This window comes from Paenibacillus tianmuensis (assembly GCF_900100345.1).
GTDB classification, from domain to species: Bacteria; Bacillota; Bacilli; order Paenibacillales; family NBRC-103111; genus Paenibacillus_G; species Paenibacillus_G tianmuensis.
This window is the reverse complement of sequence record NZ_FMTT01000013.1, coordinates 57,672-115,342: the sequence shown is the minus strand read 5'-3', so window position 1 is coordinate 115,342 and position 57,671 is coordinate 57,672. Positions and strand designations below refer to the sequence as shown.

Sequence of the window (57,671 nt, the reverse complement as noted above, 5' to 3'; positions counted from 1 at the left end):
TTCATCAGGGCTCGTTCGAATGAGACGTTTCTTCGAGAAGGCGAACACCGAGCATTTTGGCTGGGGGCCTCCACACGACTTCATTCTCTAAATATTCAGCCGAAAAAGGCGCCAATGCGGTCGCGTTCGCGATTTCTTGGCGCCTTTCTTTATTTCATCGCGTCGTCCCTCCGGTCAAGGACTGCGGCGGCTTATTTCCAGTTTTTCACTTTGAAGGTTTCGAATTTGGACGGCGAAGCAACGTTTACGACGATTTTTCCGCCGCCGCCGTTGACGGCGCTAACGTATTTGCCGTTGCTTAAAGCCTTGGCTTGAATCGCTTTTTCTTGAGGCGTGTTGACCACGTAGGTAATGGCTACTTTTTCAGTCGTGCTGACCGAAGCGGCAATCGCGACTACGGTGCCGTCGGCCTTAAAGGAAACAAATTTGCCGTTGCTATGGGATTTTAAAGCGAAATACTGCGCGTCCACCGGAATCAGATCAAATTGGGCCGCTTGATCCGCCGAGCCGGCGTCTGCCGTTACGCTGCCGTCTCCATTGACTTTAATCCACGATCCATTGGCCGACTGAAAGCTGACGACAGGCGCCGCAGCGGCTTGATCGGCGGACGGGGCCGCGCTTGCAGCGAGCGAGAAGGACAACGCCATAACGATAGCGAACAGGAAAAGCGGAACTTTTTTCAATAACATTTTCATATGATAACTCTCCTTTTGATTCTTTTTTTATTTGTTCTATTGACTTCTTCGCGCTTAGTGCCGTGCTCTTGGAGTTAAGGGTAAAAACCCGTCGTCCTCAGACGATCCTTGCGCGGAACAATCCGTGTCACCTCATACACCTCCTTTTGAAGCAAATTATTACAATATATGTTATTAAAACCAATGGTTAGAACTATGAAATGAAAAAGATTGCCAACCCTCTGGCGCGAAAGGCCGGAGGAGCGGCAATCTTCATGATATAGGAGCGGGTTGTCTTGGCATGAAACATTTCAGTTGACATCGGCTTCCAGACTGCTATAGACTTACTGTGGACAACCGAATAGGTGGAAACAGGTGCCTCAGCGACTAGCTGAAGCTTAAAAGGGAAGTACGGTGCAAATCCGTCGCGGTCCCGCCACTGTAATGGGAGCCGGAAGGTCCGGCTATTTTTCGGCATAGCGTCACTGGAGCATATTTCCGGGAAGACGCCGAAGGAGAAACCCTGAGTCAGGAGACCTGCCTGTTTTGACAACACTGCTACAACCTGCGGAGAATGGGGAGGTGTTAGGATGCTAGGGCAATTAGGGACCTTGATGGGTCAATCGGGTCGTCATCTCTTATGGAGGAGCATTTCTAACCGCTGATCGTGGTTGGAGATGCTCCTTTTTGTTTTTACTTAAGAAAAAAGGGGGGAGTCCGATGAGCAGCATAATACAAGAGAAGTCTGCGCGGGCGGAACGAACCGCAGCCGAAGGACGTTTCCCGTTGGTGCTGCTGGGGCTGTTCGGAATTTTGCTCGGTTCGGTTACGCTCGCGGTCATGTTGGGACCGGTACGTATCGAACCGGCGACCGTCTGGAAAATTGCCTTCTCGCATATCCCCGGACTGGATGGGTGGTTGGAGCCGGATTGGTCCAAGGCGCAGGGCAACATCGTCTGGGATATCCGCTTCCCGCGCGTGCTGCTTGGCGCCGTCGTCGGAGGCGGACTGGCTGTGGTGGGCACCGCGATTCAGGCCTTGACCCGCAACCCGCTGTCGGACCCGTATATTCTGGGAGTGTCTTCGGGGGCTTCCGCTGCCGCCACGCTCGTCATTTTATTCGGAGCTTTTCAGCTGTTCGGGCAGTATGCTTTATCGGTGTCGGCTTTTATCGGTTCGTTAACTGCCATTGCTTTAGTGTACATGCTGGCACGCGTAGGAGGCACGCTGTCCAATACCCGCTTGCTGCTGGCCGGTATTGCGGTATCCATGATGCTGTCGGCCCTGACCAACTTCGTCGTCACGATGGCTCCCAAGGAAGAAGGCATTCGCTCGGCGATGTTCTGGATGATGGGAAGCCTGACCGGGGCCAAATGGAGCTACTTGACGTTTCCGTCCTTTATTGTGGTCGCCGGTACGCTGTATTTGCTGCTCCAATACCGCTCGCTGAACGCGTTGCTCATGGGGGAAGAGACGGCCGTGACCTTGGGGGTAAACATGGACCGCTTCCGCAAAGTTCTGGTTATTCTGACCTCCTTGCTGACGGGGGTGATCGTTGCCGTGAGCGGGGCCATCGGGTTTATCGGCTTGATGATCCCGCACTTGGTCCGGCTGATGGTCGGTTCCGATCACCGCCGCGTTTTGCCGGTCAGCGTATTGCTCGGGGCATCGTTTATGATCTGGGCCGACGTGTTCGCGCGGCTCGTCATTGCGCCGGAGGAGCTTCCGGTCGGGATCGTGACGGCGCTGTGCGGAGGACCGTTCTTCATTTGGCTGCTGCGCCGCAGCTCATACTCGTTCTAGAGAGGAGGGGACCAAGAAGATGAAGGTGGAGGTTCAAGGACTCTCCTACGACGTGAAGGGAGAGCCTATCATTCAAGGCGTGGACCTGCAGGTCCATCCCGGCGAATTTGTCGGCATTATCGGTCCGAACGGAAGCGGCAAATCGACGCTGCTCAAAAATATATACCGCGTGCTGAAACCCCAAGCAGGGTGGATTTCCTTGGACGGGCAGCAGCTGTCCGAGCTAACCCATAAGGAAACGGCGCAGCGGATGGCCGTCGTCAGTCAAGAGACGTCGTCGGCATTTGATTTTACGGTACGGGATATCGTACTCATGGGACGCCATCCGCACAAACGGATGTTTGCCGCAGATACGCGGGAAGACGACGCCATGGTCAGCGTAGCGCTGGAGCGCGTGGGGATGGAATCGTATGCGCGGCGGAGCTTCTCCAGCTTATCCGGAGGAGAGAAGCAGCGCGTGCTGATCGCCCGGGCGCTGGCTCAGCAGTCGCAATTTTTGATCATGGACGAGCCGACGAACCACTTGGATATCCGGCATCAGCTGCAAATGATGGACTTGGTCAAAACGCTCGGAATGACCGCATTATCCGCGCTGCACGATCTGAACATGGCCAGTTATTTCTGCGACCGGCTGATTGTGATGAATGCGGGCAAAGTGTACGCTTCGGGCACGCCCGAAGAAGTGATGTCGGCGGAGCTGCTGCGCCAGGTGTTCGGCGTGAACGCGCAGCTGGCCGTGCATCCGGTGACCCGGAAGCTCAGCATTACGTATTTTCCCGAATCGCTGCTATCTCATTTGACACCAAAAGGAGCCTTAATTTCATGAAACGCATCTTAGCTACTGCTCTATCTCTGCTGTTTGTCTTTTCGCTGCTTCTCTTGGCCGCTTGCGGTCAAACGACGTCGAAAAGCCCGGCGGCAAGCGGGGACAACCCGCAGAACGGTGCGCCCAAGACGGCGGCCTACAGCCCCGTGACAATAGAAAATATGGGCCGCACGCTCACCTTCAAGGAAGCGCCCAAGCGGGCCGTCAGCTTAAACCAGCATACGACGGAAATTATGCTGTCGCTCGGCTTGGAGAAATCGATGGTCGGCACCGCGTATATGGACGACGAGATTCTCCCGGAACTAAAGGAGAAGTACGCCGCGATTCCGGTGTTGGCGGCAAAATATCCTTCGCAGGAGGTACTGCTGGGCGTAGAGCCGGATTTCGTCTACGGCCGCAAAACCGCCTTTGTTGAAAAAGCCGTCGGCACCGTCGAAGCGTTGAAGGAAAAAGGAATCGAGGCCTATGTGGCCAAAGGGACGTATGTGCCGTTCGGCACGCTGGAGGACGTGTATGAGGATATTGCGAATATCGGGCGCATCTTCAACGTGCAGGCCAAGGCCGACGCTTTCATCGACTCGATGAAAGCGAAAGTAAAGGAGATTCAAACGAAGGTCGGTCAGCCGGAGAAGCCGCTGCGAATATTTGCTTTTGACAGCGGACAAGACACGGCCTATACGGCAGGTAAGTCGTTGTCGACGCAATTGATCCAGCTTGCGGGCGGTAAAAATATATTCGACGATGTCGAAAAAGGCTGGGCGAAGGTCAGCTGGGAGGAAGTCGTCAAGCGCGACCCGGAGGTTATTCTGATTTTCGACTACGACAAGCCGTCGGCTGCGGAGAAGATTAAGTTTTTGCAGAGCCTCCCGGCTTTGGCGAACGTAACGGCCATCAAAAACAACAAGTTCGTCATCATGCCGCTTTCCGACGTGTTCGAAGGGGTAAGAAACATGACGGCTTTGGAAAAAATGGCGAAGGGCTTTTATCCCGAAAAATTTAACTAAAATGCGTCAGGAGGAGCGGCGTTGACGACAACGGAATGTTCAATTTGCCATTATATTTATGACGAGTGGTTCGGCGATTGCCGCAACGGGGTGCCTGCGGGCGTGGCGATCGGGGCTTTGGCCGGAACGGTCTGTTCGCGATGCGGCTTGCAGGGCGTGCGGCACGAGCCGCGCGCCAACGCGCCGTATGCGGGGCTGGAAGCGGAGCTGTACGACCAGTTCGTCGGGAAAGCTGGCATTGTCTTTGCCCGCGACTGGATCATGGGCACCGCCGCCGGTTTCTCCGAGCCGCCCAGCGTGTTGGAGCTTGGCGCCGGCACCGGCCGAATCGCGGTCGAGCTGGCGCAGCACGGCATTCGGGTATGCGGCGTGGACCGGAGTACCGACATGCTGAAGCTCGCGGAAACGAAGCGTAATCGCGTGCTTAAGGACCGTGCGGACACGTTGAAACTGGTGGAACAGGACATACTGGAGCTGGAGCTTGCGGAGACGTTCACGCATGTTCTATGCCCCGAGGGGGTTATCCAGCATGTGACCCGGATGAGTGAGCACCGGACCGTGCTTGGGAACATCCGGAACCATCTGGTTCCCCAAGGGCTGCTTGCCGTGGAACTGCTGCTGCCACCCGCGCAAGCGAGCTGGAAGACGGTGCAGCGCAAGGTGCTGCCGAAGGATAAAATCGTCTACAAGCACGTGGAAGGGGAAACGTCGCTGCGGCGTCAAATCTACCGGCTGACCTCCACCTACGAAACGTTCGTGCAAGGCTTGGAGCAGCCCAGATACCGGGTGGAGCGGGAATTGGCCCTGATGACGCCGAAGGAGCTCGTGCTGCTGCTGGAGTCGGAGGGCTTCGAGGTGATCGGTCTCGTGGAAAACGAAGGCGGCAGCAAGCCGTGGAGCACCGTGCTTCCGAGCGGGCTTGACCGGGTCGTGTCCGACCTGAAGCCGGACGAAACCTTGGAGACGCTGGAGTCCGAAGGACGTCTCGGCACGACGATGTTGCCCTACAGGCCGGAAGCGTGGCGCGCAGGAAGCTTTCCGGTCGGAACGGACACCGGAATGAACGCGCACGCGGCGGCCGCGTCCTTCACGATCTTGGCGAAGAAGCGCTGATCGGGCTGTATCTATACCATAATCCTTGCCGAAGGCGGCAGGGATTTTTTTTTTTGCAGGCGTTTTTCGTTAGAAAAGATAGCTCCGGCGAGTCATAGGCACGGGTGCTTAATTATGTTTAGATGAAGGAGCGTGGTTGCGCCGAGTTCATATCCGGGAGGATTTTTGTCGTTGTATAAACATTTGAAAAGCTTAATTTTGATCATTCCTACGCTAACGATCGGGATATGGGAGTATGTCCGGCATGCGTTTTTGCTTCCTTACATTTCAATGGATTTGGGTAATTGGCTGGCACCTTTGCTGGTTTACCTCGTCACGATGACGCTGCTTCGGAAGCTGTTCGCGCTGATGGAGCAATTGCAGGAGCAGCTGCAGCAGGAGCGGGCGGCGAAGGCGGCTTTGGAGGAGCGAGAGAAGGTGGCTTCGGAGCTTCATGACGGCATCGCCCAATCGTTATTTCTATTATCGGTCCGTGTGGACCGGATGGAGCAAAGCCATGCGGCTCCGATGGGAGAGTTGTATCAAAGCCTGCGGAAAACCGTGCATGAAGTGAACGACTATGTCCGTCAGGCGATCAACGGCTTGCGGTATCCGGTCGTGCCGCAAGCGCAGCCATGGATGGAATCCATCCAGCATCTGATCGCGGATTTCAGGAAAGATACCGGCATAGCCGTCCACTTGGAATGGGAGCTGTCCGAGGAGCGCATGACCGTGAAAGAAAAGGTGGAGCTGTACGCTACACTGCGCGAGGCGTTAATCAATGTCTTCAAGCATGCGGCGGCGGCGAACGTCTGGATACAAGGCAAGGACGCCCACGGACCGGGTGACGGTTGGAGGTGTACGGTTGCGGACGACGGTCAAGGCTTCGTATCCGATCCGTTGTCCAAGAAGAACGGCTACGGCTTGAAAATCATCCAAGATCGCGCAACCAAGATGGGTTGGACGTTCGCTCTCGGCAGAGAGAACGGGCACACCGTACTGACCATAAACAAGTCGGATGACGCAGCATTCGAGCATAAGGGAGTAATCCGGGCAGAAGGACGTTGAAGACGGTCATCCATCGTTTGTTCATAAAAAAGGCGGAAAATTGACTCAAAGGGGTCATTTTTCGCCTTTTGTCATTCGTTATAATAAAGACGAGGTTTCGCGAAAAGAACAAAATGCAGGGAGGCAGCCTTATGCAGCGTAGAAATGTCGAAGGGATTAAAAAATTCAGCGAGCAAAAGACGGTTGAAGCGTACCGCAAGGCCGTATCAGCTATTGAACGGTTGAGGAAGGAAAAGCTGAAGATTAATTTCAATACCGTATCGATCGAGGCTGGCGTGTCCAAGCCGTTTCTGTATACCCATCCTGAGCTTCGCGACAAAATCGAGCGGCTGCGCAGGCCAGAACCGACGGAAACGGACGGGACATGCAGGCTTACGCAACGGCTGGAGGAAGAGAACGAGAAGTTGCGAAAAGAAGTGCGGAGACTGCAAGAAATTCTGAGAAAATCGAAGATACCGGTAATTATTTAAAGTAAATAACGTATTTGTTCATTTTTTTATCAATATATTAGCCCTAGAGAGTCATTTTGAACGAAAACGATTTCTATACAATAATTCTTGTCGCTTGCGGCAAGGATTATTTTTTTTATAGAAAGGGAGTGCGGGAAGGTGGAATTTCCGACAATCGATTTCGGTTGGGTCGGCAACGGCAACCTGATCGGCATGATGGCGGTGCTGCACGTCATGATCAATCATGCCGTAGCCATCGGCGGGTCCGTTCTTATGGTATCCATTGAGTATGTGGCTTTCAAGAGAGGTAACGAAAGGCTGGAGGCGTACGCCAGATGGCTGAGCAAATGGATTCTGATCATCACGACGACGGCGGGAGCGATGACGGGAGTAGGCATTTGGTTCACAACGACCGTTATACTGCCCAATGCGATCGGTTCGCTGCTGCGTATTTTTCATTGGGCCTGGTTTACGGAATGGCTGGTGTTTGTATCGGAAGTCGTCTTGCTGTTGACGTATTTTTACACATGGGACCGCTGGAAGGGAGAGAAGAAAAAGCTGCATTTGTGGACCGGCCTCGCCTTGTGCGTCATGTCCTGGTTCACGCTGGTGATCATTACAGGCATTTTGGCCGCCCAGATCAATCCGGGCGATTGGGTCGAGACGCTGTCGTTCTGGAGCGCGTTTCTGAATACGACTTGGGTGCCTTCGACGCTGTTCCGCACCTTTGCCGCCATCACGCTGGGGGTTGCGGTATTGACGCCGCTGAACCGATGGTTTGTGAAAGACTCGCTTGACCGCCACATCGTCTTGAAGCTGTACGGCAAATGGCTCGTCGTTTCCGTGCCGCTGATGCTCGTATCCGGGTGGTGGTATTTAAAGACGCTGCCCGATCAAGCGCAAACGCTGGTCGTCTGGGCGTCGGGCATGAGCGACTTCACGTTCGCTTTTATCAACGTGCTCGGGCTGCTGCTTATGTTCGTGCTCGGCGTCATGCTGATGGACGGCCGAACGAAGTATCCGGTTGTGCTCACCGTATTCACGGCGGCATTCTCGCTGCTGCTGATTACCGAATTCGAGATCATCCGGGAAAATATTCGCAAGCCGTATGTCATTTACAATTATATGTACGCCAACGGCGTGCTGAAAACGGATCTCGAGCGGTTTCACAAGGAGGGCGCGCTGGCGCAAGCGAAGCTTTCTCCGGTCCGTGAGGTGACGGAGGCGAACAAGCCCCAGGCCGGGGAGGAGCTGTTCCGCATGCAGTGCATCGCCTGTCACAGCATCGACGGTCCCCGGCGCAGCCGGGTCATGACGGAAAGGGCGAAGGGCTGGAGCGAGGAAGCGCTCGCTGCCTTCATCCCTCAGATGCACAATGTCCGCCCCGTTATGCCGCCTTTTGCGGGAACGGATGAGGAGGTTAAGGCGCTGGCCGCCTATATTCAGAAGATGGTTTCGGAGAGGAACGGTGCAGAGTGAACGCCTATTTGACCGCCAAATCGCCGGTACCCAACGATCTGGGGCTGGCCATTCCGGGCGACCTGCCTTTTTTCGAAGTGCTGATGGTCGTCGGATTTATTCTACATATCATTTTCGTCAATATTCTGGTGGCCGGCTCCGTGTCCGCGGTGTACAACGAGCTGAAAGGAATTGTCCGCAAGGACGCGGTTCTGGACCGCTTGGCGCAGCATATGGCGACGCACGTATCGATTGTCAAAAGCATCGCCGTCGTGCTCGGCATTGCGCCGCTGCTGATCATCAGCACCATTTACACCCAGTTTTTTTATCCGTCGACGATTCTGATCGGCAAAATGTGGCTGCTGCTCATCCCGCTGCTGACCGTCGCGTTTCTGGCGCTGTACGTCTATAAATTTACATGGGAGCGCTGGCAGAAGCGCAAGGCGCTGCACCTTAGCTTCGGCCTACTCGGCACGCTGATCCTGCTGTTCGTACCGCTGCTGTTCATCACGAACGTGACCTCGATGCTTCATCCCGAGCTGTGGGACCCGGAACGCGGCTTCTGGCGCTCACTGTTCGCGTATCCGACCATCTGGCAGCGCTACCTTCACTTTATGGCGGCGAGCTTTACGATGCTCGGCTTGTTCCTGTACGGATGGGGGAGACGCGCCGAGCGGAACGGCGCCGGACCGGTCACGGAGGTGGCCAAGCGCTACGGCAAGACGATGGCGGCAGGCTTCACGCTGCTTCAACTGCTTGCAGGACCGCTGCTGCTGCTTAGCATGGACGGTCGCGTCCGCCATGCGTTTATGGGTGGGTCTGCGTTCCATACCGCGCTGCTCGCGGTCGCGGTGCTGCTGGCTATCGGCTTGTGCTGGCTGCTGGTCCGCTTGGTCAGGCAGGACGGGCGGAGGCTGTTCGCCGCCACCGTTAGCGTGCTGCTGATCGTGCTGACGCTGATGAGCTGGGTTCGGCACGAGGTGAGGGAGATTTACCTGCAGCCGTATATGGAGGAATCGCCGCGCACCGTGCAAAAGTAAGTCCGGGAAAGGCTGCCGTGAGGCAGCCTTTTTCCGTTGCGTCGCTCCTTTGCAGCTGGCTGCCAATAAGGTCGATACCCAGATAGTTTAATTAAATATGAATTAATTCTTAATTTGTAATTAATTGGGTTGACATCTCTGCAATAAAATATGTAATATATTTAATAATTTCATGTATAAAGTCATAATACCTTTTAATGGATTTTGACTTGAAAGCATGCATTCTCCAAAACTTACTCCTCAGCTTCCGTGACTTTTCATACCGCATTTCCTATTTTGTTTCCATTTGTAAATCTCTCATCATACCATTTTGTTAACGTTTCTGTGCAAACATCATCCGTTATTTTGATATGTCGGTGCTCGGAAAGGGGTTAGGCATGAAGCGTATCGCCTTATTATTTCCAGGTCAAGGATCACAATATGAAGGAATGGGCAAGGTCTGGTCCAAGAGATTTCAAGGTGCCGACCAATTGTTCGAGGAAGCGAATGATATCCTGGGGTATGATTTGAAATCGATATGCACTGAAGGCAGCGCCGAGCAGCTGTCGAGAACGGCGTATGCGCAGCCGGCTCTGCTGACGGTCAGCGTCATGGCCTTGGAACAGTACAGGCAAGAGATTGGCATCGTTCCCCGGTTCTCCGCCGGACATAGTCTGGGGGAATACACCGCGCTGGTGAGCAGCGGCGTTCTTTCGTTTGCGGACGCCTTGCGTCTGGTGCAGCAGCGGGGGATCGTGATGCAGGAGGCCGCCGATGCAGGTCTGGGCGAAATGGCCGCCGTGCGGGGCGTGGAGCTTGAGGCGCTGGAGGCATTGTGCGGCAAGCATTCGTCGTCTGAACAGCCTGTTGTCATCGCCTGCTGCAATTCCGAGAGCCAGTACGTGCTGTCGGGTCATCGGGCAGCCCTGGCCCGGGTAACGATTGCAGCGGAGCTAAGAGGCGCTCAAGTTACCCGTTTGCAGGTCAGCGGCCCGTTTCACAGTCCGCTGATGTCACAAGCTGCGGACCGTCTATCCGACATCCTGCGGAAGTATACGTTCCGCGAAAGCCAATGGCCGGTTATATCCAACGTGACGGCGCTGCCTTACGCTAATGCGGAGCAAATCCGGGACGGCTTGATTTTACAGATGACGCATCCGGTCATGTGGCTGCAATCGATGCGTTATTTGAAGGAGCGGAAGGTAGAGTGGGCCGTCGAATTAGGTCCCCGTTCCGTCTTGAAAAATTTGGCGAATGATATGACGGACAAGCCGCGGACGTTTGTTTTCGAGCGGGAGCAGGAGGCAGAGCGCTTGGCCCGGGAGGTTCCGCTTCACGATTTTATTGCCGGCTGTCTGTCAGAGGCCGTAGCTGCCCCTAATGCCAATTGGAACGAGGAGGAATACCAAGCGGGCGTCGTCCAGCCTGTGCGCAAGCTGAAGGAAATGCTGCAAAGCGCGAAAGAAAGCAGGATCACAGGAGCTCAGGCCCGTGAGCAAAGAAAGGAAGCTTTGGATTTCATGTGCCTTGTGCTGCAAACCAAGCGGGGGCCGGAAGGAAAAGAGCGCGCTTAATGACTCAACGTAGTTGCGGAGGGATATGATGAATCAGTTTCAAACGTTAGTCAATGTCCTGCAAGACCGAAGCAGGCTGGCAACAAGAGGCATCACTTATATTTCCGGAGACCGGCAGGAAGAGTACGAGTCTTACGGAACCTTGCTCGACCGGGCGCTAATCGTGCTGTATGAGCTGCAGAGCAGCGGCATGAAACCCGGGGATGAATTGCTGATGCAGATTGACGATAACCGCACATTTTTGTCGGTGTTCTGGGGCTGCCTGCTTGGAGGCATCGTACCGGTGCCCGTCACGGTAGGCAGTAACGACGAGCACAAAATCAAGCTGTTCAAAATTTGGAGGACGCTGAATCGTCCTTATCTGATAAGCGATGCCAAAGCGTTGGACTATCTGGAGAAATACGCCGGGCAAAACGAACTGCAAAATGTGTTCGAAGAGATGAAGCAAGCGGTTTTATTTACGGATAAACTTAATTATTCCTCTCGGAATAGAGGGGATATAATGCCGCTCAAAGCGGAGCAGCTTGCCTTCATCCAGTTCTCCTCCGGGTCGACGGGCGACCCGAAAGGGGTTATGCTGACGCATGAAAATCTGGTCCACAATATTCGCGATGGCGCATCGGGGGCGCGCATGGACGAGCAGGACAGCTACCTCGGCTGGATGCCTCTGACGCATGATTTAGGCTTGATCGCTTTTCACTTGACTTGCGTCATCGCCAATGCCAACCAGTTCATTATGCCGACGGCGCTGTTTATCCGGCGTCCGACCTTATGGTTGAAAAAGGCGTCCGAGCACCGGGTGACCCAGATCTGCTCTCCGAACTTCGGCTATAAATTTTTCCTGGCTCAATATAAACCGGAGACGGCCGTAGACTGGGACTTGTCGTATATCCGCATCGTTTACAACGGCGCCGAGCCGATTTCTACCGAAGTTTGCGATCAATTCCTTGATGCTATGGAGCAGCACGGACTCCGGAGATCGGCGATGCTGTGCGTCTATGGGATGGCGGAAGCCTGCGTCGGCGTTTCCCATCCACCGCTCGAAGAAATGTATTTGCCAATGTACTTGAATCGGGAGCAGTTGAATATCGGCAAGGCGGTCGTGCCCGTCGAGCCTTCCGACAATCGCTGCGTAACCTTCGTCGATGTCGGTTATCCGCTCGCAAGCTGCCATATCCGCATCTGCGACGATGACGACGCGGTACTGGCCGACAATGTCATCGGACACATTCAAATCATCGGAAAAAATGTGACTTCCGGCTATTACAACAACCCGCAAGCGACGGCCAAAGTGAAGACGGCGGACGGCTGGCTCAGGACCGGCGATCTGGGCTTTATGCGCAGCGGGCGGCTGGTCATCACCGGACGGGCGAAGGATATTATTTTCGTGAACGGCCAGAACGTTTATCCTCACGATATCGAGCGGGTCGCCGAGGAAGTCGACGGCGTGGAGCTTGGCAAGGTGGCGGTGTGCGGCGTTCATGACGCCGGGGTAGGACAGGACCGCATTGTCGTCTTCGTTATGCATACGAAGAAGGTCGAGGATTTCGTTCCGGTCGCCCAAAGGCTAAGGAAGCACTTGAATTATCGGGGCGGCTGGGAGCTTCACGATATCGTGCCGATCCGGCGTATCCCCAAAACGACGAGCGGCAAGGTGCAGCGTTTCAAGCTAGCGCAGGAGTATGAAGCCGGGCAGTTTCAAGCAGTCTCGGAGCAGCTGGCAGAGCTGCTGCGGAAGGAGAAAGAGGCCAGGCCCGTCGCTATCCCGCAGAACGAAGCGGAGCGAAAGCTGCTGGACATCTGCAAGCAAATTTTGCAGACCGATGCCATCGGCACCGACGAAAGCTACTTTGATCTCGGCGCGAATTCGTTGCAGCTGACGCAAATGGCGGAGCAGCTGGAAAGCCAGCTCGGCGTGAACATTGCGGTGACCGACTTCTTTTCGTATCCCACCATCGCGAAGCTGGCCGCTTATATCGCCGAAGGAGAGCAGGAAGCGTCTGCGGAGCATGACCCCGATGCGGCCAGCCCGGCGGACCGCGATATTGCGATCATCGGCATGGCGGGCAAGTTTCCCCAAGCGGATACGCTGGAGCAGTTCTGGGCGAATCTGGCGGAAGGCAAAGATTGTATAAGGCCCTTTAACGAAAAAAGAATGAAGGATGCCGCGTCCTATATGGCCCATCTGTATACCGGGGACCGGAATCTTCAATCCGTGGAAGGCGGTTATTTAGACGAGATCGATACGTTCGACTACTCGTTCTTCCGGCTGACGCCACGCGAAGCTTCGCTGATGGACCCGAACCAGCGTCTTTTTCTCCAGACGGCGTGGAGCGCTCTCGAAGACGCGGGATATGGCGGAACCCCGCTGTCCGGCAAAAAAGTCGGCGTATACGTCGGATTTTCCAAAACGAGCTTCGAATACGAGCGCTTGTTGACGGAAGTCGCGCCGGAAACGCTGCCTCATTTTGTGCTCGGCAACCTGCCGTCGATCATTTCGAGCCGCATCGCTTATCTGCTTGATTTGAAAGGGCCTGCGGTCACGGTCGACACCGCTTGCTCGTCTTCGCTCGTCGCGGTGCATCTCGCCTGCCAGGCGATTCTCGGCGGGGATTGCGAGATGGCGCTCGCGGGCGGCGTCAAGACCATTCTGCTGCCGCACAAGGCGGGCATCGGCATGGAATCTTCCGACGACCGGGCCAGAGCGTTCGATGACAATTCGGACGGAACGGGCTGGGGTGAGGGGGTCGGGGCCGTGCTCCTGAAGCCTCTGCGCAAAGCCGTGCAGGACGGGGACAACATTCTTGCCGTGATTAAAGGGACCGCGATCAATCAGGACGGAAGCACGGTCGGCATCTCCGCTCCGAACGCCTCGTCGCAAGCGGAAGTGATCGCGCAGGCTTGGCGCAGCGCGCGCATCGATCCGGAAACGATCACTTACATCGAAGCGCACGGGACAGGGACGAAGCTGGGCGATCCCGTCGAAATCGACGGCATGATGAAAGCGTTCCGCAAACAAACACAGCGCAAGCAGTTTTGCGCCATCAGCACGGTGAAAACGAACATCGGGCATCTGTACGAAGCAGCGGGGATCGCCGGTTTGATCAAAGCGGTGCTGTCGCTTCGGCATCGGCAAATTGCCCCTTTGGTGCATTTCCGTCAGCCGAATAGCAAGATCAGCTTTGAGGAATCGCCGGTTTACCCCGTCACGGAACTGACAGACTGGCAGCCGAACGGGATTCCGAGAAGATGCGGCATCAGCTCGTTCGGATTCAGCGGGACGAACTGCCATATGGTACTGGAAGAGTATGTTCCTGACGATACGGCGCCGGTTCTGCCGAATTCACCCGAAAGCGGGCCGCTGCTGTTAACCTTGTCGGCGCGCAGCGAAACCGCGCTGCGGACAATGATCGAGCAGTATGCGGAGCTGTTCGAACGCCGGCCGGAGCTGGATATGCGCAGCGTTTGCTTTACGGCGAATACGGGGCGGAGCCACTTGACGCACCGGATTGCGGTGACCGCTGCCGGAGCCTCCGAGCTGCGGGCGAAAGTGATTCGGCTGCATAACGAAGGCTTGGCGGAGGAAGGCGTATATCGGAGCGGAGCCGGTGGAACGGTTGCGAATCCGTCCGTGGAAAGGGACGCGGTGCCCCTGCGTCTGGATACGGAGGAGGGAGTGACGCAAACCGCCTTGCATTATGTACAGGGAGCCAAGATCGACTGGAGCTCGGTGTATGCGGATCGGCGTTATCCGAAAGTGGCGCTGCCTACGTACCCGTTCGAACGGAAAAGATGCTGGATCGATGTGCCGGCGGTACGGCCTGAACGCAGCGTCAAGACGACAGCCTTGGCAGCGATAGCTGAGATAGCAGAGGAGCGTGTTCAATTGATGTACGACCATTCCGGCCCAGGGGCCGTTTCCGATCTCCATCGGCAAACGGTCGCAAGTTCCCTGATGCAGATGATCCGTAACGTATCGCAGCTTGACATGGACGAGCTTCAACCGCAAACGCACTTTCTGGAGCTCGGACTGGATTCGATCATCTTAACTCAGGTGCGGCACGGCATTAAAGATACGTTCGGACTGGATATTCCGATGAGCAGCTTCTTCGAATCGTTAACGAATCTGGAGCTGCTGACGGATTACATCGCGCAGCATACGGCGCCGACACAGCCTCTTGCCCCGCAAGTCCAGGAGGAGGGGAATGTGCCGGTTCTGGCAGCTCAACCGTCAAGCCAGATTCCGATTTTGCCGGTAGTACCCGCACCTGCGCCCGGCTACTACGTGGAGGCTCCTGCGGTCGCAGCGGAATCGTATTTGCCGCTTCCGGGTAGCGTCGCCTCTACCGGGGCGGAACGCATCATGGAGCAGCAGCTCCGCCTGATGTCCCAACAGCTCGACGTGCTGCGGCAGTATCCGGCTCCGGTACCGGCCGTCCTGAACCGGCAGCCTGCGCCCGAGCCTATCTCCGCTGCCCGGCCGGACAGCTTCGTTTATGCCGATGCGAGCAGGGAAGTGGCGGCCGCATCAAGCGTTACCGCTGTCCGCCATCCGGACAGCGCCGAGGCGAAGCCGTTCACGCCCTTCAAGACGATTGACGTGAAGGTGCGCGAATCGCTGCCGTTCCGGCAAGAGCAGCATCTGCGCGATTTGATCGAACGGTATACGGCCCGCACCCGCCGGACGAAGGAATACACGCAGCAATACCGCCCCGTCTATGCAAACAACCGCAATGTGGCGGGTTTCCGGCCGGTGTTGAAGGAAATGGTGTACCAGATCGTGGCGGAACGCGCCGAAGGCTCCAAAATCTGGGATCTGGACGGCAACGAATATATCGATCTGACCATGGGCTTCGGTGTCAATTTGTTCGGACACAACCCGGATTTCATCCGGGAGAGCATTGAAGCCGGGCTGCAAAACGGCATGTGCGTCGGTCCGATGTCCAATCTGGCCGGACAGGTAGCCGAAAGCATAAGCAAAATGACGGGTGTCGAGCGCATCGCGTTGTTCAACACCGGCACGGAGGCCGTGATGGTGGCGCTGCGTCTGGCCCGGGCGGCAACCGGACGGGCGAAGGTCGTGCTTTTTGCCGGATCGTATCACGGCACGTTCGACGGCGTGCTGGCGCTCGGCAGCTCCGGAGCGGATCAAGAGCACTCCGTGCCTTTGGCGCCGGGCATCCTGCAGCATATGGTCGACGATGTGGTCGTGCTGAATTACGGCACGGAAGAGGCGCTGGCTTATCTTCGCGCGCATGCGCATGAGCTAGCAGCCGTGCTCGTGGAACCGGTGCAAAGCCGGCGGCCCGACTTCCAGCCGCAGGCGTTTCTGGCGGAGATCCGCCGGATTACGGCGCAATCGGGCACCGCGTTTATTTTCGACGAGGTGATTACGGGCTTCCGCGTGCATCCCGGAGGCGCACAGGCGTGGTTCGGTATCCAGGCCGATCTTGTGACCTACGGCAAAGTCATCGGAGGCGGCATGCCGATCGGCATCGTAGGTGGGAAGGCGGCATTTATAGACGGGATCGACGGCGGCTTCTGGCGCTTCGGCGACGATTCGTATCCGCAGCAGGAGCAGCGCCGGACGTTCGTTGCCGGCACCTTCTGCCATCATCCGTTGGCGCTGGCGGCGGCTCTGGCCGTGCTGGAGAAGCTTGAGCAAAGTGGAGGGAAGCTGCAGGCCGAGTTGAATGCCAGAACGGCAGCCTTGGCGGCGGAGCTGAACGACTATTTCGTCCAAGGCAACGTACCAATGAAAGTGGTTCACTTCGGTTCTTTGTTCCGCTTCGTGCTCAAAGGCGATTTGGAGCTGTTCTTCTACCATATGCTCGATAAAGGGGTCTATATTTGGGAGGGCCGCAACTGCTTCCTGTCGACGGCCCACTCGGAAGCGGATATCCGGCGGATCGTACAGGCGGTGAAAGACAGCATCCGGGAGCTGCGCGACGGCGGCTTCTTGCCGGATGTGCCTCCGGACGGCAGCGATCCGGGGAAGCGATCCTTGCCTGCACCGGAATCGCGGGATAAAGGGCCTGATGCGGTCATTTCCTTGACGCCGGAGCAAAAGCAGCTGTGGTTCGCTTCGATGTCCGGCCGGAGCGAAGCGCAATCGCTGCACGAGACCGCGCTGCTTCGGCTGCGCGGGCCTCTGCGCATCGATGCGTGGAGCGAAGCGGTCAACGCCGTCGTCCGGCGGCACGAAGCGCTGCGCACCCATATGAGCGGAGACGGGGAGACACAGGCTGTCGCACCCGAGCTGACGATTCGCATTCCACTGCTCGATGTGAGCGACTGCGCTGCGGATGTGCAAGAGCAGCGCCATCGTGAATGGCTGGACCGGAATGCGGAAGCGCCGTTCGGCATGTCGGCGGGCGAGCCGTTGTTCCGCATCGGTCTACTGAAAAAATCCGGGGACGAGTATGTCGCGCTGTTTACTTTTCATCATTTAATCGCCGACGGCTGGTCCATGGGCGTGTTCATCCAAGAGCTGGAGCGCATTTACTCCGCGCTCGTACGACAGGAGAGCTGGGCGCTCCCTGCCCCGGCCGCTTTCCGGGACTATGCCGCTTGGCAGCGGCATAAGCTTGAGCAGCCGGAAAGCCGGGAAGCCGCAGCGTACTGGGCGGCTTTGTCCGACAGACGGCTTCCGGTGCTGGAGCTGCCGTCGCTCCGGCGGGGAACGTCGGTGCCGACCTCCCGCGGAGGCCGGCATACGGTTATGCTGGACAGCCGGCTTGCGAAGGAGTTGAAAGCGGCCAGCATGCGGCAGGGCAGCAGCTTGTTCGTGACGCTGCTGTCCGCGTTCCAGCTGTTTTTGCACCGGCTGACCGGGCTGCGGCAGATCACGGTAGGCATACCGACGGCCGGACAAGCGCAGATGGAGGCTTTCTCGCTCATCGGCAACTGCGTCAATCTGCTGCCGGTAGCGAGCGAGGTCAAGCCGGAGCTTACGTTTGCCGAATATGCGCAAGCGGTCAAGAACGGAATGAACGAGATCGAACCGTTTCAGCCCTACAGCTTTGCCGCCTTGGCGGAAAGGGGACTCGGGCATTTGCCGGCGATCACGACCGTCTTCAATATGGACCGTCTGCCGAGGCTCCGCTTCCACGGATTGGATGCGGAGCTGCTGCCGAACCCGATTTCGTACAGCAAATACGAGCTTTTCCTGAATGCGATCGAGATCGGAAGCGAGCTGCGGCTCAATTTCGATTACAGCGCCGATTTGTTCCCGGCCGAAACGATCCGGATATGGGCGCGGTACTATGTGCATTTGCTGCTTGCGATCGGGCAGGAGCAGACGCTGCGCCTCTCTGGGCTTGCCTTACTGAGCGCCGGAGAAATCGCGCAAAAATGGGCGGCGTGGGCCGCCCTTGCCGATGCGGAAGGCACCTATCCCTGCGTGCTGGATACATACCTTCAGCCGGTTCCGTCAGAAACGATGGGGGAGCTGTATATCGTGCGGCCTAAGAATGGGAATTCCCGGAACTCCCGGGACTCCTTTCTTCGCACCGGGGAATGGGTGCATTGTGCGGAAGACGGAAAGCTGACGCCTGTCGGGAAAACGTCCCGTTTTGTCCGGCTTCGCGGACATCAAGTCAACCTCCAGCAGCTGGAGGAGCACGTACGTCGTACATTCGGTCTTCAAACTTGCGCCTTCACCGTTCGCTCCGAAGCAGATACGGACACCACTGCCGATTTGACCGCATACATCGTTGCCGATCTATCGCACCCTTGGGAGGAGTCCGAGCTCAAGCAAGCGATGAGCGCAGCGCTCCCGGATTACACGCAGCCCCGCTACGTGGTCAAGATGGCGAGCCTCCCGCTTATGCCAAGCGGAGAGCCGGACTGGTCGCAGCTGCCGGAGCCCGGGGAAGGAGGCGGCTTCACCGCAGCCCCCGATGTTCACGGCGGAGACGCTACGGAGGAGACGCTGGTCCGCATCTGGAAGGAAGTGCTTGGGGCGGCGAACGTGGGCCGTCGCGACAACTTTTTCCAGCTAGGCGGCGACTCCCTGAAAGCAACGGTGATTTTGTCCAGAGTGAATAAAGAATTCCATGTACAAATTCCGCTAGCTCACTTGTTCGAGCTTCAAACGATAGACGAGCTGGCCCAATACATCCGGGGCGGGGAAAAGGGCGACTACACGCCGATTGTGCCGGTGGATCGCCGGGAGGCGTACCCTGCGTCGTCTTCGCAAAAGCGCATGTACGTGCTGCAGCAGCAAGGCGACAGCACGACATATAACATATCCGGGCAGCTTAAGATCGAAGGGGAGCTGGATACGGCGCGTTTGATCGAGGCGCTCCGGCACGTATTCGGGAGGCATGAGTCGCTGCGCACTTATTTTGCGCTGGAGGAGGGCGAGATCGTTCAGAAAATTAGCCCGGACGCTGTGCTGAACGTCGAGGTGACACGGATTAGCGAAGAAGAGGCGGATGAAGCGCGAGCGCGGTTTGTCCGACCGTTCGATCTCGGCCTGGCTCCGCTGTTCCGCGCCAAGCTGCTGCAATTGGCAGCTGACAGCTTTACGCTTTTGGTCGATATGCATCATGCCGTGGCTGACGGATTTTCGATGGCCGTGCTGCTGGACGAGCTGCTTCAAACGTATCAGGGAAGGCAGTTGGCGCCAAGGAACGTGCATTACAAAGACTATGCCGTCTGGCAGCAGAACCGGATCGCCGAGGGCGCTTTTGAGCAGCAGGAAACGTATTGGTTAAGCGAGCTTGCCGGCGAGCTTCCGGTGCTGAACATGCCGACCGATTATCCGCGCCCGCAGTTGCAAAGCTTTGAAGGAGACACCTTTTCTCTGAAGCTGGACCCCGGGCTGACGGCATCGCTGTACAAGCTGGCGCAGGAGTCGGGAACGACGCTGTATATGGTGCTGCTGGCGGCGTACAGTGTCCTGCTCGCCAACTATACGGGACAAGACGATATCATCGTCGGAACGCCGGTATCCGGCAGAAGACATGCGGACACGGAAGCCGTGATCGGGATGTTCGTCGGTACGCTCGCCATGCGGAATCGACCGAAACGAGAACAAACGTTTGGTGAATTTTTACAGGACGTCAAGCGGCAGGAGCTGCTCGCCTTCGAGCATCAGGATTATCCGTTTGACGAGCTGACGGAGAAGCTCGGATTCGTGCGGGATTTGAGCCGCAACCCGATTTTCGACACGATGTTTATGCTGCAAAATGAAGCGGTGCACACGCTCGAAGCCGGCGGTCTGACGTTCGAATCGGAAGAGTTCAACCCCGGCGTGTCGAAATTTGACTTCTCCTTAAGCGTGACGGCGGACAAAGCAGGACTTTCCTGCACCTGGGAATATGCGACGAAGCTGTTCAAGCCGGAAACGATCCGGCGGATGGCGGAGCATTACGTCCGCGTGCTGGAGGGCGTCATTAATTGTCAAGAACTGCGGCTCTCCGATATCGATATGCTGACGGAAGCGGAAAAGCGGCAGCTTCAGCGCGTTTCCGGCGAGACGGCGCTGCTGTATCCGGAGGCTAAGACGATCTGCGAGCGGTTTGAGCAGCAGGCGGCCCGGACGCCGGAGCGGACGGCGCTTGTGTTTGGCGGGCAGACGATGTCGTACGGGGAGCTGAACCGCCAAGCCAACCGGTTGGCGCATCGGCTGCAAACGCTCGGCGTCGGGCCGGATACGCTGGTCGGCGTCTGCTTGGACCGCAGCCCGGAGCTGGTAGCGGGGCTGCTCGCCGTGCTGAAAGCCGGAGGCGCTTATGTGCCGTTGGACCCAGCGCTGCCGCCGGAGCGGCTTGGCTACATGACGGAGCGCGCGGGGGTGAAGGCGCTTGTAACGAAGCTGGCTTGGGCGGAAGGGCTCGCGGTTCGGCCTGATTTGGCGGTCGTATGTCTTGATGACGGAACGGCAAGACTGGAAGCGGAGCCTGAGCATAACCCGGACAGCAAGGCGGGAGCCGGGCATTTGATGTATGTGATCTTTACTTCCGGTTCCACCGGGACGCCGAAAGGAGCAAGCGTCTACCGGTCCGGCTTCGAAAATTTGCTTCAATGGTACACCTGCGAATTTGGCATGACGGAAGAGGACCGGGTGCTGATGATCTCATCGCCCAGCTTCGACCTGACGCAAAAGAACTTTTTCGCCCCGCTCGTCATCGGAGGCCAATTGGTGCTGCTGCCGTCCGGTCCGTATGATGCCGCCGAAGTGGCTTCGCTGATCGAGCGGCATGGGGTTACGCTCTTGAACGGGACGCCGAGCGCGTTTTATCCGCTGCTGGACATTACCGCGTCGGCGGGCTATGGGCCGCTCGCGACGCTGCGGCACGTCTTCCTCGGCGGAGAGCCGATTGCGGCCGACCGCCTTACGGCATGGACGGCGTCGGAAGCGTGCCGGGCCGAGGTGGTCAATACGTACGGTCCGACGGAGTGTACGGATGTGACGGTGTACGGCCGTTTGACGAATATGCCGTCCCTGGTCGGCAAGCCGGTGCCGATCGGCCGCCCGGTGGCCGGCACGCGCGTATATATTTTGAACCGGGAGCTGGGCTTGCAGCCGATGGGGCTGCCGGGTGAGCTGTGCATCGCGGGGGTGCAGGTCGGCGGCGGCTATGTCGGCGACGCGGAGCTGACGGCCGACAAATTCGTGGCGAACCCGTACGGGGACGAGCAGGCGCCGGTCTTGTACCGCACAGGGGATCTGGCGCGGTATTTGCCAGACGGAACGATCGAGTATTTGGGTCGGATCGACCATCAGGTCAAGCTGCGGGGCTACCGGATCGAGCCGGGTGAAATTGAAGCGGCGCTGCGGGAATGCGCAGGCGTCAAAGATGCGTTCGTGATGACCCGGGAGGATAGGCCGGGGGACATCCGGCTCGTCGCTTATGCCGTGCCGGAAGAGGGGGCCAAGGAGCGGGCGGCGTCCGGGCTCCCAGCGCTATGGCGCAGCGAGCTGCGCCGCAAGCTGCCGGACTACATGGTGCCGACGGCTATCGTTGTCATGGCAGAGCTTCCGCTATCGCCCAACGGCAAAGTCGACCGCAAAGCGCTGCCGGCGCCGGAGGTCGGACTTGTTGCGGATGCCGACTACGTCGCTCCGCGTACACCGGTAGAGGCGAAGCTGTCGGAGCTGTGGAAAGAAGTGCTCGGCCTGTCCGCCGCCGTTGGCGTCAAGGACAACTTTTTCGATCTCGGCGGCCACTCGCTGCGGGCGACCACGCTGGGCGCGAAAATTCACCTGGTGCTGAACGTATCGCTGTCGCTGCGGCAAATGTTTCAGCATCCGACGCTTGAGCTTATGGCGCAGGCGATTGAGCAATTACAGCCTAGCCCTTATGCCGACATTCCCGTCGCCGGGCAGCAGGACACGTATCCGCTTTCCTCGGCGCAAAAACGGTTGTACATTTTGAGCCAACTGGAAGGAGTCGCGACTAGCTACAATATGCCGGGCGAACTGCTGATGGAAGGCGAGTTGGATGCGGAGCGGCTTGAAGCGGCGTTTCGCGGGCTGCTCCGTCGTCATGCCACGCTGCGCACCTCCTTTGAGCTGGATGCGGACGGCGAGCCGGTTCAGCGCATTGCGGAGACGGCGGATTTTACGCTGGAGCGCATCCGGGTAAGTGGAGAAGGGGAGGCCGCAGCGGCAATGGCCGGTTTTATCCGGCCGTTTGATCTGGGGAAAGCGCCGCTCCTGCGGGCGGCTTTGGTGGAAGAAGCGCCGCAGCGGCACCGACTGCTGGTTGATATGCACCATCTGATTTCCGACGGAGTGTCGATGAACATCCTGCTGGAAGAGCTGGCGCAGCTGTATGAGGGCAACGAATTGCCGGCGCTGCGCCTTCAATACAAGGATTATGCGGTGTGGCGGCAGGCGGATGGCGACAGTGAACGGATGAGCAAGCAGGAAGCGTATTGGTTGGAGCAATTGGACGGGGAGCTTCCGATTCTTGAGTTGCCGACCGATTATGCGAGACCGCCTGCCCGCAGCTTTTCCGGTGGTACGCTGTCCTTCACGATCGATTCGCGGCAGGCGGACCGGTTGAAGCGGCTCGGCTCGCAGGCGGGAGCTACCTTGTTTATGGTGCTGCTCGCCGCCTATACGACGCTGCTGTCCAAATACAGCGGACAGGAAGATATGATCGTCGGAACGCCGATCGCAGCCCGACCGCATACCGATCTGCAGCCGATGATCGGGATGTTTGCAGGAACACTGGCGCTGCGAAGCTATCCGGTGGGCGAGAAGACGTTCTTGGACTACTTGCAGGAAGTGAAAGAGCTGGCGCTGCGAGCGTACGAGAATCAAGATTACCCGTTCGAAACGCTGGTGGAGAAACTGAACGTGAAGCGGGACATGAGCCGCAATCCGGTGTTCGATACGATGTTCGTCTTGCAAAATACGGAGACAGTCGCGCCCGGGTTTACATCGCTCCGCGTAAGTTCGCACGAGAGCGAGCATCCTATCGTGAAGTTCGATTTGACCTTTACCGCTGCTGAGGAAGCGGGCGGCATTGCGTTCAGCATCGAATATGGCGACCGTCTGTTCAAACGGGAAACGATCTCGCGCATGGCGCAGCATTTTATTCAGTTGATCGAAGAAATCATTCAGACCCCCGAAGCGAGGCTTGCGTCCTTGAACATCCTTACTGTCCATGAGCGGACGCAAATTTTGGAGACGTTCAACGAAACGGCGCTGCCATACCCTGCGGACATGACGATCCACGGTTTGTTCGAACGGCAAGCGGCGCTGACGCCGGAGCAGGTTGCGGTTGTGTTTGAAGACCGGCAGCTTACGTACCGGGAGCTGGACGAGCGGGCGAACCGGCTGGCGCGCACGCTTTTGGCCAAAGGGATGGAGGCCGAGCAACTAGTTGCCATTATGACCGAGCGGTCGCTGGACATGGTTACCGCCGTACTCGGCGTGATGAAAGCGGGCGGCGCATACGTTCCGGTCGATCCCGAATACCCGGAGGAACGCATCCGCTACATGCTCGGCGACTCCGGCGTACGGCTGCTGCTGACGCAATCGCATTTGCGGGATCGCATGGCGTACGGCGGCGAGCTGCTTCTGCTGGACGACGAGCGGAGCTATAGCGGCGACGGGTCTAGTCCCGGGGGGGTTGTCGATCCGCATCAGCTGGCTTATGTCATCTATACGTCAGGTACGACCGGCAAGCCGAAAGGTGTGCTGGTTGAGCATCAAGGCGTGTGCAACTTCAAGCTGTTTTGCGAGCACACTTTGCAAATTAGCGAGCGGGATCGCATCGTGCAGTTTGCGAGCTTTTCGTTCGATGCTTGGTGCTCGGAGTTGATTATGAGCTTATTGACCGGAGCAGCGCTGTATGTGCCCGATGCTTCTGTCATAGCGGATTACCGTCTGTTTGAGCAATATGTTCACGATCACGGGATAACGGTCGCGACTTTGCCTCCGACCTATGCCGTTTACTTGAATCCCGAGCATATGCCCGAATTGAAAACGCTCATTACGGCGGGTTCCGCATCCTCCGGCGAGCTTGTTCAGCAGTGGAAGGACCACGTTCGCTATTTTAACAACTACGGCCCGACCGAGGACTCCATTTGCTCGACCGCGTGGGCTTATACAGACCATACGCCGATGGAAAAGACGGTGCCCATCGGCCGGCCGATCCCGAATCATCAAGTCTTCATTCTGAGTGCGCATAACGCGCTTGCTCCGATCGGCGTGGCCGGAGAGCTTTGTGTCAGCGGTATCGGTCTGGCCAGAGGCTATCTGAACCGCCCAGACTTGACGGCGGACAAATTCATGCCGGTTCCGTTTGCCCCTGAACAGTGGATGTACCGGACGGGCGATTTGGCCCGCTGGCTGCCGGACGGCAGCATCGAATATTTGGGCCGGATCGATCATCAGGTCAAAATTCGCGGCTATCGCATCGAGCTCGGCGAGATTGAAGCGCAGCTGCTGAACGTGGCAGCGGTACAAGAGGCGATCGTTCTGGCACGCACGGACGAAACCGGGCAAACGTATTTGTGCGCCTATTTTACCGCTGATGGGGAGCAGGCGGCCGGGGCGCTGCGCAGCGAGCTGGCGCGGGAGCTTCCGGGCTATATGGTGCCGGCTTTCTTTGTTCAGCTCGAGGAGATGCCGCTGACGCCGAACGGCAAAATCGACCGCCAAGCGCTGCCTGCGCCGGAGGGTATCGTGCCTACAGGCGCAGAGTACGCTGCTCCGGGGACGCCGGTGGAAGCGAAGCTGGCGGAGCTGTGGCAAGAGGTGCTTGGGGTGCCGAGCGTCGGGATCAGGGATAACTTCTTCGAGCTCGGCGGTCACTCGCTTCGAGCGATGAGGCTGGCGGCCCATATCCAAAAAGAAATGCATGTAAATGTGCCGCTGCAGGACGTGTTCGCCGCCCCGACCATGGAGCAGCTCGCGGCTGTCATCGAAGGGCTCCGGCAGCAGACATTTGCAGGCATACCGGTTGCCCCCGTGCAGTCGCATTATCCCGTATCTTCGGCACAGAAGCGGCTGTACGTCTTGCAGCAGTTCGAAGGCGGGGAAACGAGCTACAACATGCCGGGGGTAATGCTGCTTGAAGGCGCGCTGGACCGGGAACGGTTCGAGGAGGCGTTCCGTGGGCTCATCCGGCGTCACGAGACGCTGCGGACTGGCTTTGAGCTGGTAGACGGCGAACCGTTCCAGCGGGTGTACTCCGAATCCGAAGTGGAGTTTGCCGTGGACTACGCCGAGAGCAACGGTGGGGAAACGGATACGCTGGATAGCATCCGCCAATTTGTTCGGCAGTTCGATTTGCGGCAGCCACCGCTATTGCGGGTGGGCTTGATTCGGTTGGATCCGGACAAGCCTGGTGTGAATCAGGAGCCGGAACGTTATCTGCTGCTGTTCGATATGCATCATATCGTCTCGGATGGCGTGTCGATGGGCATTTTAATAAGCGAGTTCGGCCGGTTATACGGCGGGGAAAAGCTGCCGCCGCTGCGCATCCAATACAAGGATTACGCGACGTGGCAGCAGGCGGAGCTGTCCGGGCAGCGAATGAGCAGTCAGGAAGCGTACTGGCTGAATGTGTTCCAGGGCAAACTCCCTGTGCTGGATATGCCGACGGATTACGCGCGTCCGGCCGTGCAGCGCTTTGAGGGAGGGCTTGTTCCCTTCGCGCTAGGTTCGCAACGAAGCGACGCGCTGCGGCAGCTTGCGAGCGCAACCGGCACGACCTTGTATATGGTGCTGCTGGCGGCTTACACGGCGCTGCTGTACAAATACACGGGGCAGGAAGATATCGTGGTGGGCACCCCGGTGGCGGGTCGAACGCATGCGGATGTGGACGGACTGATCGGCATGTTCGTCGGGACGCTGGCGCTGCGCGGCTATCCGGTCGGGGAGAAGACGTTTCTGGATTACTTGCAGGAAGTCAAGGGCATGACGCTCCAAGCGTTCGAGCATCAGGACTACCCGTTTGAAGCGCTGGTCGAGAAAGTAGGCGTTACGCGGGATTTGAGCCGTCATGCGCTGTTCGACACGATGTTTGACATGCAGCATGGGGTGGCGGAACAACATACCGTACATGGGTTGGAACTCAAGCCATATGAAATCGAGTCGAAGACGGCGAAGTTCGACCTTAGCTTCCAAATAACGGTAGATGAGGCAGGGACGCTTACGAGCAGCATCGAATACGCTAGCTCGCTGTACAGCGTGGATACGGTCCGGAGAATGGCCGGTCACTTCATGCAGCTCATCGACGGTATTTTGGCGGCTCCTGAGGCGAAGCTGTCGTCTTTCGAGATCGTCACGCCGGAGGAAAAGGCGCTGCTAACGGGCCCACCCGACGATAGCGGAGTCGGCTCCGTATCTTGCGACTGGCAGGAGAAGACGATCCATCAGCTGTTGGAGGAAGAGGCGGAGCGGACGCCGGATCAAGTGGCGGTCATTTGCGAGGACGAGCGGCTCACTTACCGCGAGCTGAACGAGCAGGCGAATCGGCTTGCGCGCACCTTGCGGGCCAAAGGGGTGCAGCCGGACCAGACCGTCGGCATCATGGCCGAGCGCTCGCTTGCGATGGCCATCGGGATGTTCGGGATTTTGAAGGCGGGAGCCGCTTATGTGCCGATCGATCCGGACTACCCCGAAGAGCGGGTTCGCTACATGCTGGACGATTCGGGGGCACAGCTGCTGCTAACGCATCGCCGCTTGCAGGAACGTGCGGCGGATGCCGCGGAGAAAGTGTTGTTTCTGGATGCTTCCGAAGCCTATGATGCCGACGGAACAAACCTGGTGCCCACAGCGCAGCCGCATCATCTGGCCTACGTCATCTATACGTCGGGAACGACGGGGAAACCGAAGGGCGTGATGATCGAGCACCGGCAGGTCATCGCTTTGTCCGAAGCATGGAAGCAGGAGTATCGGCTGCGGGAGGAACCGGTACGGCTATTGCAGTGGGCAAGCTTTTCATTCGACGTGTTTACGGCCGATATCGTGCGGTCACTGCTGAATGGCGGCCAGCTCATCGTATGCCCAAGCTACGCTCGGCACGACCCGGAGGCGATTTACGGGCTGCTGCAGCAGCACCGCGTCACGATGTTCGATGCGACCCCGGCGCTTGTCATTCCGCTGATGAATGACGTGTATGAGCACGGGCGGGATATCGGCTTCCTGAAAACGCTCATTGTCGGCTCGGATCAATGTCCGGTAGGCGATTTTCAGCAATTAAACGACCGGTTCGGTGCATCGATGCGGATCGTAAACAGCTACGGGGTAACGGAAGCGTGCGTCGATTCAAGTTATTATGTTCAGCAGACGGAGGACGTCGGATCGCATCCATATCCGTATGAATACCGGAGTTTGCCGATCGGCAAGCCATACGCGGGCGTGAGAATGTATATTTTAAGCGCAGCCATGGCGCTACAGCCGGCTGGTGTGCCGGGCGAGTTGTATATCGGCGGACGCGGGGTGGCGCGGGGGTACCTGAACCGTCCAGAGCTGACCGCGGAGAAATTTGTATATGACCCGTTCGAGCCGGGCAGGCGGATGTACCGGACGGGCGATGCGGCGAGATGGCTGCCGGATGGCAACATCGAATATTTGGGGCGGCTCGACGATCAGGTGAAAATCCGCGGCTACCGGATCGAGCTGGGCGAGGTGGAAGTGCAGCTGCTGAAAACGGAATCCGTGCAGGAAGCAGTTGTCATCGCACGGGAGGACGAAACCGGACAAAAGCAGCTGTGCGCGTATGTGGTGTCGGATCGCGAGCTGGCGATAGGCGAACTACGGAAGGCGTTGTCGCAAACGCTGCCCGAGTACATGATTCCATCCTATTTCGTGCCCCTTCCGCAGCTGCCGCTGACGCCAAACGGGAAGGTAGACCGCAAAGCGCTTCCTGCTCCGAAGGAAAGCATGGCTGCGGACACGGACTATGTCGCTCCATGCACGGCCGTGGAGCAAGCGCTGGCTTCCGTCTGGCAGACGGTACTCGGGATCGAGAAGGTCGGCGTGAATGATCGCTTCTTTGCGCTGGGAGGCGACTCGATCAAAGCGATTCAAGTTTCGGCGAAGCTGCATCAAGCCGGGTACAAGGTGGAAATGAGACATTTGTTTGCTTACCCTGCGATTGCGGAGCTGAGCGCGCATGTCAAGCCGATTACCCGTATGGCGGACCAAGGGGAAGTGAAGGGCTGGGCGAAGCTGACACCGATTCAAGCATGGTTTTTCCGGCAAAACAATGCTGCGCCGCACCACTATAACCAAGCCGTTATGCTGTACCGGGAGCAAGGCTACGATGAAGCGGCGCTTCGGAAGGCGGTGCGGAAACTGGCGGAGCATCATGACGCGCTGCGCACGGTATTTCGACAGACGGAAGGCGGTTATGCGGCCTGGATTCGCGGCATCGACGAAGGCGAGCTGTACACTTTAGAAGTCATGGACTTCCAGAAGGCAGCCGACAACGTCGCGCAAGCGATTGAAGCAAAAGCGAATGAGATCCAGAGTAGCATCGAGCTCAGTACGGGGCCGCTTATCAAGCTGGGGCTGTTCCGCTGCGCGGATGGGGACCATCTGCTGATCGCGATTCACCATCTGGTCGTTGACGGGGTATCATGGCGCATTTTGCTTGAAGATTTGGCCTACGGCTACGAGCAAGCCGTAAGCGGACAGGCGATCCGGCTTCCGGACAAGACGGATGCGTTCCAGACGTGGGCGGAGCAGCTCGCGGGTTATGCGAACATTCCGGCGTTGGAGGCGGAGCGGGCGTATTGGCAGCAGCTCGAACAGTCTGAAAGCAAGCCGCTCCCCCGAGATGTTGAACAAGCCGGGCAGGAGCAAGCATACGGGCTCATGCGGGACAGCAAAACGGTGACGGTGCAGTGGACGCGGGAGGAAACGGAGCAGCTGCTGAAGCAGGCGCACCATGCCTACAACACTGACATCAACGACCTGCTGCTGACCGCGCTGGGCATGGCGGTGTACCGTTGGACGGGAATCGAGCGGGTATGGGTCGGTCTGGAAGGACACGGAAGAGAGGCCGTCCTGCCGGATATCGACATCGCGCGCACCGTCGGCTGGTTTACGAGCGAGTATCCTGTGGTGCTGGAGATGGGAGCAGGCGGCGGTCCGGGCGATTCCGATACGCTCGCTTACCGGATCAAACGGGTGAAAGACAGCTTGCGACAAATTCCGAACAAAGGAATCGGCTACGGCATACTGAAATACTTGTCCGAAGCGTCCGAGGACGCCCGCTACGCAGCAAAGCCGGAAATCAGCTTTAACTATTTGGGCCAGTTCGATCAAGATTTAACTCAAAATGCGCTGCAAGTATCGCCTTTTGCATGCGGCTCGGAGATTAGCGGGCAAACCGAAAGGTCCCATGCGCTGGATATTAGCGGCAGTATCGCAGGCGGAGAACTGGCGCTTACGGTCAGCTACAGCGGCAAGCAGTACCGGCGGGAAACGATGGAGCGGCTGGCTGGGTTGCTACATGCCAGCCTTCAGGACATCATCGCGCACTGCGTGGCAAAAGAGAGGCCGGAGTTGACGCCAAGCGACGTCGTTTTCAAAGGACTTGCCGTGACGGAACGGCTGCGGCGCATCGGTGAGATCGAAAGCGTGTACGCGTTAACGCCCTTGCAGCAAGGGATGCTGTACCACCGACTGCTGAACCCGGAATCGGAAGCATACTTCGAACAAACGGCGTTTACCTTGTGCGGAAGCTTGGACATCAGAGCGTTCAAGCAAAGTTTGGACGTCGTGGTGCAGCGTCATGACGCGCTGCGGACGAACTTCTATAGCGGATGGAACGGTCAACCTTTGCAGGTGGTGTACCGCAACAAACCGGCCGGCTTTGTTTATGAAGACGTGAGGGGGTGGAAGGAAAGCGAGCAAGAGGCGCATATCCGTGCGCTTACGAAGACAGACAAGCTCCGCGGCTTCGAGCTAAGCGAAGAAGCGTTGCTGCGCGTGTCGATTCTGCGAACCGGCGACGAAACGTACCGTTTCTTGTGGAGCTTCCATCAGATCGTGATGGATGGCCGGGATACGGGGCGGATCATCGAAGAGGTGTTCGCGGTGTACTCCGCCTACCGGAAGCAAGCCCGGCCGGAACTGGGCGCGGTCAAGCCATACAGGCGGTATATCGAATGGCTGGAGGGGCAGGATCTTGCCGCGGCATCCGCTTACTGGAGCCATTATTTGGCGGGCTACCGCCATCAAGCCGTGCCGCCGCGGGTTCAGGCCCAAGGACAGCAAGGGGCAGGGTGTGCGGCCGAGCGGCTAACAAGCAGCTTGGGAAAACGGCTGACCCGGGAACTGCGCAATACGGCAAAGCAGCATCAGGTGACGGTAAATACGCTGCTCCAAACGGCGTGGGGACTGCTGCTGCAAGCCTATAACGGCACGGACGACGTTGTATTTGGAACCGTCGTGCCCGTCAGACCGGCGCTTGTGCCGGGCATGGAAACGATGATCGGGGTGCGCAGCAATACGATCCCGGTCCGTATCCGCAGCGGGGCCGGGGCAACGGTGGCAGACGTCATGCGAAGCGTTCAGGAGCAGGCGTTGTCATCCGAAAAGCACGCTATGCATCCGCTGTATGAAATCCAAGCGCTTAGCGCTCCAAAACAGCAGCTAATTAACCACATTCTCGTATTCGAAACCGATAGCCCGTCTTCGGTCGCGGCCGAAGCGGCGGCAAAGGCGGCAGGGCTGGAAATGAGCGGGTTCCGGACCGAGGGACAGACGAGCTATGATCTGACTGTCATCATGCAGCCGGGCAATGACATGCGCATCCGATTCGATTACAACGCCCAGGTATATGAACGCGAAGTGATGGAACGCCTGCAAGGGCACTGGATGCGGATCTTGAAACAACTCGCGGCGAATCCGGACGTTCGGGTGCAGGAGCTTCAGCTGCTGTCCCCCGCCGAAGAGGAGCAGTGCCTGGCGGGCTTGGTTGGTACGGAAGCTGAGCTGCTGCAAGGAGCGATCGTGCATTCATCTTCTACGGAAGATGCCGCGAACGCTTTAGCGGAGTACGTGGCGCCGCGAACGCCGGTTGAAGCGAAGCTGGCGGCGCTGTGGCAAGAGGTGTTAGGAGCTCCGCGCATCGGAGTGAGGAATCGTTTCTTCGAGCTTGGCGGTCATTCGATCAAAGCGATGCAGTTGACCGAAAAGGTCAACACCGTCATGGGGGCAGAGCTGTCTCTGCGTGCCGTCATTGCCTCGCCGACGATTGAAGAAATGGCGGCGCTGCTCTCTTCCGGGCAAGTCCAGGATGACGGCGACGGGCCGATGAAGCTGAACGAGCGGGGACGGATGAACGTCTTCTGCTTCCCTCCCTCAGCAGGCTACGGGCTTGTGTATAACGAAATGGCCAGGATGCTGGAGGATCAATATGTCGTCTACGCATTCGATTTCATCGAAGGGTGGCGCGATGAGGAGGAGCTGTTAAACCGGTACGTCGATGCGATTGTGAGCGTTCAGCGCGAAGCGCCTTATGTGCTGTTAGGCTACTCGCTCGGCGGCAGTTTAGCCTATCAGGTCGCCAAGACGATGGAGCGCAGGGGATATGCGGTATCGGATATTTTGTTGCTTGATGCCGATAGACGGGATGGGACGAAGAAACTTTCCGGCGAAGAACTGGAACGGGGAGTCGATGCCATGCTCGAAATCGTCTCCGAACGGAACGCGTCCTTTTTGGCCAATCGGGCCGACTGGGAAAAGGCCAGGAGCAAAATTTTGGCATATGGCACATACAGCGGTCAATTGATCAATGACGGAGCGGTTCGGGCCAACCTGCACGCTTTCATTACGGAAATGGAAGCTGCCAGAGCCGAGGATTGGAACGAGGCGACGACAGAAGAGGTCGTGGAGTACGCGCTGATTGGCGGTCACCTTGACATTTTTGAACCAGCCAATATTGAGCATAATGTCCATGCGATCCGGCTCGTCTTGCAAGACATCGTTCGGGATAAAACTCTCGCAGCGGACTCCGTACGCTAACGGAAAGCCCTCTTGTTTAAGCCTTTTGGGCGAAACAAGAGGGCGCTAAAAAGTATAAAAAAACCGCCTGGATTTCCATTGTGACCACATCTTCATACCCCCATAATAAATGATAATGATTATTATTATTATTAATTCCACTTTTTATTGTGTAAAGGGGTATGAAAATTGTTAAGGAGCCAAACCGTTTCCGCAAAGCTATGCCTGCTAACCATCGTGATTGTATTACTGCTAGCCGCCTGCAGCAAGCAAACCAACAATTCCATCCAGCCCACACGTGCCTTTGAGCATGAAGCCGGCGTGACGGAGGTTCCCGTTCAGCCTCTGCGGGTTGCCTCAGATCAGCATATGGGCCACCTGCTAAAGCTGGGCGTTAAACCAATTGCCGTTCGCGAGAATATGCTTAAGGAAGCCTGGATTCCATACGCGAACCTGGAGAGGGATGCATTAGAAGGGATTGAGAATTTGGGAGGATTTCCACTTAATTTGGAGAAACTTGCCTCGCTGGAGCCTGACCTGATCATTAGCGCACTCCCAAATAACCATGAGTCTTATAGTAAAATCGCACCTACGGTCCGAATCCCTTACTGGTCCAAAAGCTATACGACACCAATGGACAAGCTGCTCAAAATTGCCGAGCTATTCGACAAAACCGCAGAAGCAAATAAGTGGATCAAAGAATTTGAGGGCCAATTAAAAGACGCACAACAGAAAATTGCCGCTTCCGGGAAATTAAAAGAGGGGCAAACGGTATCCGTCATGGCCGTTTTCGACAAGAATGTGTTTGTTTTCGGTCCCAATGGGGCATATGGCGGGTACATGATCTACGATTACCTTAAGCTGAAACCGACGGACAAGGCTGAAACGCTGCGCGATAAAGAGATGGGCAGTGCCGAGCTTTCATTTGAAGCTGTCCCTGAATACATGGGCGATCATGCTTTCATTACAGTTGTGAACGAGGATAAAGCCAAAGAATTGCTGGACAGTAATTTTTGGAAAAGTATTCCGGCCGTTATGAACGATCAAGTCTATTTCTATGATTCGAAAATTTTCGCAATGGACGATCCTTACTCATTGGAAGCACAGCTTAATATTATCGTTAACCTGCTGACAAAAGCCCGTTAGCTTAAGCGCGGCAGACCTTCGCATTAGATAAATTCTCAAGCCTGTTTCCACGACCTTGTGGACAACGGGCTTCTTAGGTATCATTGGATCATTGGTGCGCCACAGCAATAGCAAGTAAAGAAAGGAAGGAAGCCTATGATCGAATTGCGCAAACTGCAGGAGCAGCCGGAGCGCATGCCTCGTTCCATTTCCTTTGCACTTCTTAATATAGAACAGTTCGATTCAGATTCACCTCAAACCATGAATTCCTTTCGATATTCTTTGAATTATTTAACATTAATCGTCATGATTAGGGGCAGCCTGCACGTTGAAGCAGATGACATGAAGGCGGATCTGCATCCGGGGGAGCTGCTTTCCCTTGTTTCAACTGCCGACATTCAACTAAACAATACAACTGCACGCCCTTTTGCCTGTTATATCATTTCCTATGCCATGCAGCGTACAGGCGATTGGGACAATTTGGACGATTTAGGTGGCTCAGGTTCTTTCCTGCCTCACCAGGATTTATGGAAGGCGCCTTGGCAGCGCCTCTCAAGAGGACTGGAGCAGCTTTGCAAAAATAGATGGAGTTCAGATCCGTTGCAGCAATTGGCCAATCACATGCACTTTCAAGAATGGATGATGTTCATTTTTACAGAACGTAACTTTCACCGTGCCAAGGAGCACGACAGCAAGAAGGCCGTCGAACATGCCCTCGACTATATGCATGCGGCTTATCATGAAGACATTACAGTCGATAAGCTGGCCGCTAAGGCTAGGCTTAGCCGTAGACAGTTTACCGAGCTGTTTCGCAAGCTCACCAATAGAAGCGTGTCCGGTTACTTGACCGATTTGAGAATTCAAGAGGCCAAGAAACTGCTGCTCGCCGGCGGCCAGTTATCCTATATTGCCCAGACTGTCGGCTACCGGGATGAGTTCTATTTCAATCGCCGCTTCAAGCAGATCGTCGGACAATCGCCCCGTCAATATGCACAGAACAAGCAGAGATTGATTCGAAGCTTCACGCTCGCATCCAGCCCTCAGCGCATTGTAGCCGATCAATATATGGGACAGTTGCTGAAGCTTGGCGTGATTCCTGTAGGTGCCCGAACGGAAATGCTAAGAAAAGAGTTAGCTGCAGCAGAGAAAAGCAGCAGCAGCTTGCAAGGCATTGTCGATCTGGGGAAAGGCTTTCCCATCAGCTTGCCCCGTGTATCCGGACTGCAGCCGGATCTGATTGTAACGCAAAATGAACACCAATATCAGCAGCTTGAGCAAATCGCACCCACGCTTCTGATTCCTTATCAAAGTACCAGTCCTTTGGAGAAGCTGCGATTGATAGGCGGCGTTCTCAATAAAACCGATTTGGCAGAGCAATGGATTGAAGACTACGAGTGGCGAATTGAACAAACTCGGGCACAAATCGTGAGTAAGCTCGGGTTGGGGTACTTTGTAACGAATTTGCTGCTATTGAATGGGCAGCTGTACGTATTGGGCCAGCATGCGGGTTACGGCAGCTTCAGCCTTTATCAAGCCTTGCAGCTGCAAGCTCCTCCCCTGCAGCGGAGGGAACTTGATGAAGCTTCGTTGAGTATTAAAATCCCGTTCTCAGCTTTGCCTGCATATGCAGGTGATCATATTTTCATATCCGTCTACGGCGACCCTTCCACGTTAACGGAAAGCGGGATTTGGCAAAGCCTCCCTGCTGTAAAGAATCGTCGTGTTTATTTTATCAATCCATACCGTTTCGCCTTTGAAGACCCGTACTCGCTTGATGAACAGCTTCAAGTAATATCATCAATATTAACTCGCCAGCTTTAATTGCACGAATTCAAGCCCAAATAACCGAAGCGATCTGCTGCTGTTTCAATTGCTGCGTGCCCGTATGCAGCCTGTACTAACCCATCTGACAGCCGAGCAAGGCGAGCGGGTGAAGGAGGCTCACCGGCAGAGCCGGGTATAAGCTTTTTTGAGGCTATCCCAACTGCTGGGCATGGCCTCATACTATCGTTTCCGCCAGATTATCCTTCCAGCACATCCGCGTCCAATTCGCCTGCAATCTCCATCATCTTGGGGATCACCGCTTCATTGGAGCCGGATACGTAAATATCCCCATGGTAATGCCGGAAAGGGATCTTGCTATCGCCGAAGCTCCACATGAAAAAATCTCCCTCAATGGACATGGTGGTAGCCCCTGTCACCGTAAACACCGGGGTATAGGCAAAGTCGGGTTTGGTCGAAAAATACCGTTTGCACTCTTCCAACGAGATGCCTTGTTCCGAAGTTCCATTTTCCTTAAATTCTCTTGTAATCCGATAACGCTTGCTCACTGAAATCCTCCCATTTCGTTCAATTTTCTAAAGTTCCATCCAAACAACCGGCCTCGGTCGTTACACCAACATAAGCGTCGTATTCAAGTATTTATTTCCGATGATGATGTCATTGACCCGCTGGATCGTCGTCTCGGTTCTGGGGACATCGGCGGTTCTATGGAACAGCAGCCATCGGAGACATGCAATCGCTTCGAACCTTAGCATTTCTTCCGTTTCGAATTCACGATGTGCTAAATAGGCATTCCGGAATGCAGAGGCCAGCATTTCTCCATTGTAGATATGGATTAGGAAGCTCGACCAAGCCAAATCGTATCTGGCGTCTCCTAATTGCGCATTGGTCCAGTCGATGATGGTGTACTTTCCTTGATTGTCCAGGATGTTGCCCAAGTTAAAGTCGCCGTGAATCAGCTTGTTTTGTTTCAGCTTGGAGCTTGTAACCAAAAGGAGCAGCTCGGCCAGGATGTCTTGATGCTCTTCAATTCCCGGATAAAAATAGGGAGTGAAATCGTATGTTTTAAGGAGTGCAGGCTCCAGCTCCTCAACCGATAATTGATGCAGTCCCAGCAACAACTCGGCGAAATCTTTTACATGTTGGCTCGTGATTGTTGAAGGCGGGCTGCCATCGTAGCTTGTTAACAATACTTAATGCCGGGAAGGGGTGTATCCCCACCCATAAGACGTTGAGACTGAAATATCTCTGTGGCGAAGTGCGGCCAGTAGGCCATGTTGAAAATGAACATCCGGACTCCAAGCTTTGTTCCATATTTTGAGTACAACGCAGTCAACGAAGCTCGTTTTTTCGACCCAAATAACCTCGTCTAGGCGCTCCACATCTGGCCTCCTTTCTCAGCCCGGACGCGATGTTCCGGAGATCTCCCGATGAAACCGAAATAAAAATGCCGATTCAAGTCTTGAAGCATAGATTCACTTGCTTGCTGCACCTCGCAACTACTATACTAAATGATTTGTAGCGAATCAATTTGCAACAGGCATTTCGCCGTCAACCGCGAATCGCAATTCAGGAAATCACATCAAACAGGTGCAGACACATCGGAGGGAAAGCACGTGAAATCAAGCTTGTTCAAAATGGCGGCATGCGCCGCGCTCCTGCTGACTCTCGGTACAGGCGCTGGCAGGTCATAATATTTACGAACACCGTCGGGGAAGGGGGAGACGCGGTTATGATGGCAGGGCGGTCCTTGGGGATGACAAGTTGCTTTTCTACGAAGGCAAACATACACTAACTCAGAGTTCATTCTTTCATCACGGAGGTCATCTCGTGTATCCATCGGTTTATTATGCTTATCCTTCGCGAAGCCACACATATCCCGTTGCAGCTGTTGGAGGGATGTCTCATGCTTCCGGCACGGGTTACCACACCCAACCGCCCACCTACAAGACCCTCCAAGAAGCGCTTCCACTGATTAAACAGGCTGTCCAGGGCGAGCGGGAAGACGAGTTGTTCTATGACTACTTAATTTCCGTTGCCCCGTCGCAAGAAGAAAAGAACATCATCGCCAGCATTCGGGACGACGAACGCAAGCACAACAAAATGTTTCGAACGATCTATCGGGACTTGACCGGCCAAGTGATTGAAACGCCGCAGAATGTATCTTTCGAGAAGCCCCGGTCTTTCATAGACGGGGTGAAGCGGGCGTTTTTCGGCGAATTGAGCGCGATGGAGAGATACCGCATCATCCGGGCGGGCATGCCGAACCGCTACTATCGCGACATGGTGTTTGAAATTCTCACCGATGAATTAAAGCATGCGGACAAGTACAACTATATTTTGAATCTGGACTTGAGCCGAAAAGTGAAAAGAGAAGAAGCTTAGTGATCATGAAAGTCAACACAAACCAAGGGGATTGTCGTCGGGGCGACAGTCTCTTTTTTAATGCCGAGCGGTGGTTATGACGTTTGCAAAATGTTAACAAAATTTGTGAAATTCATCACTACCAAAATTACCCAAAGTAGATAATAATATGAATTACGGGCCCTGATATTGTAGCATTCGGGAAGGAGGTTTTCGGTGAACATTGTAGTCTGCGTCAAACAAGTGATGCTGCACGATATGGCGGACGAAAGTAAAGAAACGGGCGATTCAAGCCGGGAAGCGAGCCGGTTAGTCAACAACGCGAACGATTATTATGCCGTGGAAGAAGCGCTGAAATGGAAGGACCGGTACGGAGGTACCGTGACGTGCCTGTCGATGGGACCGGAAAAATGCCAAGAGCAGCTTCGCGAAATCGCTGCCTTGGGCGTCGATCGGATCGTACTGCTGTCGGGCCGGGATTTTGCCGGGGCGGATACGTTGACCACTTCGTACACGCTGGCGGCAGGCATTCGCAAGCTGGGCGGCTTCCAGCTTGTACTGACCGGCGAACAGTCGCTTGACGGGGAGACCGGCCAAGTCGGCCCGAGCTTGGCAGAGCAGCTCGGCATCGTTCATGTGGCGAACGTAAGCGAAATCTGCTCTGTGCATGACGACCGGGAAATGGTGGTCAAACGGGAGCTGGAGGACCGCGAAATCACGATCAAGCTGCCCTTGCCCGCGCTGTTGTGCATCCGCAAGCATATCAATCAGCCGCGGATACCTTCGGTTCTGGGCCTCATGAAGGCAAAGACCACGCAAATCACGGTTTGGGGTCCGGACGATTTGGGGATTGAGCCCGGACGGATCGGTCTAAGCGGATCACCTACCCGGGTCGTCGGCGTCTACCACCCGGCCGGAAAGGAGAGGAAAGCCAACGGGGAAATCGTCCGCTATGCGGACAACCGGCAATGCGCAGCCCGTATTTTATCCAAAATCGGGGCCTGCGACGACAAAGGAACGGGAGTTTTCACATGAGCCAAATTCGCATTCTCCAATCGAATTGCATCGGATGCGGAACCTGTGTGCAGCTTTGTCCATTTGAAGCTTTGAGATTGCTGGAAGGTCAGGCGAATGTCGACCAAGATCGGTGCGTCGTTTGCGGCTCCTGCGTGCCGGTATGCCCGGCGGATGCGATCGTCGACGATTCCTTGCCGGATAACTTTATGCCCAGAGATTCCATGGTCGACTGGTCCATCCCCGACGAATCGGGCGTTAAGAGTAACGAGGCGTCGTTTAGCGGCATTTGCGTCTATGCGGAGCATGCCGACGGAGCGCTTGTTCCATCGGTGCCGGAGGTGATCGGGGCCGCGAGGCAATTGGCCGAAGGTACGGGACTGCCCGTATCGGCTGTACTCCTCGGCAGCGAGATCGGCCATTTAACCGGCGAGCTGCTGGAGCTGGGCGTCGATGAGGTATGGCTGGTCGACAGCCCGAATCTTCAGCCCTACGCGGAGGATGCGGAAGCCCGCTGCATGAGCGAGCTGCTGGCCGAGCTGAAGCCGGCCATCGTGCTCGGAAGCGGCACCCGGCGCGGCCGTTCGATCTTCCCGAGAGTCGCCGCAAGGCTTGATACCGGATTGTGCGCCGACTGTATCAGCTTGTCGCTTGACAAGGAAACGGGCCACCTGGTTGTCACGAGACCCGCTTACGGGGGAAGCATCGTCGCAAAAATCGTCATTCCGCACCAAAGACCGCAAATGGCGACGATCAAGGAGCATGTATTCCGATCGGCGGCCAAAGTAAGTACCCCTAGCGGCATCGTGAGGGATATGAGCTCGCAGATTCGCGTGTCCAAGACAGTGCTTGAAATTTTAGAAATTGTGAGGGGGAGAGCGGACCCCGCCAATCTGCTGCAGGCCGATACGATTGTCGCGGTAGGGCGGGGGATCAAGAAGGCGGAAAACCTGCCGCTCATCTACGAATTCGCCGATGCGATAGGGGCCAGCGTGGGAGCTACTCGGGCCGCTGTGGATCTGGGCTGGATTCACCCTTCCCATCAGATCGGCCAAACCGGAAGCATTGTGAAGCCCCGCGTCTATTTTGCCTGTGGGATTTCCGGGGCGCTCCAGCATACGGTAGGGATGGATGAAGCGGAAACGATCATCGCGGTTAATTCCGATCCGAATGCGCCTATTTTCGATCTGGCCACGTACGGGATCGTAGGCGATCTGTTGGAAGTGATTCCGGCTTTTATCGAGACGTTGAAAGTGGAGAAGCAGCAAGCAATGATATAGCCAAGTAAACCTGATTGTACCTTTATGGAAAATGGAAAAGTGCGGGAGGCGCAGACGATGACGGTACGAGAACAAATTTCCGATTATATTCGCGAGCTGACCCACGAGCCAGTAACCGATCCTTCGCTGAATCTGTTCGAAGCAGGCTTGCTGACCTCGCTGGATGTGCTGGATCTGATTTCTTTTCTGGAAGAAACGTTTCGTGTGAGCATTTCCGAGGATGACGTGAACATGGAAAGCCTCGGAACGATGAACGGTGTCGTGTCGCTGGTCGAACGGTTAAGATCATGAAGGTAGCCGTATGCTGATTCCCGACATGTTGTCCAAGGCTGCGGCAGACGATCCGCAGAAGGAAGCATTTATCGAGAAGCACAGGCGATTGACCTTTCGGGAAGCCGACGAGGCTTCTGGCAGGCTCGCGCAATTTCTGCTCTCTCAAGGCATTCGCAAAGGCGACCGGCTGGGCATCTTTTCGGCCAAATGTATCGAAGAAATCGTCGTCATCCTGGCGGCGATGAAGATGGGGGCGCTGTTCGTTCATATCAATCCCCATGTCAAAAGCGAGCAGCTTCGTCATATTGTCGCGAACTGCGGGATGCGGGCGCTGTTCGTTCATGACAGCAGAATCGGCGTTCTGAACCAAGCCGGTCTGGAAGAAAGCAGCATCAAGCTGCTCGTAAGATTATCTCAGGCGCAGGCGCAGCGCAGAGATCGGTCGGAGTACGAACATGAATATGCGCTGGAAGACATTTTACAGTGCGCGGATGCGGATTTCGCGGGCAGCCTTCAGACAGAAGCCGTGCATGAAGACGATCCGGCAGCGATCCTGTACACCTCCGGCTCCACCGGAAAGCCGAAGGGCATTGTGGTGACGCATCGTATTTTTAGCGAGGCGACGATCACTTCCGCGCAGGTTTTGGAAAACCGGCGCACCGACCGGCTGATCAGCGTGACCCCGTTTTCGTTCGACGGGGCGCTCAGTCAATTGTTCACCATGCTGTATGTTGGCGGAACCTTAGTTTTGCAAGAATCCCTTTTCCCTCATGATATCGTGGAAACGATGCTTCGCGAGCAGATTACCGGCTTCCACGGCGTACCGTCGCTTTGGAGGATGCTCCTCCAAAAACACTCTCCATTGGCGAAGCACCACTACCCTCACCTCAGATACATCTCGATTATCGGCGAACCTTTTCCCCATGATGAGCTAATGAAATTAAAGGCCCTGCTGACGCAGACGAAATTTTATATGATGTATGGCATAACGGAAGCTTTTCGTTCCACTTGCCTGCTTCCCGAAGAGTTCGAACGCAAAATCCCGTCGGTGGGCAAGCCTTTGCCCGGCGTGGACATTACCGTCGAAGACGAGGACGGCCGCTTGCGCGGTCCGGGCGAGATCGGCGAAATCGTGCACCGGGGTGCGTTCGTGTCTCCGGGCTATTGGAACGATCCGGCGAAGACGAGCGAAGTATTCCGGAACGGGGCGCTGCATACCGGCGATCTCGGAAAGCTGGACGAGGAAGGCTACCTGTATTTTGTCGGGCGCAAAGACAAGATGCTGAAATCGCAAGGCTTCCGGTTCAGTCCGGAGGAAGTGGAGGAGCGCTTGTGCCGGATGCCCGGCGTGATCGAGGCTGCGGTGATCGGCAGGCATGATCTGGATAAAGGCAGCAGCTTGAAGGCGCTGGTCGTCACGGAACTGGGGCTCGCGCTGACGGAGAAGGAGGTCATCCGCTACTGCAAATCGATTCTGCCTTATTACATGATTCCCGACACCGTCGAATTTCGCGAGCCGCTGCCCAAGACCGCCAATCTCAAAATCAACCGGTCCGAATTAAGCTAATTCAGAAAGGGGAACCCAACCGTGAAACGGTGCACCTTATGCGTGATGCCCGAAACCTACCCCGGAATCTCGTTCGATTCCGAAGGCGTCTGCTCCTTTTGCAGCAAGCAGAGCGGGAAACAGCCTGTTCCGTCGCTCCCCAAGCTTCAGGCGAAGCTGGATGAAATCATTCGCGAATGCAAGGCGCAGAACCGGAAGTACGATGCGCTGGTTGCCTACAGCGGAGGGAAGGACAGCACGTTCCTGATTCATACGCTCAAGGAAAAGTACGGGCTTCGCATGCTGGCTGTGACGCTCGACAACGGCTTCATGTCGGAATACTCGTTTGTGAACATGCGCAAGGTGCTGAACCGCTTGAATGTGGATCATACGATTGTCCGGCCCCGATACGACCTGATGAAGCAAATTTTTCTGCAAAGCTCGGCGCTCGAGGTTTATCCGACCCATCTGACGCAATTCGGCAGCGGTATCTGCATCTCGTGCATCCGCATTGTGACGAACATGTGCTTGCGGGTCGCTATCGAAAAAGGAATTCCGATGGTGATGCTGGGCAACAGCCCGGGGCAATTGATTCAATCCGAGAACGAAATTATTTTTCAGGACAACAAAATTCCGTACGAGCTGCGGAAACATTTGTTCAAGCCACTCGCGGAGCGAGTAGGGGACGACGTGTATACGTATCTCATGCTGGATAAGGACGAATACAAAACGAATCCGTTCCCTTATACGATCAACGCCTTCCCGATCATCGGGTACCAGGAGGACGAAATTTACCGTACGATCCGGGAGCTGGGATGGACCAAGCCGGAGGACGTCGATCCCAATTCGACGAATTGTCGGTTGAATTCGCTGGGGATCGTCAAGCACAAGCAGGTTCATCGGTTTCATCCGTACGATTTTGAAATGAGCTTGCTGGTGCGGCAGGGCATCATTACCCGGGAAGAGGCGCTGAAGCGCGTCGAGGACCCGGAGGAAAAAGCGCTGCGGCTCGCCGAGCAGGTGGAGGAGCAATTGCTGAGCTGAGTGTGGCCAATTCACGTTATGGGGCGGAGGCTGCTTATGGCTACTCATGAGAAAATTTCCGAGCTGCTGGACGCCAATCCGGATATTTTGCGATTGCTCGTCGACAGCGAGACGTTATCCGACGCCCGCAGCCGGATGTTCGGCTACTTGAATGAATGCGAGGACAAGGTGCGGCGAGCCGACTGCCCGTTGCATCTGTTGGAAAAGAAAAATACCCGGGACTGCATTACGGTATTCAAAAGCATTATTTCGGAAAGCAACGAGCACAAAACGAAGCACAGCTGCCTGGACACCTTATGGAAGCTGGCTGCCGAGCATTGGCGGCGGCAGGAGTGGCCCGAGGTGACGGATGCGTTTCTTGTGGAAATGAAGCACTTGTTTAAGGGGGTGATCGGTCTTTCGGGGATTTATTCGAAATCGGGCATTTGCAAGCGCGAGGTTCCCGCTTTCATGCATTTGGAAGGGCGCGAGGCAGCCGTCGTCCGGTCGGAGCTACTCAATGTGAAAGCGGATCAGTATGCCGGTTTTATCCGCAAGAACGGTTATAGAAGCGGGCTGGACGACGAGGTTGTCCGGCGTAGGCAGGAGCATCGGCAGCGGATTTTGCAGGCGTTGGGCGCGACGGAGCAGGATTGGGCGAATTACCGCTGGCAGTTCAAGCACCGCTTCCGCGATGCCGGCAAAATCGGCGAAATCATCGAGCTGACCGCCGAAGAGAAAGCGTGCATTGATGCGGCGATGGCACAGGGGATTCCTTGCGAGATCACACCGTTCTACCTGTCTTTGATGGACCCCGATTCCAAGGAGGACCGGCATCGGCACGACCGGAGTCTGCGGGCGCAGGTCATTCCGAACCGGATCTATCTGGACAAAATGCTGGAAGCCAGGCTGCTTCCGAAGGAAGAGCTGGATTTTATGCACGAGATGGACACTTCACCTACCGACTTTGTGACGAGAAGATACTCGCAGATCGCGATCGTCAAACCTTACTTATGGTGTCCGCAAATCTGCATCTACTGCCAAAGAAACTGGGAGCTGGCGGAGGATTCCTGCGGCAAAGCCGATCCGGCGATTCATAATTTGGCGGAAGCGTACGAGTGGTTCCGGGCGAACCCGGGCATTAGCGAGGTGCTGATTACAGGCGGGGACCCGCTGGCCGTCAGCACCGACAAGCTCGCGTCCATTTTGCAGACGCTTACGGACATGAAGCACATCAAGCGCATCCGCATCGGCACGCGGACACTCGTCACGGCGCCCATGCGCTTCGACGAGGAGCTGCTGGCGATTCTGCGAACGTATCACCGGCCTCCCGAGCAGACGATTACGCTGGTCACCCATGTGCAGCATCCGTATGAGATTTCGCAAGAAATGGCGGACGCGATGCGGAACATCAAGTCGCTTGGCATCGACGTGTATAACCAGCAGGTGTTCACCATGCAAAATTGCCGGAAGTTCGAGACCTGCTTTTTGCGGGAATCGCTGAAGGGAATCGGCATTTCGCCCTACTATTTGTTCAATCTGAAGGGAAAAGAGGAGACGGCGGACTTCAAGGTGCCCGTGGCCCGGCTGCTTCAGGAGCAGAAGGAGGAGGCGCGGTTAATGCCCGGACTGGTGCGGACGGATAAACCGGTGTTTAACGTGCCTACGCTCGGGAAGAACGAGCTGAACGCTTGGCAGGACCATGAGATCATTATGATTTTGAACGACGGGAGCCGGATTTACGAATTTTATCCTTGGGAAAAATATATGGCCCCGGTCAATACGTACGTGTACAAGGATACGCCGATTTACGATTTCCTGCGCCGATTGGAAGCCTTGGGGGAACATCCGGACGATTACAAGACGATCTGGTATTATTTCTGACTTCTGATCCGCCACACGGAACCGAAAGGAGGGAACCCCAATGTGCGGCATTTGCGGAGCGTACCACTATGGGAAGGAATCGCCCGTCTCGGAAGCGGTGCTGAACCGGATGAACGAGGCGCTGGCGCATCGCGGTCCGGACGGTCAGGGCGTATTCGTCGATACGTTTATCGGGCTCGGGCACAGGCGACTGTCGATCATCGATCTCCAGAACGGCAAGCAGCCGATGACGAACGAGGATCATACCGTCTGGGTCACCTACAACGGCGAGATTTACAATTTTCGCGAGCTGAAGCGCGATCTGGAGAATAAAGGCCACCGCTTCGTGACGGATTGCGACACCGAGGTCATCGTGCACAGCTATGAGGAGTACGGCCCGGACTGCGTGAGCAGGTTCAACGGCATGTTTGCTTTTGCGATCTGGGATGAGAAGACGGAGACGCTTTTTCTGGCCCGCGACCGACTGGGGGTAAAGCCGCTCTACTACAGCTTGTCCGATCAAGCGCTGCTGTTCGCGTCGGAGGTCAAAGCGATCCTGCAGCACCCGGATATCCGGGCGGAGGCGGAGCCGGCGGCCGTTCCCGAGTATTTGTTCTGCACCGCGCTTTTGAACGGGCACACGATGTTCAAGCACATTCAGTCCGTTCCGCCGGGCCATACGCTGCTGTTCCGCAACAAGACGAAGCGGCTTATTCCATACTGGGATATCGTTTTGCGACAGTCAGCGGAAGAGCCTCAGACATTCAGCGATTACAAAGAGCATACGCTCGCGCTCCTTCAAGAGTCGGTGCGCATGCGGCTGATGAGCGACGTGCCGTTCGGCTCCCTGCTTAGCGGAGGGCTGGACTCCAGCTTAATTACCGCCCTTGCTGCGGGGCATGCGTCCCACCGGCTGAAAACATTTTCGATGGAATACGGCAAGAATAGCGAGGTGGCCGGGTCGAACTCGGATACGATCTACGCCCGGCTGATGGCGGACGCCTTGCAAACCGACCATAAGGAATTTATTTTCCGGCCGGAGGACTACCACGACATGCTGGAAAAGACGACCTGGCACGTGGAAAAGCCGGTCGATCTGACGACCCCTTCCGTGTATCTGCTGTATCAGAGATTAAAAAGCGACGTCACGGTCGTCCTGTCGGGCGAAGGGTCGGATGAGCTGTTCGGTGGATATTTCTTCTTCTTGAATCAAAAGCCTGCAAGCGAGCTGACGGAATTTCCGTGGGCGCCGTATCTCCAAGAGGTGTCCGGCCTGTTGAATCCCGATGTAGCCAGGCAAACCCGGTTCAAGGAAAACGTGTCCTCGACCTTGCGCGACATGACTTCCCGTTTCGAGACGGACGACGAACTGAACAAGGTGCTGTACTTGTTCATCAAGCTCTATTTGCTGGAAATGCTGGAACGGCAGGACAAAACGAGCATGGCTTGGGGCATCGAGGCGAGAGTTCCTTTTCTCGACTACCACATCGTCGACTATGTGGCGAATATTCCATCGGCCTACAAGCTCAAGGACGGCAAGGAGAAAATTATTTTGAAAGAAATCGCCAGAGAGCTGCTGCCGGCGGAAATCGTCGAGCGGAAAAAACGGCCATTTCCGTTCCCGGTCGATCCGAAATCGGTCGTCGTCCAGAAAAACATCGCCAACGAGCTGATCCAATCGGGCAATTCCAAAATTTCCGCTTACTTCGACAAACGGGCGGCCAACGATTTTTTCAACAAAAAGAACGGGTATGAGCATATGGACAATCTGGCAATTTTCAGAACGTCGCACGCTTTAATCGCGCTTGAATGCTGGCACAAAACGTTTGGAGTGTGAGGATATGGAACTGGAATACGGGGAAGTGCGGAAGGCGGTTTTTGATACGGCCGAAACGTTCATTAAGCGAAAGGTTCGGCCTATCGCAAGCGAAACAGATGAGCACGAGCAATTTCCGCTGGAAAATATTCAGGAAATGGGACGCCTCGGTCTGCTGGGCATTCCGTATCCGAAGGAGCACGGAGGCCTGGATCTCGACTATGCGACGTATACCGGCTTCGTGAAGGAGCTGGCCAAGGCCTGCGCCTCTACCGCGATGACCGTCGTCGCGCACACCAGCTTAACCTGCAACCCGGTCAGCGCCTTCGGGACGGAGGAGCAGAAAGCGAGCTACTTGCAGCCGATGCTCTCCGGGGAAAAAATCGGCGCCTTCGCGCTCACAGAGCCCGGCAGCGGGTCGGATATGTCGTCGATGCAGACGAAGGCGGTGGAAGCGGACGATCATTATGTGCTCGACGGCGCGAAAATTTTTGTGACGAACGGCAACTATGCGGACTACTTCATCGTGCCCGCCAAGACGGCGCCCGAGAAGAAGCTGCTGGGCATCAGCGTATTTTTGCTGGAAAAAGGGATGCTGGGCCTGTCCACGTCCGGCAAAAAAGAGCGGAAGCTCGGGATGCGAAGCTCCGATACGGGCGAGCTGATTCTGGACGGAGTCAAGGTTCCTAAGACTTGCCTTATCGGGCGAAAAAATTTCGGTCTGGACATCCTGCACCAGACGCTCGTTAGCGCCAGACTGGGGATGGCGGCGATTGCCGTCGGCATCGCGGAGGAGGCCAAGCAGCACTGTATCGGCTACGTCAAGCAAAGAAAGCAGTTCGATCAATATCTTTACCATTTTCAGTCGGTGAAAAATATGCTGGCGAATATGGAGATGAATATCAACGCCGCCGATCTGCTGCTAAAAAAAGCGGCCCGGATGAAGGACAGCGGGGAGAAGTACGCGAAGGAGGCGTCGGAGGCCAAGCTGTTTGCCTCGGAGGTGGCAACCCAAGTGACGAAGGACGCGATCCAACTGTTCGGTGGATACGGCTATTCGAGAGACCTGCCGCTGGAGCGATTTTTCCGGGATGCGAAGCTGACGGAGATCGGAGACGGAACGTCGGAAATTCAGCGGTTGATCATTGCGGACGAACTCGTCAAGCGAGGAAGCCGAAGCTCTTAAGGAAACCAGGACGAAAGGATGAAACTCATGACGAAACGGGCAAAACGCAAGTACCCGGCGATTTCGCGTCAAAGCGAGCAGCCGAGCTATCCGCTTTCCTTCCAGCAGGAGCGGGTGCTGTACCTCTCCGAGCTGCTGCCGGGCAGCACGCTGTGGAACAAAATTTCCTGCAAGCGCGTGACTGGGGACATTGATTCGGAGGCCTTGCGTCAAGCGGGGGGCGACTTGATCGGCCGGCATTCGGCCCTGCGGACGAGAGTGAGCTATGAGAATGGCGTTCCGGTTCAAACGTTCGATCAGACGTTGGAAGCTATTTTCCAACGGATCGACGGTTCGGCGGAGGAGGCGGAGCTGCAGGATGAAGCGGCTTTGCGGAAGCTGGCAGAAGTGTGCCGGGAGCCGATTGACGTGAGTCGCGCCCCGCTGTTCCAAGTGATCGTCGTGCCGATGGGAGGCGCGGGAGCAGCCGAATGCCTCGTCATTTTGAAGCTGCATCATATTATTTCTGACGAGACGACGTTTCAGCTTCTCTGGCGCGATTTAAAAGCATTCTACAACGCGCGCATGGGCGTGACCGGCGGAGAAGAGCTCAAGCCGCTCGCGGTCGATTACGCGGATTACGTAAGCTGGCAGCGGTCGGCCTTCGACGAGACGCATACGCAGGAGCAGGAGGCTTATTGGCTCGGGCAGTTTCAAGGAGAGCTGCCGGTGCTCGACCTGCCGACGGATTTCCAGGAGCCGGCGCAGCTCAGCTTCCGGGGAGCGCTAGAGATCCGGGCGCTGCCGGGCGATCTGGTGAAAAAGCTGCGGTCGCTCTGCATGCGGCATAAGGTGATTCCTTTCTCGGCGTTGCTGTGCGCGTATTACGTGCTTTTGCAGAAGTGCTCCCGCCAGCAGGACGTCGTGGTCGGGACGGTATTTTCGGGAAGGCATTACAGCTCCAGTCTGGCCCAGACCGCCGGCTTCTTCGTCAACACCGTGGCGATCCGGATGGAGGTGGATGGGGAAGCGGCCTTTGACGAGCTGCTGAAGCGCGTGCACGACAAAGTCGACGAAGCGTACTACATGCAGGACTATCCGTTCGAACGGCTGATCCAGAAGCTGAACCCGGAGCGGCGCAGCGTACGCAATCCGTTGTATCGCGCCATGTTCAACCTCGTTAGCTCCACCAAGGAAAAAGAAACGTTCGCCGGTGCGGAGGAGGCTTGGGAGGAGCCGGCGCTGGATGCGACCCAAGTGGATCTGCTGCTAAACATCCATCAGCAGGATGACGCGATGGAAATGCGGTTGGAATATAATACGGACCTGTTCCGCCGGGAAACCGTCCGGCACTTGATGGAGTTATATGTGACCCTGCTAAGAAAGCTGGTGGAGCATCCCGAGGTTCAAGTGAAGGAGCTGGATATGCTGGACCCGCAGGAGCGCAAGCGGCTGCTGACCGAGTGGACCCGGACCGAGGCGGATGTTCCCCGCGAAATCTGCGTTCACGAGCTGTTCGAAGCGCAGGCGGAGAAGACGCCGGAACGCGTCGCTCTGGCCTTCGGCGAGCGGACGATGACCTACGGGGAGCTCAACAACCAGGCGAACCGGCTGGCCCGTACGCTGCGGGACCGCGGAGTTGCCGCCGAAAGCGTCATCGGGGTGATGACGGAACGGTCGTTTGCCATGGTGATCGGCATCCTCGCGGTGCTCAAAGCCGGGGGAGCGTATCTTCCTATCGATCCCGGGTTCCCGGAGGAGCGCAAGCGGTTCATGCTGGAGGACAGCGGAGCCCGCGTCCTGCTTGTTCCGCCCGGTGAGGGCGAAACAGCGGAAGTCGGCCTGCCTGTTCCGACGCTCGTGATCGAGGAGAAGGCCGAAGGGGATAGCCCGAATCTCAGCCGTGTGAGCGTCTCCAGCGATCTGGCGTATATCCTGTATACGTCGGGCTCGACCGGAAAGCCCAAAGGGGTCATGGTGGAGCATAGCTCGCTCGTCAATACGCTGGCCCATTTGCAGGGATCGTTTCCTTTGGAGCAAGAAGACGCGTATCTGCTCAAAACGTCGTTTACCTTCGACGTGTCCATGAGCGAACTGTTCGGCTGCTTCTTTACGGGCGGCAAGCTCGTCATTCTGGAGCCGGGAGCGGAGAAGGAGCCGACGAGAATCATCGAGACGATCCGGCGTCATCAAGTGACGCATATCAATTTCGCGCCGTCCATGCTGCAATCGTTTATGGATGTGGCCGAGAGCAAGGAAGCTGCTCCTGTATTGCAAAGCTTGAAATACGTATTCGCCGCTGGAGAGGCGTTAGGCGCTCACACGGTCCTAACATTTCAGTCCTTGGGGCTTCAGGCGCAGCTGGTCAATCTGTACGGTCCGACGGAGGCAACGATCTATGCAACGGGCTTCGCTTTCACGGGTGGCGAAGAGCTGCACCGGGTGCCCATTGGGAAGCCGATCGGCAACATGCGGGCGTATATTGTCGACGAGCATATGAACCTGCAGCCGGTCGGGGTGGACGGCGAGCTTTGTCTTGCCGGGAAAGGGCTGGCGAGGGGCTATTTGAACCAGCCGGAGCTGACGGCGCAAGCATTCGTAGACCATCCGTTCTGCCCGGGCGAGAAGCTGTACCGGACAGGGGATTTGGCCCGTTGGCAGGAGGATGGAAATATCGTCTTCCGAGGGCGGATCGACCAGCAGGTCAAGCTGCGGGGCTTCCGGATCGAGCTGGAGGAAATCGAGAAGACGCTGCTGCTGCATCCGTCGGTACAAGCGGCTGCCGTTGCGGTGAAAGAAGATTCGGCGGGTCTCGAATGTCTCGTCGCTTATGTCGTGACTGACGAGGAGAAGCCGGATGAGGAGTGGACCGGGCATCTCGGGCATTGGCTGCCGTCCTACATGCTTCCGACCCGTTACATGAGACTGGAAAAGCTGCCTTTAAGCACGAGCGGCAAAGTGGACCGCAAAGCGCTGCCGTCGCCGGAAGCCGCCTTGTCGCCCCAACCGGCGGACGACGCGCCTGTGACGGAAATCGAGAGAAAGCTGATCGAAATTACGGAAAACATCCTGAACATGCAAGGCATCGGCGTGAACGACAATTTCTTCCGGCTGGGCGGAAATTCCTTATTAACGATCCGGTTCGTTTCCGAAATCGAGAGCGCGTTCCAGATTACCTTGACCTTGATGGATTTTATCGATTTGCCGGTGATTAAGGACATTGCCAAAATCATCGAGCCTATGCTTCCCAAAGCCGTACCACAAGCTTAACGACAGGGAAGCCCGAAAGGTTGGTTGCTATGGGCAAACGCCTGCGAAAATATCCGGACATCCCCCGCCAAAGGGCAAGACCGCATTATCCGCTTTCGTTCCAGCAGGAACGGGTGCTGTACTTGTCCGAGCTGCTGCCGGACAGCGCGGTTTGGAATTTAATTTCCTGCAAACGGCTGACGGGTCCCGTCGATTCGGACGCCATATTGTGGGCAGCCGAAGATTTGACCGAGCGGCACCCCGCGCTGCGGACGAAAGTAAGCTATGCGGGCGGTGCGCCCGTTCAGTCGTTCGACGAAACGATGGATCGCATTTACTGCTGCGTCGACTTGTCGTCGGAGCCGGGGGAGGAGCGGGAAGCGAAGGCCCTGCGCCTGTTGTCCGAAGCGAGCTTGAAGCCGGTCGACCTGCGCCGGGGGCCGCTGTTTCAGATCATTTGGATACGTATGGGCGAAGCGGAGGGGATGCTGATCCTCAAGCTGCATCATATCATCTCGGATGCCACGACCTTCCAGCGCATTTGGCACGACTTCAAGTGGTTCTATAACGCGCATGCGGGCGTACCGAACGGCGAGGAGCTGCCCGCGCCGGGAATCCGGTATGCGGACTATGTGCTGTGGCAGCGGGAAACGTTCGAAGAGGCGCATACCCGGGAGCAGGAAGCGTATTGGCTGAAGCAGTTTCAGGGAGAGCTGCCTATGCTTGAGCTGCCGACGGATTTCCCTGCCCGGCCCGGGCTCAGCTTCGCAGGGGCGCTTGAAATTCAGCTGATCCCCCGCGAGGTGGTTCAGGGACTGCGGACGCTTTGTATGCAGAAGCGGGTGATCCCGTTTTCCGCGCTGCTTTGCACCTACTATGTGCTGCTGCATAAATGCTCGCGCCAGAGCGATGTCGTGGTGGGCACGGTGTTTGCGGGAAGGCATTACAGCCCGGAGTTGCAGCAAGCGGTCGGTTTTTTCGTAAACACCGTCGCCATCCGGATGGAGATGGACGGGGAAGCGGCCTTTGACGAGCTGCTCCGCCGGGTGCACGAGCAAGTGGACGAAGCCTACGATATGCAGGATTACCCGTTTGAACGGCTTATTCAAAAGCTGAATCCGTACCGCAGCAGCAGCCGGAATCCGTTGTTCCGCGTCATGTTTAACATGGTCGTTGCGGCGAAGGAAGAAGCGGCGTTCGCCGAGGCGAAGGAAGGTTGGATCGAACCGGATATGGATGCGACCCAAGTCGATCTGCTGTTCGATATCCATCAGGAGGATGACGAGATGGAAATCCGGGTGGAGTACAACACGAACTTGTTCCGCAAGGAAACGGTCCAGCGGCTTATCGGCTTCTACGTGAACCTGCTCCGAGCGGCGATGGAACAGCCCGAGGCCCGGGTGAAGGAGCTTCGGATGCTCGACCCGGCGGAACGGAACCGGCTGCTTGCAGACTGGAACCGTACGGGGGCGGCGTATCCGCGCGAGGCATGCATTCATGAGCTGTTCGAGGAACAGGCGCGGAAGACGCCGGAACGGGTCGCGCTATGGCACGAAGGCAAGGAGCTGACTTACTGGGAACTGAACGAGCGGGCGAACAAGCTCGCCGGAATGATACGCAGCAAGGGGAGCGGTGCGGACCAGATTGTCGGCGTTGCGGCCGAGCGGTCCCTTGAGATGGTAGTCGGAATGCTCGCGGTATTGAAAGCGGGCGGCGCGTATATGCCCATCGATCCCGGTTATCCCGAGGACCGGATCAAGTATATGCTGCAGGATAGCGGAGCCAAGGTCGTGCTCGTTCAGAAGGGGAGGCTGAGCGCAGGCAAGCTGGAAGCAGAGGTCATCGCCATCGAAATCGGGGATGAAGAACGGTCCCTACATAGCCCCGATGATTTAAAAAGCGATACGCATGCGCGCAGTCTCGCCTACGTGATGTATACGTCCGGCTCGACCGGCCGGCCGAAAGGCGTTATGGTGGAGCACCGGAACGTCATAAGGCTTGTCCAAAATACCGATTACGTCCGTTTCGAGGACAGCGATGCGATTTTGCAGACGGGAGCCCCGGCGTTTGACGCGACGACGTTCGAAATATGGGGTGCTCTCCTGAATGGAATCAAGCTGTATGTGACAAGCGATAACGTGCTGCTCAACGCGGACCATCTCGGCCGCTTTATAGCGAACCATGGCATAAGCCATCTCTGGTTGACGGCGCCGCTCTTCAACCAGCTTTCGGACATGAAGCCGGAGCTGTTCGCTCCTTTGAAAGTTCTGCTGATCGGAGGCGACGCCTTGTCCGTCCGGCATGTCAACAAGGTGCTGGCGGCCGTCCCCGGCCTTCGCATCCAGAACATGTACGGGCCGACGGAAAACACGACGTTTTCCACCTGTTACCCCATCACCGGGCCGCATGAAACGAACGTTCCGATCGGCAAGCCGATCCGCCATTCCACAGCGTATATTGTCGATGCTTACGGGGAGCTTCTGCCTGTCGGTGTGCCCGGCGAATTGTGCGTCGGGGGGGACGGCGTCGCCCGCGGGTACTTGAACCGGCCCGAGCTGACGGCGCAGAAGTTCGTGGATAATCCGTTCGAGCCCGGGGCGAAAATGTACAGAACGGGGGATCTTGCCCGCTGGCTTCCCGACGGCCATATCGAGTTCATGGGCCGGATGGATAACCAGATCAAGCTGCGGGGCTTCCGCATCGAGCTTGGGGAGATTGAGGCGAAGCTGGCGGAGCATCCGCACGCGAAAGAAGTCGTCGTGATGGTAAGGGAAGAGCGTCCGGGGGACAAAGCGTTATGCGCCTATTTCGTTGCAGACCGGGACATCCCGGCCTCCGAATGGCGAGCCTATCTCGCCAAGGCGCTGCCGGAGTACATGATTCCTACCGCCTTTGTGCAGATCGACAAGATGCCGATTAAGGAAACCGGAAAAATCGACAAGGGGGCGCTTCCCGAGCCGAACGGAGCGACGTACAGGGCAAGGGCCCGGCAGCAGCCCGAAACCGAGCTGGAGCGGGAGCTGGCCGCCCTGTGGATGCAGACGCTCGGTCTGACGGATGTGGGCATCGACGATCCGTTCTTCGAACTGGGCGGACATTCCTTGAAGGCGACGATTATCGTATCCCAGCTCAACAAGCAATTCCATACGGACCTGTCGCTTACGGAATTTTTCAGCGGCCCGACGATCCGGGAGCTGGCTCGGAGATTGTCCGCAAGAGCGGATAGCCCGTACTCCCCCATCGCCCCGGCTGGGAAGCAGGAGAGCTATCCCGTCTCCACGGCCCAGAAAAGAATGTATATCGTCAGCATGCTGACGCATGGGGGAACGGGGTACAACATCCCGCTCGTGCTTAGTCTGGAAGGCCGGTTGGACCGGGATCGGCTGGGATATGTGTTCCGCGAGCTGATCCGCAGGCACGAATCGTTCAGAACCTCCTTCCATATTGTCGATGGGGAATTGGTGCAGCGAATTGACGAGGAGGCGAAGCTTGACCTGGAATGCCTGAGCGTGGAGACGGAGGAGGAAGCGGGCCGGATCATTCGGAACTTTATCCGGCCCTTCGACTTAAGCCGGGCGCCTTTAATCCGGGGGCTGCTGCTGCAACAGCGGGAAGACCGTCACCTGCTGCTGCTGGATATGCACCACATTATTTCGGACGGCGTCTCGCTCGACATTTTGTTCCGGGAGATCATCGCCCTGTACCAAGGCGAGTTTCTGAGCCCGCTCCGCATTCAATACAAAGATTACGCTGCATGGCAGCATGATTTCTTGGCTTCTGAGCGGGTCCGCAAACAAGGCGACTATTGGGTGGACGTGTTGGCAGGCGAGCTTCCTGCGCTGCAGCTTGCGACGGATTATCCGAGACCGGCCATCCAGACATTCGCCGGAACCCATGTCTCCTGCCAAGCGTCTCCCGAGGTGCTGGCGGCCCTGAAGCGGATCGAGGCCGAAACGGGCGCAACCTTGTATATGATTTTACTGACGGCCTACAACGTGCTGCTGTTCCGGCGCACCGGGCAGGAGGATCTTGTGGTAGGCACGCCCATCGCCGGAAGAAGCCATGCGGATACCCAAAATCTTATCGGCATGTTTGTCAATACGTTGGCGATGCGCAACAAGCCTTCCGGGAAGATGACGTTTCGGGAATTTGCGGATCAAGTGAAGCTCCATGCGCTTGAGGCGTACGAAAATCAAGATTATCCGTTCGAGGACCTGCCGGAGCGAATCGGTTACGTTCGCGATGTCGGCCGAAATCCGATATTCGATACGATGTTCGTGCTGCAGCACTTCGACCCGCTTGAAGCGGAGCTCAAGCAGCTCAAGGTTCGCGAGCACCCGATCGATTACCCGGTCGCCAAGTTCGATCTCACGCTGTTCGCGATTGAACGGGATGGGGGCTTGCGGCTGGAGCTGGAATACAACACGGACTTGTACCGTAAGGAGACGGCGGAACGGCTGACGCAGGATTACTTGGCGATATTGCACCAATTGGCAGCGGAAGGAACGGACAAGAAGCTCGCGGACTTCGTCCTCGGCTGCGAACCGGGAGCGGCGCCTCCACAAGGGGAGCTGTGCGATCAGGAGATATGTCTCCAGCCGGCCCGGGACTACCGTTCTCATTCGGCCGCCTCGGCCTCCGTCACAAGGATAGAAACGCAATTGATCGGAATCGTGGAAAACCTATTGCATACGGAGGGCATCGGGCCGGACGACAACTTCTTCCTGTGCGGCGGCAATTCGCTGGCGCTTATCCGCTTGGTCGCGGAAATGGAGGCTGCTTTCGGCGTCGTCCCCTCGATCATGGAAATCAGAGAAGCGCCTGTCATTTCCGAGTGGGCCAGGAAGGTGGAAAGCTTGCAGAAGCAAGCAGCGCTCTAACCCGACCGCCGGTTTGGGGGACCGGGGAAGGGAGGCATCATCATACGGGGAGAGCGCAGGAGGAGTCTTTCGGGAAAGGAGAGGAAGACCGTGAATATTCAATACCACTATAAAAAAGCGGCCGTTTTGTTGAAGCGGGGACAGTCACCCGGCGCGAACCCATTATTTTTCGTGCATGACGGAACGGGCCGAATCGAAGGGTATTTCAAGGTGGTTGAGCTTGTCGAACATTTGTTCTCTGTATACGGAATTACGCTGGACGAACGGGTCGGATATGCGCCGCAAAATATTTCGATTGAAGAGTTGGCCGTTAGTTATATCGAACAAATGAAGCATATTCAGCCCGAGGGGCCATACTGCATCGCGGGTTGGTCGATCGGCGGAACGATTGCGGCGGAGATGGCCCGCATCCTGGAAGCCGAGGGGGAGGAGATCGGCTGCTGCGTTCTGGTGGACGCGCCGCCCCCGGGCTATTACCCGCCGCAAGACGCGCAGCCGTTCTCGGCCGAGTCCGAGACGGACTACATCCGACCGTTTCTGCACAACGAGGAGTTGCTCAAGCGCTGGAGCCGGAGCCGGAGCGCTCAAGCGTTCTGGACCGCCGTCGCGGACACGCTTCAGCCCACGGACTTCGACCGGATTTCCTTTCTCCGCTATGTCCGGGAGGAATGGGCCGACATCTTCCCGGACGGAAGCGGACTGTCGCTGCATCAGCTATTTTGCGCGGTGAATATCGTCCGCACGCTGCACCGGGCGCGGGCAGCCTACGTTCCGAGGGGGAGCATCGATTCGCCGGTCCATGTGTTTCAGGCCACCGAGTCGCCGCTGGAGAGAATGGACCGATGGGGACGGTATTGCGCGCATCCGGTGTATATTCCGGCGGAGGGGAGCCATTACACGCTGTTTGACGCAGCGCATGCGCCGGCCTTTGCCCGGCAATTCAACCGCATCCTGGAAGGTGCCGCCGCCCCAAAGAAATCTGGTTAAGAGGAGAGCGCTTATGAAAGAAATGGTGGAACGGATTGTCGAACTGAATGTTAGCCGGCTGGACGCCTTGAAAGCTGTGGATAAGCCCAAGATCGGATGGACATCGATCTATACGCCGGAAGAGATTTTATATGCGGCGGGCTTCATTCCTTTCCGGATCATGGGGACGACCGCCAGCAACACATCGGAGGCGGGCGCGCTGCTGGGCAGCAACTACTGCTCCTATCTGCTCAATTGTCTGGGAGAAGGCATGAACGGCGTCTACAATTTTACGGACGGGGTCGTGTTCGTCGACGAATGCGATTGGAGAAAACGGCTGCACGAGACGTGGACCGACCGGATTCAACCGAAATACAGCTTCTTCCTGGAGCTTCCGAAAGATCTCAATCCGATCTCCAGGGACTATTTCCGGATGCAGGTCCGCCGCATGATCGAATCGCTGGAGCAGCATTTCGGCTGCCGCATTACGGAGGAAGCGCTGTGGGAGGCGATCCGCCTGTTTAACGAAACGCGCAGGCTGCTGCAGCGGATGCACGAATTGCGGAAGCGGGACCTGATGTCGCTCACGGGGAGCGAATTGCTGAACATTGTGAAATCCAGCACGGCCGGCATGAGACAGCAATACAATCAAGAGCTGTCCCTGCTGCTCGGCGCCATGGAATCCCAGCGGGAAACCAAAAAAACCAAACCGCACAAAGTGCTGATCTGCGGCAGTTATTTCGATCACGATAACATTGTCGACGCCATCGAGCAGACCGGAGCGAAGGTCGTCTGCATGGACATCACCAACGGCGTCAAATATTTCGAAGGGCAGGTCGACGAGCACCGCGATCCGGTCGAGGCGATCGCCGATTACTATTTTGACAAAGCGACCTGCGCCCGGATGTTCGAATCGGATATACGG

General features: G+C 56.6%; 29 protein-coding genes and 1 riboswitch (2 of these 30 cut by a window edge). Of the genes, 26 read left to right on the top strand and 3 right to left on the bottom strand.

Annotated elements, in window-relative coordinates; all coding sequences use genetic code 11:
• On the top strand, nucleotides 1-23 hold the end of the coding sequence (locus BLO51_RS11130; protein ID WP_090671171.1) for an FtsW/RodA/SpoVE family cell cycle protein. 1,093 nt of this gene lie to the left of the window's left edge; the window shows 23 of its 1,116 coding nt (coding positions 1,094-1,116); its start codon lies off the left edge, out of view; the stop codon is at nucleotides 21-23.
• Nucleotides 24-191: 168 nt separating this feature from the next.
• Here the strand turns inward: BLO51_RS11130 and BLO51_RS11125 are convergent, their stop codons facing one another.
• Nucleotides 192-695: a fascin domain-containing protein gene (locus BLO51_RS11125; RefSeq protein WP_090671169.1), complete on the bottom strand. Its 504-nt coding sequence runs from the start codon at nucleotides 693-695 to the stop codon at nucleotides 192-194.
• Between the two features lie 335 nt (nucleotides 696-1,030).
• Nucleotides 1,031-1,233: riboswitch (cobalamin riboswitch) on the top strand.
• Between the two features lie 161 nt (nucleotides 1,234-1,394).
• Between BLO51_RS11125 and BLO51_RS11120 the strand changes: the two genes are divergently transcribed.
• From BLO51_RS11120 to BLO51_RS11065, 12 genes are all read left to right on the top strand, one after another.
• A complete protein-coding gene (locus tag BLO51_RS11120) occupies nucleotides 1,395-2,477 on the top strand; it encodes a FecCD family ABC transporter permease (protein ID WP_090671166.1) in 1,083 nt (360 codons plus the stop codon).
• A 19-nt stretch (nucleotides 2,478-2,496) separates the two neighbouring features.
• Nucleotides 2,497-3,303 carry an ABC transporter ATP-binding protein gene (locus tag BLO51_RS11115; RefSeq protein ID WP_090671164.1) on the top strand — a complete coding sequence of 269 codons (807 nt, stop codon included), beginning with the start codon at nucleotides 2,497-2,499 and terminating at the stop codon, nucleotides 3,301-3,303.
• Nucleotides 3,300-4,307 (top strand): ABC transporter substrate-binding protein, encoded by a 1,008-nt coding sequence (locus BLO51_RS11110; RefSeq protein WP_090671161.1) that lies wholly within the window; start codon nucleotides 3,300-3,302, stop codon nucleotides 4,305-4,307. Before BLO51_RS11115 ends, BLO51_RS11110 begins: the two co-directional genes overlap by 4 nt.
• Before the next feature lie 21 nt (nucleotides 4,308-4,328).
• The gene (locus tag BLO51_RS11105; protein ID WP_090671158.1) at nucleotides 4,329-5,420 is read left to right on the top strand and encodes a methyltransferase domain-containing protein; all 1,092 of its coding nucleotides are present in this window, start codon (nucleotides 4,329-4,331) and stop codon (nucleotides 5,418-5,420) included.
• 171 nt (nucleotides 5,421-5,591) lie between these two features.
• Entirely contained in the window at nucleotides 5,592-6,467 is an 876-nt protein-coding gene (locus BLO51_RS11100) for a sensor histidine kinase (RefSeq protein ID WP_090671155.1), read from the top strand.
• A gap of 131 nt (nucleotides 6,468-6,598) precedes the next feature.
• Nucleotides 6,599-6,937, top strand: a complete 339-nt coding sequence (locus tag BLO51_RS11095; RefSeq protein ID WP_090671150.1) for a DUF6262 family protein — start codon at nucleotides 6,599-6,601, stop codon at nucleotides 6,935-6,937.
• A gap of 138 nt (nucleotides 6,938-7,075) precedes the next feature.
• Nucleotides 7,076-8,395, top strand: coding sequence for a c-type cytochrome (locus BLO51_RS11090; protein WP_090671147.1), 1,320 nt, complete (start codon nucleotides 7,076-7,078; stop codon nucleotides 8,393-8,395).
• Complete coding sequence (locus BLO51_RS11085; RefSeq protein ID WP_090671143.1) at nucleotides 8,392-9,414, top strand: hypothetical protein; 1,023 nt, start codon at nucleotides 8,392-8,394, stop codon at nucleotides 9,412-9,414. Before BLO51_RS11090 ends, BLO51_RS11085 begins: the two co-directional genes overlap by 4 nt.
• 350 nt (nucleotides 9,415-9,764) lie before the next feature.
• Nucleotides 9,765-10,967, top strand: a complete 1,203-nt coding sequence (gene fabD, locus BLO51_RS11080; protein WP_342672347.1) for an ACP S-malonyltransferase — start codon at nucleotides 9,765-9,767, stop codon at nucleotides 10,965-10,967.
• Between the two features lie 28 nt (nucleotides 10,968-10,995).
• On the top strand, nucleotides 10,996-32,421 hold the full coding sequence (locus BLO51_RS11075; RefSeq protein ID WP_167670181.1) for a non-ribosomal peptide synthetase: 21,426 nt from the start codon (nucleotides 10,996-10,998) through the stop codon (nucleotides 32,419-32,421).
• Nucleotides 32,422-32,637: 216 nt separating this feature from the next.
• Nucleotides 32,638-33,546 carry an ABC transporter substrate-binding protein gene (locus tag BLO51_RS11070; protein WP_217266725.1) on the top strand — a complete coding sequence of 303 codons (909 nt, stop codon included), beginning with the start codon at nucleotides 32,638-32,640 and terminating at the stop codon, nucleotides 33,544-33,546.
• A 135-nt stretch (nucleotides 33,547-33,681) separates the two neighbouring features.
• Nucleotides 33,682-35,346 (top strand): helix-turn-helix domain-containing protein, encoded by a 1,665-nt coding sequence (locus BLO51_RS11065; RefSeq protein WP_090671132.1) that lies wholly within the window; start codon nucleotides 33,682-33,684, stop codon nucleotides 35,344-35,346.
• A 200-nt stretch (nucleotides 35,347-35,546) separates the two neighbouring features.
• Here BLO51_RS11065 and BLO51_RS11060 read toward each other — a convergent pair whose 3' ends face one another.
• A complete protein-coding gene (locus BLO51_RS11060) occupies nucleotides 35,547-35,855 on the bottom strand; it encodes a hypothetical protein (protein WP_090671129.1) in 309 nt (102 codons plus the stop codon).
• Nucleotides 35,856-35,915: 60 nt separating this feature from the next.
• A complete protein-coding gene (locus tag BLO51_RS11055) occupies nucleotides 35,916-36,497 on the bottom strand; it encodes an aminoglycoside phosphotransferase family protein (protein ID WP_090671126.1) in 582 nt (193 codons plus the stop codon).
• A gap of 640 nt (nucleotides 36,498-37,137) precedes the next feature.
• Here BLO51_RS11055 and BLO51_RS11050 point away from each other — a divergent pair.
• From BLO51_RS11050 to BLO51_RS10990, 13 genes are all read left to right on the top strand, one after another.
• Nucleotides 37,138-37,692, top strand: a complete 555-nt coding sequence (locus BLO51_RS11050; RefSeq protein ID WP_245719625.1) for a ferritin family protein — start codon at nucleotides 37,138-37,140, stop codon at nucleotides 37,690-37,692.
• Nucleotides 37,693-37,887: 195 nt separating this feature from the next.
• The gene (locus BLO51_RS11045; protein ID WP_090671120.1) at nucleotides 37,888-38,706 is read left to right on the top strand and encodes an electron transfer flavoprotein subunit beta/FixA family protein; all 819 of its coding nucleotides are present in this window, start codon (nucleotides 37,888-37,890) and stop codon (nucleotides 38,704-38,706) included.
• Nucleotides 38,703-39,965 carry an FAD-binding protein gene (locus tag BLO51_RS11040; protein ID WP_090671117.1) on the top strand — a complete coding sequence of 421 codons (1,263 nt, stop codon included), beginning with the start codon at nucleotides 38,703-38,705 and terminating at the stop codon, nucleotides 39,963-39,965. The genes BLO51_RS11045 and BLO51_RS11040 overlap by 4 nt, the downstream gene beginning before the upstream one ends.
• A gap of 57 nt (nucleotides 39,966-40,022) precedes the next feature.
• The gene (locus BLO51_RS11035) at nucleotides 40,023-40,256 is read left to right on the top strand and encodes a phosphopantetheine-binding protein (protein ID WP_025848114.1); all 234 of its coding nucleotides are present in this window, start codon (nucleotides 40,023-40,025) and stop codon (nucleotides 40,254-40,256) included.
• A 10-nt stretch (nucleotides 40,257-40,266) separates the two neighbouring features.
• Nucleotides 40,267-41,805: a class I adenylate-forming enzyme family protein gene (locus BLO51_RS11030; protein WP_090671115.1), complete on the top strand. Its 1,539-nt coding sequence runs from the start codon at nucleotides 40,267-40,269 to the stop codon at nucleotides 41,803-41,805.
• Nucleotides 41,806-41,850: 45 nt separating this feature from the next.
• A complete protein-coding gene (locus BLO51_RS11025; protein WP_245719624.1) occupies nucleotides 41,851-42,828 on the top strand; it encodes an adenine nucleotide alpha hydrolase family protein in 978 nt (325 codons plus the stop codon).
• A gap of 36 nt (nucleotides 42,829-42,864) precedes the next feature.
• Nucleotides 42,865-44,691 carry a KamA family radical SAM protein gene (locus BLO51_RS11020; protein ID WP_090671111.1) on the top strand — a complete coding sequence of 609 codons (1,827 nt, stop codon included), beginning with the start codon at nucleotides 42,865-42,867 and terminating at the stop codon, nucleotides 44,689-44,691.
• 40 nt (nucleotides 44,692-44,731) lie between these two features.
• Nucleotides 44,732-46,507, top strand: coding sequence for an asparagine synthase (glutamine-hydrolyzing) (asnB, locus tag BLO51_RS11015; protein WP_090671108.1), 1,776 nt, complete (start codon nucleotides 44,732-44,734; stop codon nucleotides 46,505-46,507).
• Nucleotides 46,508-46,511: 4 nt separating this feature from the next.
• Nucleotides 46,512-47,672, top strand: coding sequence for an acyl-CoA dehydrogenase family protein (locus tag BLO51_RS11010; RefSeq protein WP_090671106.1), 1,161 nt, complete (start codon nucleotides 46,512-46,514; stop codon nucleotides 47,670-47,672).
• A 27-nt stretch (nucleotides 47,673-47,699) separates the two neighbouring features.
• The gene (locus BLO51_RS11005; RefSeq protein WP_167670179.1) at nucleotides 47,700-50,921 is read left to right on the top strand and encodes a non-ribosomal peptide synthetase; all 3,222 of its coding nucleotides are present in this window, start codon (nucleotides 47,700-47,702) and stop codon (nucleotides 50,919-50,921) included.
• A 29-nt stretch (nucleotides 50,922-50,950) separates the two neighbouring features.
• On the top strand, nucleotides 50,951-55,780 hold the full coding sequence (locus tag BLO51_RS11000) for a non-ribosomal peptide synthetase (RefSeq protein ID WP_090671101.1): 4,830 nt from the start codon (nucleotides 50,951-50,953) through the stop codon (nucleotides 55,778-55,780).
• Between the two features lie 90 nt (nucleotides 55,781-55,870).
• Nucleotides 55,871-56,767 (top strand): thioesterase domain-containing protein, encoded by an 897-nt coding sequence (locus BLO51_RS10995; protein WP_167670178.1) that lies wholly within the window; start codon nucleotides 55,871-55,873, stop codon nucleotides 56,765-56,767.
• Nucleotides 56,768-56,780: 13 nt separating this feature from the next.
• Nucleotides 56,781-57,671, top strand: the 5' portion of a protein-coding gene (locus tag BLO51_RS10990; protein WP_090671096.1) for a 2-hydroxyacyl-CoA dehydratase subunit D. The gene runs 222 nt beyond the window's last position; 891 of the gene's 1,113 nt are visible here — the first part of the coding sequence; it begins with the start codon at nucleotides 56,781-56,783; its stop codon lies beyond the right edge, outside the window.

Bases quoted from the DNA above. Each gene is read 5' to 3' on its own strand.
- BLO51_RS11125 (WP_090671169.1), bottom strand. From the start codon at position 695: ATGAAAATGTTATTGAAAAAAGTTCCGCTTTTCCTGTTCGCTATCGTT.
- BLO51_RS11120 (WP_090671166.1), top strand. From the start codon at position 1,395: ATGAGCAGCATAATACAAGAGAAGTCTGCGCGGGCGGAACGAACCGCA.
- BLO51_RS11115 (WP_090671164.1), top strand. From the start codon at position 2,497: ATGAAGGTGGAGGTTCAAGGACTCTCCTACGACGTGAAGGGAGAGCCT.
- BLO51_RS11110 (WP_090671161.1), top strand. From the start codon at position 3,300: ATGAAACGCATCTTAGCTACTGCTCTATCTCTGCTGTTTGTCTTTTCG.
- BLO51_RS11095 (WP_090671150.1), top strand. From the start codon at position 6,599: ATGCAGCGTAGAAATGTCGAAGGGATTAAAAAATTCAGCGAGCAAAAG.
- fabD (WP_342672347.1), top strand. From the start codon at position 9,765: ATGTCGGTGCTCGGAAAGGGGTTAGGCATGAAGCGTATCGCCTTATTA.
- BLO51_RS11075 (WP_167670181.1), top strand. From the start codon at position 10,996: ATGAATCAGTTTCAAACGTTAGTCAATGTCCTGCAAGACCGAAGCAGG.
- BLO51_RS11065 (WP_090671132.1), top strand. From the start codon at position 33,682: ATGATCGAATTGCGCAAACTGCAGGAGCAGCCGGAGCGCATGCCTCGT.
- BLO51_RS11040 (WP_090671117.1), top strand. From the start codon at position 38,703: ATGAGCCAAATTCGCATTCTCCAATCGAATTGCATCGGATGCGGAACC.
- BLO51_RS11035 (WP_025848114.1), top strand. From the start codon at position 40,023: ATGACGGTACGAGAACAAATTTCCGATTATATTCGCGAGCTGACCCAC.
- BLO51_RS11030 (WP_090671115.1), top strand. From the start codon at position 40,267: ATGCTGATTCCCGACATGTTGTCCAAGGCTGCGGCAGACGATCCGCAG.
- BLO51_RS11025 (WP_245719624.1), top strand. From the start codon at position 41,851: ATGCCCGAAACCTACCCCGGAATCTCGTTCGATTCCGAAGGCGTCTGC.
- BLO51_RS11020 (WP_090671111.1), top strand. From the start codon at position 42,865: ATGGCTACTCATGAGAAAATTTCCGAGCTGCTGGACGCCAATCCGGAT.
- asnB (WP_090671108.1), top strand. From the start codon at position 44,732: ATGTGCGGCATTTGCGGAGCGTACCACTATGGGAAGGAATCGCCCGTC.
- BLO51_RS11010 (WP_090671106.1), top strand. From the start codon at position 46,512: ATGGAACTGGAATACGGGGAAGTGCGGAAGGCGGTTTTTGATACGGCC.
- BLO51_RS11005 (WP_167670179.1), top strand. From the start codon at position 47,700: ATGACGAAACGGGCAAAACGCAAGTACCCGGCGATTTCGCGTCAAAGC.
- BLO51_RS11000 (WP_090671101.1), top strand. From the start codon at position 50,951: ATGGGCAAACGCCTGCGAAAATATCCGGACATCCCCCGCCAAAGGGCA.